Below are 57,671 nucleotides of genomic sequence, written 5' to 3'. Positions count from 1 at the left end.
CACGCTTTCCACCGTTAATAAAGCCTTTATCGAAATTGCCGGAAAAGGCCCTAACGTATTAAATAAGCCTCTAGTAGAAGTAATGCCGGAGATTGAGGGGCAGCCTTTTTTAGCATTACTGAAAGAAGTGTATACTACCCAGCAGGTGTATGAGCAAAAAGCGTTGCCCGCCCTGATTGTGGAAAAAGGATTGACTCAGCATAAGTTTTTTGACGTTTGTTACGCTCCCTTAGTGGACAAGAATGGCCAAAGTTACGGCGTGCTATGTTTTTCTATTGACGTCACGTCCCAGATAAAGCTTCAGAAACGAATTGAACAGTCAAGCCAATCGCTTCAGAACGCCGTGGATCTGGCTCAGTTAGGTACCTGGGTCATGCATATTAGGGAGCGGATTGTTATGTTTTCTCCCGCCGTGAGCACCTGGATAGGCATGACCTCTGCGTTGACATTTGAACAAATTTTGGCTTTGTCTTCGCAAGTTTCCCAGCTTAGAAGAGCCTATCTGGCTGCCGTTCGGGATACTTCCTCCGGAAAATTTGAAATTGAACTGGAAATCAGACATCCGCAGAGTCGGCAAAAGCTTATCTTTTATGCGTTGGGACATACCCAGTTTAATGAGAAAGGCCAGGCCGTTCAAATTCGGGGCTTCGTTAGAGAGGTAACGGCTGAGCGACTCATGCAGCACAAACTGGAAACCAGTGTACAGGAACGAACCCGGGAGCTGGCCACCTCTAATCAAAAGTTGCAGGTAAGTAACGAGGCACTCGTGCAAACCAACGAGCACCTGAGTCGCTCCAACGAAAGTCTGGAGCAGTTTGCTTTTATTGCCAGCCACGATTTACAGGAACCGCTCCGTAAAATCCGGCAGTTCAGCGATCTGTTGGTAAAATACTATGAACGGGAGCAGGTACTGAATGAAATGTATGTGGACCGTATTCGCCAATCGGCCACCCGGATGAGTGAATTGGTAACGGATTTGTTAGCCTTTTCCCGTATCTCAAACGCTTCACCCGTGCTTAAATCCGTTAACCTGAACCGAATTCTCGAACGAGTTCAGGAGAACCTGGCCGTTTCACTGGAAGAGACCGGGGCGGAGCTTACCATAGACCTGCTGCCTACCGTGCTGGGGGATTCCCTCCAGCTTGAACAGCTTTGGCAAAATCTGGTCTCTAATGCCTTGAAATTCAGTAGTAAAGATTTGAATGGGCAAAGCCAGAAGCCTTTGATTCGTATTCGTTGTCGAACGCTGAAGGCCAATGAACTTCCTGACGGACTTTCGTTGAAAAACAGTGGCTATTACCGCATCAGTATTCAGGATAATGGGGTAGGTTTTGAAAAAAAATACGTAGAACGCATTTTTGGGGTGTTTCAAAGACTCCACGGTAAAGCGGAGTTTAAAGGCTCGGGCATAGGGCTGGCCATCTGCCAGAAAGTAGCTTTGAACCACGGGGGAATCATTACTGCGGAAAGTGAACTCGGAGAAGGAGCTTTGTTTGAACTTTATCTGCCCGTTTAAGAATAGCGATACTTCTGGTGAAAGTGATTGATATACCCTTCTTTGCTCTGGGTTTTCTTCAATAAAGCCAGGTAGGCAAGGTTAGTCATTGAGTAAAAATAACAGGGCTTGCATGGTTTTTGTAGGGGATATAAAACACCATTATTTATACCCTTGAAAATGACTCAGCCTTTTTCTTTTGACACCCACCCCTTAGTTATCTTAGAAGATGACGAAGACGATCAACATATTTATGAAGACGTTCTGAGTGAAATAGCCCCGTACCTTCAGCTTCGTTTTTTTGCGAAAGGAGAAGATTTACTTGTTGCTTTAGAAAGCAAAAGCTTACAACCCTTTTTGATTATCTCTGAAGTCCACCTGAGTGGTATGACGGGCATGGAATTGAGAAGACAGTTGGATAAAGACGATGATATCAGAACCAAGGCCATTCCATTTGTTTTCTTTTCTCACCCCATCTTCAAAAGAGAACTTGAGGAAGCCTACCATTTAACCATTCAGGGCTTTTTCGAGAAAAGTCCCGATCTGGAAAAATTCAAAAGACAGCTTGATTCGGTCATTCGTTACTGGTCCGATTGTCAGCATCCCAATCGTTCGGATGTCAGGTAATCCACCGGAATGTACCCACTTGTTTTGCCATTGGCGTCACTAGCCACACTTTCCCTGGTCTGGTAAGTGAGGTATGTCCTGCTCATCAAAATCCATTACGTTTACCCTTTTGAACGCCCTTCAAAAAGCATTCATTTTGAGTTAATACACTATAAACTACCTGCACAATTAATACTTAATTACATGAATCAAAATCTGGAACAAGACCGGTTGGCCAAGCAATGGTCTAATGAAGAAAACTGGTATGAATGGGGTCCTTATTTAAGTGAGCGGCAATGGGGAACGGTTCGCGAAGATTACTCCGCCGAAGGAGAAGCCTGGGATTCTTTTCCCCACGATCACGCCCGTATGCGGGTGTACCGTTGGGGCGAAGACGGATTAGCGGGCATTTCTGACGAAACCCAGACGCTGTGTTTTGCCTTGTCGCTGTGGAATGGCAAAGATCCTTATTTGAAAGAACGCATGTTTGGCCTTTCCAATGAGCAGGGGAATCACGGTGAAGATGTAAAGGAATTGTATTATTACCTCGACAACACGCCTACGCATAGTCATATGCGGATGTTGTACAAGTACCCACAGGCCGCTTTCCCGTACGAACAACTGGTTGAAGAGAACGCCAATCGTAGTCCGCATGATCCTGAATTTGAATTACTTGATACGGGTATTTTTAAGGACCGGGCTTACTTTGATGTAGAAGTTTCCTATGCTAAAAATGACACCCAGGACATACTGATCCGAATCGTCGTGCATAATCGGGGCGGTCAGGAAGCTACCCTGCATTTGTTACCCACACTCTGGTTTCGGAATCGCTGGGCTTTTCACATAGAAGATGAAAAACCCGTCATTGAACGCGTGAATGATCAGCAGCTTCGGGCTTCGCATCAGCGTTTAGGTACGTATCACTTTACCTTCGACTCGGCCCAGCACGTGTTAATGACGGAAAACGAAACCAATACCGAGCGAGTCTTTAACCATCCTAACCCATCTCCATTCATAAAGGATGCTTTTCATGACGCGGTTACGACTAGCCACTATGAACCGTTTTCACAACAACCGACGGGAACCAAGGCCGCTCCTGTCTATGTCATTACACTGGGAGCAGGCGAATCCAGAGAAGTTCGTTTGCGGTTAAGCAGCAACGAAAATGCCGATTTAGGAGAGGATTTTGAGGCCGTTTTTAATCAACGGGCCGAGGAAGCAGATGCCTTTTATGCCCCTCTGACCGAAGGGCTTACGGAAGACGATACCCGCATCAAGCGGCAAGCCTGGGCTGGCCTTCTGTGGTCCAAACAATACTATCACTACGATGTACGTCGCTGGCTGGAAGGGGATGTCGGACAGCCCATTCCTCCGAGTGAACGCTGGAGTGGGCGTAACTCAGACTGGCAGCACCTGAATGCCGAACACATCATGATTATGCCTGATAAATGGGAGTATCCCTGGTTTGCGGCCTGGGATCAGGCTTTCCAGTCGATTGCCGTGGAAAGCATTGACCTGGAATTTGCAAAGCAACAGTTATACCTGCATGCCGATCCCCGCTATCAGTCTCCAGACGGACGTTTGCCCGCCTACGAATGGAATTTTTCGGATAATAACCCGCCGTTACGGGCCGCCATCAGTTGGGTTTTTTACAAACAGGAGCTGGAGTTTACGGGACGAAAAGATTATGAATTTTTATCCGTCATGTTCGACCGCCTGCGACCCAATTATGAATGGTGGATCAATCACGCCAGTGGGGTAGAAGATGGCCTGTTTCAGGGTGGTTTTCTGGGGCTGGACAACATTAGCCTGTTTGATCGAAGCGAAGACATACCGGCTGGAGGAACACTGGATCAGGCGGATGCTACTGCCTGGGTAGCGGCTTACACCCTCTCGATGATGCGAATTGCTTTAGAGCTGGCTCAGGAAAAACCCGAAATTTATGAACCCCTGAGCTGTTATTATTTCGATCAATACCTGCACATCAGCAAAGCTCTGGAAAACATCGCTAAACTCTGGATTGACGATGATAACCCAGACAGTGATAATGGCTTTGCTTACGATATCTTACACTTACCCAGCGGAGAAAAGCTAACCATTCCCCTGCGTTCGCTGGTTGGACTAGCTAACCTTTTTGCCGTGATGACCGTCGAACGGGAGCATATTCAGAAGTTACCCACTTTTTACGAGAAAGTGCAGGAGTATCTCCAGCATACGGCTTCTGATAATCCCTGTTACTGTGTCATCAATGATAATCCTGAACGGGAATCGTTACTTTTTGCTTTGCTTTCGGCCAAACAATTGGAAAGGTTGAGCTCATTCCTGTTCTCAGAAGACGAATTTCTGGCTCCAGGGGGCATTCGATCTTTATCGGCTGCCTACCGGGAACCGTTTGCCATGGAGATTGCGGGTGAGCATAAAGAAATCCAATATACGCCTGGTGAGTCCGACTCGAACATGTTTGGCGGTAATTCGAACTGGCGAGGCCCGGTTTGGTTTCCTTTCAATTTCTTCATTGTGAAATCGCTGGAAGAATTTGGGAATTATTACCAGGATCAGGTACAGGTAGCCTTACCAACAGGTAGTGACAATCAGGGGAATCTGAAAGATGCTGCTGCTTTTCTGTCCGCCCGACTGTGGCATGCGTTCCGCCCCGACGAAAAGGGTTTGAGACCTTGTTATGGAAAGGATACCATTTACGCAGAAGATCCTCATTTCAAAGATCTGATCCTGTACTACGAACATTTTGACGGGGATACCTCTCGGGGGTTAGGAGCCAGTCACCAGACTGGCTGGACGGCTCTGATTACCCGTCTATAAATACGACTAATGCCCTGCGAAGACCCGCAGGGCATTAGTAAATAAGTAGCTAATGCTGTTTAATGTATTGATATTAAGTGTTTATGCTAGTATAGATAGAAGTAACTAATAACAGGAACGCTACTGAAAATAGCCAGGTTTCCTAAAACAAAACCAGAGCAAGTAAAGGAACCAGTAGGAGCGAAGCAATGGAAGACAGTCCTACCATTAAGGCAGAGTTTTCTTTTTCCGTATCCAGATTGGTGGCAAATACCACTAAGTTAGCGGCAATGGGAAAGCTCACCAGAAGAATCATCAGATTGGACTGATCTTCATCCAGCTTTCCAATCAATCCTTTCTCCAGAAAAACCAGGCCTAGTAGAATAGCTGCTCCCGCTACGTATCTTATGGCCAGTAGTTTAGCGAAAACAGCATAGGCTACTTCCTTAAAATCAATGCCTTCCAACGTAATGCCAATCAATAACATTCCTAAAGTAGAGATGGTCCAGCTTACTACGTCTCCGGCGATTTCTAAATTTTCGGGAAACTTTACCTCCATCACATTTAAAACGATGGCGAGAATACAGGCATAAATAGCCGGAATTTTAAAAACGTTGGCTAAGGCTTTCCCCGGTGACTCATCATTGGTTTTCGACATCAGATAGTAACAAACCGTATCCCCATACAAGGCATTACCTACGTACGCACTGATAATCAGCGGCATCTGAGCTTCACCAAACAGGGCCATCACAACGGGAATGCCAAACCAGCCAATGTTGTAATAGGAATAACTGCACTGAAGCATGTTCTTATTCATATCCGGGGCAATCCACCGACTGGCTACTAGGGCGGGAATATTCATCAGTGCCGCCAACAGAAAAACCATGGCTCCGACCACTGCCGTTTCTGACAGATCGGCTTTGAGAAGATTCTCAATAATAACGAGCGGGATTAATCCGTAGAGTAGAACTTTAGAAATCCATTTGCTTTTCAAATTCCATTTTCGGGCCGCGAAAAACCCAAAAATGATGAAGCCATACAGGGGTAATACTTTGCTAAGTAACTCTTTTATGATGTCCATGGGCTACAAATGTTCAAGCAGATGATTGGTAAGTAAGTCTGCCTGTTCCACATTGAACCACAGTGAATTCACTTCATGTTGAATGCCAGACAGGGGTTGGCCTAAGGCATAAAGCGGCAGATCTTTCCGCTCGGACTTTACCTGAAGCGTTTGAAGATTAACCACTAGTCCACCCGCTCCGTAGGCCTGAATGTATCCTTTTTCCAGCAACGCTTGCAGGAGCGGCTGATCGGTCATTTGTTCAATTTTTGTAGCGGGTCCTGAGGCATTAATCACGAAATCTACGTCACTCACGGAGCCGTCCTGCTGATGTAATAAGAACTTTTTCCCATCCCAGGTAATGTCTTCGCTAAGACCTATCATACGAACCTGCCCGGATTCAAATAGTTGGGCCATTTTTTCTCCATTTGCAAGTGGAATGGCATGACGATTGATGCTGAAGAAAGGATTGATCCATTTGGCAAACAACTGTTTCTGGTCTACGGGCAACAATTGCCAGATGTCATAAATCTCTTCCCGCATGTCGTAAAGGATATTCTGAAATACGCTACTCCCCTCCCGAGCCAGCACGATGTCCTCTTGTAATAGCGTCAGGGCATCCTTTTCGCTTCGTTCGTCCCGCGACCAGTCGGGACTATAACCCAATTGTTCTTCGGCTTCCTTTCGAAACAAACGAATAAGATCCTTCACCCGCAGAGTTCTGGTCTGCTCTCGAATTAGTTTACGTATATTGGAAAGCGTTAAATGTTTGCGATCAACCCCTACTTCAGTAGGAGACTGTACGCGGGGGAGTTGTCCTGTTTTGGAAAAAAAATGGATAGGCCCCCTATGCCCGTTGTTGGTAAGTGTAATCAACGCATCGATAGCCGTGAGGCTACTGCCAACGATACCTACCGAGGCCGTTTTGTCGTGAATGGTTTCTAGAAGAATACTCGTGGGCCAGGGCGACATGAGAAAAGAGGGTAACTTTTCAAACTCCTGAAAAGCCGAAGGAGTGGGGTTCCCCGTCGCTAAAATGGCATAATGACTGGTAAAGACCTGACCCCCGGAAGTGGTGAGGTGCAGGATTTTATCTTCAGTGAAATCAAGATCCGTGATTTCTTCCGCCACCTTTTCGATGGTAATACCGTGTTCTTTGGCCAGTTGGGTATAAGTTTCCAGCATGTCCTTGACATAACTTCCGTACAGCATTCGGGGTGGGTACGCATTTTCATGAATGTCTACGTCAGGGTATTCTTTTTCAATCATGGCCCGATGGGCCTGCATCCAGGAAACAAAGTGCTGACGCTCACCGGGCATGATTCCCATCAGTCCGGCCTTGGTGTTGAGTAAATGACCTTCCTGACCTGTGCCATAGGCTAAGCCCGGGCCGAATTCTTCCTTGCGTTCAAAAAGTAAGAGAGAAAGGGGAGTAGAGGAACGACGGATGATTTGTTTAAATACAAGCTGGATCAGACAGCTCACGCCGCTGGCACCAGCCCCAATAATGGCAACGGTTTGCCGGGGTTGTGGACTCATACCGATTTTAAGTAGTTATAGTGAGTATTGAAAAGCGAACTGTGGATTCATAGTACCAAATTTTACCTATGTATATCCATTGAACACCTTTCCTAGAAGGGTATAAAAGTGTTCCAGTGAGTGGGGTGTGGTTACTGGGAGAGTGGGGAAGAGGTTATTTGTTAAGGAAATCGAGAAATACTTAGGGTTACTACCTTGAAAACGCTATCGGCTCTAGTAAATAATCAGCTTTAGGCCATTCGATTTCAACGCTTGCATTTACATAGGCACAGGCCATAAAATAGCCGATTAGTAATAGGATTTTATTTATCCTAATTGGGCTATTAAATAAAATATTTTAAAATAAATAATCTCTTATACTTTATGTGATGAACATTACACTATATGCTAATAATGCTGAATACTATTGATGTTTGTTTGTAGGAATCATGCTTAAGAAAGATAGATTATTTGAATTACATAGGTTGTTGGTGTACAAATATTAATCAATGTATAATTAAGAAAGGTATAGATGTCGATAGCAGACTAAATCTATTTGTATACTATCATTTATACATTATAGACTTGAATGAATACTATCATCTAGTCGCCATAAGAATACACTTAATAAAATATGAGTTCAATATGTTTACTTATTTAAATTCATATATCGTATTTGTTAAATTGTTTTAAAAATAAAAAATAGTTTGCTTTTTTATTTTGCATATTTTACACTTGTATCAAAATATTTATCTGGTTGAAATAGTATATTTTATAGCATTTAAATTTAGTATACAACGTGTTGAGAAAATATATTCATGCACCTTGTAAAAATTTTACAAATGTATTCAGCTAGTTTCATAAGTTCTTGTCATTATTTAATGACCTATGGTTCAGTTTTAAAATATTAACTATCAATCAACTGCTAAAAACGATTAACTACTTACTTTAACCTAATCCTTCCTGTTCATATGCGGTACTTTCTTTTTCTAGTATTGTTAACTCAGCAAGCTGTAGCTCAAGTGGTATCCGGTGTGGCAACCTATCGTCTTGAAATGCTATACAACCCTCAATCTAATCAATATGGAGTATCAACATACGAATTAAGGTTTAATAAAAATCAATCTGAATTTGTAATGATTAATAATCCTTCTATCGATTATGAGCCTTATGGAATAATCAAGGATTTTACTCGTAAACGTATGATTGCTCCTGAACCTACGTTCGATAAAAATTACTTTGTAGAAGATAGCTTGGTAGCGATTCCCTGGGAAATTTCCAATAAGGAGCGGATGATTGGGAAATGGAAATGTAATGCGGCCTATGCCACCATTAGAGGTCGGGAATATGAAGTTTGGTTTGCTCCAGACCTAGCATTAGAAGACGGCCCCTGGAAATTATATGGATTGCCCGGTCTCATTCTGGACGCTCATTCAAAGGATAACAAAGTAAAAATAGTGATAGATAAGCTTGAATTTAGGGATTCTTCGGTAGTCGTACGTGATATTTACAATTTTGGTAATCCTGATAATGTTAGTTCTAAAAAATTCGAAAAGATACTTGAAGAAAGTATTAAAAGACATATGAAAATAGATAATACTACTTCTACATTAGGGGAAAATATAAGCGTCACCCATAAGCTAAGTATTCCAAGTATTGATATTTATCCGTTTCAGTTAGAAAATGATAAGAAGTAAGATAGAGAAAATTTCATAGTTATATAGTTTGTAGTATTTGTTTAATGCCTAAATATTGATACACTTTTATTATAAAAAATATATTTTTATAATTCAACAAAAGAGTTGTTAAAAATAGCAATTATCAATGAAATTACGGTAAGGGTATTTATGATTACAGACTAAAAAACAAATATGCTTAATGAGTTACTTATTGTTTAGTCATAAAACGTTAGCTATCAACTGAAGATTACAAACTATCAACTACTATAAAAGAAGATATTTTGATTAATAACAACAAAAGGTTTGGATCAATATAGCTTCTTATTAAAGTACCCATGAATTCAATAAGGAACGTCATTAAGTTAATGAAGTTCCTCTTGGTAATCATTGATCTGCCTATTCGTCCATGAAAGCTTTTATACTTCTTATTCTGATTGTAGGATTTTGCTATTTACCTCTTTTTACAACAGCACAGACTGGAAAAACGCAGGATGATCAGGGAAAGCCTATTGCCTCGGCAATAGTTATGGTTTATCGGGTTACACCAAAAGATACTATTTTCCTTCAATATACCCGTAGTAATATGGAGGGAGTGTTTTCGCTAATGCTGGAAAATAGCATCAATCGGAATTTTTTGCTTCGTGTTCGTGCGATGGGATACGCTTCTGTTCAATTATCGGGTGCGGAATGGGTGGCTCCTTACCTCATTTCAATGAAACCGCAGGCTACTGAGTTGGGAGAAGTAAAAATAGCTCAAACACGTCCTCCCATCCATGTCAAAGGCGATACGCTGGAATTCGACGCCAAAGCCTTTGCCAATGGAACTGAACGAACCGTGGAAGATTTACTGAAACGATTGCCTGGTTTGCGAATGAACTCGGAAGGAAAACTGTTCTACAATAACCGACTAATCAAAAAGATTTTTCTGGATGGACAGGAGTTATTTAGTCAGAATTATACCTTGCTTACCAAGAATCTGTCCGCTGATCTGATTGACAAAATACAGGCCATTAGCAATTATACAGAAAACCCTTTACTTCGAGGCATTGAGCAATCCGATGAGCCCGTTCTGAATCTCGAAGTTAAAGCTCATCGAAAAACGAAGCTGATGGGAAATGCGACTGCGGAACTAGGTACACTCGAAAGGGGGAGTTTGAACGGAAGCTTGTTCTCTCTAAAAGGCCCGACCAAGCTAGGTCTGATTGGTAGTGCCAATAACGTAGGCCGTGAATTACTCGTTCCTACGGCACGCTGGTATAATGAGGATGATGCTTTTCAGAGTCTGACACCGCTGCTGACCCCTCAAATGAATCAAGGTGTAGGGCTGGGCATTACCACGCCTTTTAATGTAGCTCGCAAACGATTTCTTTTCAACAAAGGAGCCTTGCTGGGAACGGATGTCAATGTTAAACTTTCGAAACAACTGAAGCTCAAACTGGAAGGCAGTGGCTGGCAGGATCAGCAATGGGCGGAATCCGTCATGCGTAATGTAAACTTGTTACCTAACAGCCAGGTTGAGTATCGTGATTCGACCTGGCAATTTGAAAAGCCCCGTGAAATAAATGGACGCTTACGACTGGATTATACCCCTGGAGCTAGGCATTCCATCCGCTGGCTATCGGACGTGTCAAGTCAGGACAATCCGCAACGAAACTTCATTCATTCCTTCAACCGTACCTTATCAGAACGCCTCCATCTGCAAAGCAGCATTCGTACGCAGCAACAGGCCCATCAGGTAGAGTGGGTTCATAAGCTCAATAACCGGAACGCTCTGGTTGCTAGTAGCCAGTATAGATTCCGTTCGCAGCCGCTGCAAGCTACCTTTGGGAGCCGGCGGTATGCTTCGTTTAATCGCTCGGATTCGACAGGCATTCCCCTGTTACTTCATCGAATCAATTACCGTAGCCAGCAGTGGCAGTCGAGTGTCATCTGGAAGGGATCCCGAGGTAAAAACATCATTAATAAGCCTTCTATTTATTGGAAAGCCGGAATAGAGACACACCTCCAGCAGGATACGTTTGATTCCCGCTTTTCGCTAAACGAACATCCCCTGGCGGATTCCTCATGGTCAAATCGGGGAGATTACCGGCAATGGCTAATCGTACCCTTAGTTGAGTTCAAACATCAGAGAGAGCATTGGCATTTCGATCTTAAGGGCAGATGGCCTTATTATTCGATTACCTTTCGGGAACATGTCCGAAATACGTATATCCAATCAGATCGGTTACAACCAACGGGGCAGGTGCATTTGAGTTATCATACGACTGCTAGCCATCAGTATTTAAGTCTGCTCTTGGCCCGTGAATTACGGTTACCCCCAGTGGAAAGCCTGTGGGATGGCTACTTACTGAGCTCCTATCGGTCATTAACTAAGGGATTGCTGGCGTTTCGTCCCGTAGAGACTTCCCGGGCTGAGCTAGGTTTCCATCATAATAGCTCAAAGTCGTACCTTAGAGCCTCAGGTAAAATTTCCTATCAGCTTCAGTCTGGTGGCACCCTTCATGGGTACACGATTAACGACCTGTTCTCAGTCAACACGCTCATACCTTTTAAGGGTTCTCGTTATGACTGGCACTTCACCACCTCTATTGATAAATATTTCGCTGAAGCCGACTTTAAATTACAGCTGACTAGCAATCTAATGCTGTCTCAGCTTCCTACCGTAATTAACCAAAGCGAGGTACAACTATTACCCTTCCAATCAATGGGTTACAAAGCCAACTTTATTAGTGCATTCGATGGCCCGGTCAATATAGAATTATCACTGGATCATCAACAAATGAGAAGTAAATCCATCAGTGAAGAGACGCAGAAATCGACGCTCCTACAACCGCGTATGCTCATTACGGGCAAGATTGGTAAAAAATGGAGCATGCAGGTCTGGGGCGAAGGTCTGTTCTGGAAGAGTGGTGTCACCAACACCAGCTTTTATCTGGCAGATGCCAGTGTACGTTATCAGCCTTCCAACACCAAGTGCGAGCTAGAACTAGTTGCTCAGAACCTACTTGATACCCGCTATTATTTTACAAATTTTTTAAGTCCTCTTTCCTTTACCGAATTCAGTTACCGACTGCAACCACGTTATCTGGCTTTACGAACCACGTATCGGTTTTGATTGACTATTTATATACTACCGTTTGGCTTTGAATAAGCTACTAAATACTCTAAATCGTACTGTCATCTGATAAAGTATTACGCTTTTGAATAAGATGACTTTGAGACTGCTTTTGAAATTGCTCGGGAGTTTGTCCGGTTTGCTTCTTAAAAAAGCGGCTGAAGTAAGGACGATCCGAAAAGCCCAGCTGAAAAGATATTTCCTTAATGGTACAATCACTGTGAATGATAAGCCGCTTGGCCTCCAGAATAATGCGGTCATGGATGAGTTGCATGCCGGTCTTATCCAGTTTGTCTTTCAAGATCTGATTCAGCCGTTTTGAACTTAAGCCCAGTTTTCCCGCGTAAAAATCTGTATTTCGAACGTGTAAATAGTTACTCTCCAAAAGCGTGAAAAAATCAAAAACTCTTTTCTGATGAATATCATGGTTGGTGAATTCCTGCTCTTTCACTTTAATTAGCTTGAGCAGAAAAACCCGTAGTATCGCTTTAAGAATCATTAAGTCTGCTGCTTCTTTCTGATACTCATCCTTCATAAGCTGAAAAACGGCGGTCAGTTCTCTGGCTATAGGTTCTTCCAGCTTAAGACATGAAAATTCTCCCTGTACATTAAAGATTTTAAAGATATCGAGTAAAAACTCCTTGTCTTCTTCGCTAATCACTTCTCTTTTAAAAGACAATAATTCGCCACTCTTGCCGGCTTTGTTGAGCTGGTGGACTCGATACGGTGGAATTAAATATACCCAGTCGCCCTTAACTTGGATGTCACTGGATCGGATATCGTGAAGGGGATCTTCATTTTTTAACCATACAATCTCAAAGAAGTCTTTTCTACTCGGGTCTTCTAAATAACTCGGTGGGCAGTTGTGCAAATTCCTCATGTACACTAAGGTATTTGAGAGCCGGGATTCCGCTATATTTTTCAATTTGATTGCTCTGAGTTCAGATGGAATATTTTGCCAGTAATGGAGGACTATTCGGAAATAGTCCATCTTGAGTCCTTAAAAATAAGCATTAGTAGATGAATATGTTCCAAATTGTCCAACAATTCTAGAATAATGTATAATTCCTGAGCGGGGGTCACTTTATAGTTTTGCTGCCCATAAACGGATATACCATATGCACTTAGCAATAGAACCCGGAACTGATTTGGGAGCCCATATTCGAGAGAGATACGAACAAATTATTTGGGAAAATACCAGGCTGTTCGAACAGATTAATTTCGATGAATTTGCTCCGTTCGTGAATGAAATCAGCCAAGCGAAGGCTATTTTTTTAGTGGCCGCAGGACGCTCTGGATACGCCATGCGATCTATTGCCATGCGTTTGATGCACTTAGGTTTAAAGGTCCATTTTGTAGGCGATACGACCACCCCGGCTATTCAGCCGGGTGACTTGCTTTGGGCTTCTTCCGGCTCTGGTAGTACAGAATCCATCCTTAGGGCAGCCGAAAAAGCAAAGGCCGTGGGGGCCCGAATTATTGCTATTACGACCAATACTACGTCAACACTAGCTCAGCTTGCTGACGCTCACCTTCAACTCCCCGCCGCCGAGAAACAAGATCACCAAGGCAGCCGATCGAAGCAATATGCAGGAAGTCTATTTGAACAGTCCATACTATTGACCGGAGACGCTCTTTTCATGGAATTGTGGAAACTTGAAGGTTCGACCGCCGAAACTCTTTGGAAGCGTCATGCTAACCTGGAATAATTGTAATTAATCAGTAACCTAACAATAAGTCAAAATGGCAAAATTACAAGTAGCAATAGATTTATTAACTACCCAAGACGCTCTCGCCCTGGCCGCTAAAGTAGCCCCTTACGTAGACATCATCGAATTGGGAACTCCTCTTATCAAAGCAGAAGGTTTGAAGGTGGTAACCGCTATGAAAGAGGCCCATCCTGACAAATTAGTTTTTGCAGATATGAAAACTGCCGATACCGGATTTTTAGAGGCAGAAATCGCATTTCAGGCCGGGGCAGATCTTGTTACGGTGATGGGAACGGTTGATGATGCAACGGTTAAAGGTGCGGTAGAAGCCGCCGAAAAACATGGAAAAAAAGTTGTAGTAGATACAATCGGCGTAAAAGACAGGGTACAGCGGGCTAAAGAAGTTACCGCCTTTGGTGTAGCTTTCGTAGAACTTCACGCAGGATTAGATGAACAAGCTCTGCCCGGTTATTCTATTCAGAAATTAATCAGTGAAGGGAAAGAAGCGAAAGTTCCTTTTTCTGTGGCTGGTGGCGTCAACATTCATACCATTAAAGACGTCGTAGCCGCAGGTGCGGATGTTATTGTGGCCGGTGGTGCTATCTATGGAGCTGAAGACCCAGCAGCAGCAGCCAAAGCACTCAAAGAGGCCATGGTTGCCGTTTAGTGGATCTAAATGTAGAGAAAGAGCCCAGTCTTTAATATAAGGCTGGGCTCTTTCTGTGTGAAAGAACCCCTGGTGCAAGATTCCATCTCGTTCCTGCAATAAGGCAGGTTCCTCCCTTCCGTTAATACCCAAGTTCATAACCTGGATTCGCAATCAAAAAGCGTTGGTAACCCTAAGCGTCGCAGAAGCTTCTCTCCGGCATCCGCGACACAGTCGCTGACGAACTAACGTACGCAACTTTAGTTACAAGATAGCATAATCTGTCACCAATTTTAGAACCTGTAATGACCCGTCCATTTGTTAACGTTATAAGCACCGCATCTACTCGATCAAACAAAGATGAATAGCAAGTTCAACGTCTTTGCCTAAATAAAAACATTCAATGTTCCACGTAAGGAATTAGGATTTATCCTCTATTCTTCCTACCTTTCATCTAAATCGGATGAACAGCTATCGAGCATAGGCCGATTATCTTCTTTTCTATATTACTATACAGCGTTCGACTTCAGTGGAGACTTTTCCAGGATCGAACTTCTGTTATTTCATCGCTAACCTTTTCTGACGCTCCTCCTGCCCATTGCTTTTAGGGACTAAGAAATGCTTTTTATGATTCGATCCCTTATTGCAGGCACTGGTGCCTATATCCCGACACTTGCGGTTACCAACGACGCCTTTCTTTCTTCCCACTTTTACAATCCTGATCAAACGCCTTTAGCTTATTCCATTGAAACGACGCTAAAGAAATTTTCGGCCATCACGGGGATTCATCAGCGTCGTTATGCCGCTCCTGGCATTACCGCATCGCTCATGGGTCTGGAGGCCGGAAGACAGGCTCTTCATCACGCTCAGGCCAACCCAGAACTAATTGATCAAATTATAGTAGCTCATAATTATGGAGATATGGCCTATCGAGGAGCTCCCCGGGATCAGGTCCCTTCTCTAGCTTCCCGTATTAAACAGGGCTTAGGTATTAAAAACCCTTATTGCATTGCATACGATCTTGTTTTCGGCTGTCCGGGATGGCTTTTAGCTCTGATGCAGGCGGATCAGGCCATTCGAAGTGGATCTGCTTCAAGGGTTCTGGTGATTGGGACGGAAACGTTATCCCGGGTACTGGATGGCAGTGATCGGGACTCTATGATTTTTGCCGACGGGGCCGGAGCCTGTTTACTCACTAAAAATGATACGGTTCCTGAACGTGGCCTTTTGCACAGCATTGCCCGCTCGGATACTCAAACCGAAGCTTCTTACATCTATTCAGGTAAAGCCAATGATGGATCAGAAGAAGCTCCCGTTTTTATTAAAATGCAAGGGCATAAAGTCTACGAATATGCTCTGCGGGAGGTACCTCAGGCGATGAAGAAATGCCTGGATGCGAGTGGAAGATCCATTGATGAATTAAAAATGATCTTCATTCATCAGGCTAACGAGAAAATGGATGAGGCCATTCTTCGCGAATTTTACAAATTATATAGCCATACGCCTCCCGCCTTAATAATGCCCATGAATATTGGCTGGATGGGCAATAGCTCCGTGGCTACGATTCCTACGCTACTGCATCAGGTTATGAGCGGAGAATTGGCTGATTACCGTCTGCAATCCAATGACCTTATTCTATTCGCCTCCGTGGGAGCGGGCATGCATATCAATGCCGTGCTGTATCAGGTCTAAAAGATAATTTCATGATGAGGGCATTCCCCACCAGAACTTTTCAAGGGCTTTAATCTTACTTTATGATTCATGAAAACCTATTACTGATTATAACCTTATTTTTTATCATGGCGTTGCTCTATTTGATTAGTCAACGCTTAAAAATAGCTTATCCCATTTTTCTAGTGATGGGAGGTCTGGGCATCAGCTTTATTCCCGGAATTCCGGCGATTGTTATTGATCCTGACCTGGTATTTTTAATATTTTTACCTCCCCTGCTCTTCGAAGCCGCCTGGGAATCCTCTTGGCAGCAGCTTTGGAAGTGGAAAAGATCCATCCTGAGTTTAGGGTTTGGTCTGGTTCTGGTCACTTCGCTGGCCATTGCCTATTTTTCAGTGGCTCTGATTCCCGAATTCACGCTGTCTTTGGGTTTTCTACTGGGAGGTATTATCTCGCCGCCGGATGCCATAGCTGCTACTTCTGTGTTGCGGGGACTGGACGTCCCCAAGCGAGCTCAAACCATTCTGGAAGGCGAGAGCTTAGTCAATGATGCGGCTTCGCTTACCATCTTTCGCTTTGCTTTAGCAGCCCTGTTAACGGGAAACTTTGTCTTTCATGCGGCTCTTATCGATTTCGTGGTGCTTTCAGTCATGGGCGTTTTCGTAGGTGTCAGCATTGCCTATGTACTCTACGGAATCATGCGGTATTGGGGCGGAACTTCGCGTATCATTACCCCGATCACCTTAATTGCTCCGTATCTCATGTATCTCGTAGCAGAGCAGTTCCACTGGTCAGGCGTTATGGCGGTAGTTAGCGGAGGCTTGTTATTATCGGCTCGTTCCAGTACTTTTCTTAATTACCAAACCCGCCAGCAAACCCGGGAAGTATGGGCTACGGTCGGTTTCCTGCTCAATGGATTCGTCTTTACCATCATTGGACTTCAATTACCCCTGATTGTGCAGGGGTTAGAAGAATATACGGTAGGAGAGGTCATTTATTATTCCTTGCTAATCAGTGCCTTAGTTATCGGTATTCGTATCGTTTTGGTTTACATATCCTTTTTTGTAGCTCAATTTCTCTCTACGAATAAATCATCTCTGGAACCTCACCCAGGACTAAAATTTTCCTTTCTCATTGGCTGGGCTGGGATGCGGGGCGTGGTATCACTGGCTTCGGCCCTGGCGATCCCTCTGACTTTGGCGGATGAAACAACAGCCTTCCCGCACCGAAATCTAATTCTATTTCTTACGTTCGTAGTCATTCTAATCACGCTTGTGTTGCAGGGACTGACGTTGCCCTTAGTAATCAAATGGCTGGGCATTCAGGAGACCGCCGAGCAAATTCCGGCTCAAAAACAAATCGAATCGTTACGCCTGGAACTGAACCAGCTATCACTTGAGCATCTGGAAGCTCATTATAGTTACGAAATTGAGGAGTACGAGGCCATTGAGCGGATCCAGGCCCAGCTCGTTTCTTATCTTTTTGTAACGCAAAAGACCTTACTTTCTAAGGATCAGGGTTCTGGCTTGGTAACCGTTCAGGATCTTTATCGGAAAGTCATGCTTGAACTCATTGAAGTAAGAAGGCAGGGGCTGGGGCGAATCAAAAAACAGAATCGATTTGATGACGACATTCTTCGGGCTAAAGAAAAGGAACTCGATTACGAGCAGGCTCGCTGGTCACGCAAATAGCACATTTAACTTTGACGTATAACTGGTAAGGTTATGTAAAACCAGACATTCCTTGCTTCGAACATCTGATCGAAGCAAGGAATGTCTGGTTTTACGTTTACGTAGGGCCCCCGTTTTCTACTAACCCAAAGAATAGCATCAGCTTCGATGAGTCCGGTATCGTTCTCTAGTTCCAGCTAACTCTAATTAGATCCGGTACGATTACGGGCCTGAAACTGCGTTGTTTAAGATCAGTCCAATCGGCAAGGTTAAAGAAGGTTTGATTTAGCAGAGCAATCAGCAAATGCATCATAATCAAAGGAATAAAGAGTGAAAATAGTGTAAGACCAAGTTAGAAACCATTAACCCACCAAAGGAGTAGGCCGACCCTGGATCTTCAAGAGGCGATAGTGGGAATGTAATGCCGATAAAAAACTTCGGTTTTCCAGATAGGGTAGGTTAAAATCAGCCGCTGTTTGTTTGATTATGGGAGTTAGGGCTGGGTAATGAATATGGCACACTTTCGGAAATAAGTGGTGTTCAATCTGGCGATTCAGTCCACCCAGAAAGAAGGCCGCTACTTTTGAATACGGAGCAAAATTGGCCGTCGTTCGAAGCTGGTGAACGGCCCAGGCTTCCTCGATATCTCCCTGCGAAGTAGGCGTGGGAAAACTAGTACCTTCTACTACGTGGGCTAGTTGAAAGACCAGTCCCAGTACAAGACCTTCCGTCAGGTGCATGGTTAAAAAGCCAATACCTACCTGCCACCAACTTACATCAAGAATGAGGTACGGTAATACCAGTAAAAAGAAGTAATAGATAAATTTACCAGCAAAAAGGTTTATGTATTCTTTTTTGGGGTGGCCAGTATTAACCTGTTGCCCAATCCTGGCTTTAAAAAACTTCATATAGTCTTTTCTGAAAACCCAGGAAAGAGAGGCCAGAGAATAGAGAGCAAAAGCATAATAGTGCTGGTAGCGTTGCCAGGGTTTAAGGGGTTCATCGGAATCAATGCGAATTAAACCCGGAGCAATTTCAATGTCTTCATCATGGCCGGGAATGTTGGTATAGGTATGGTGAACGACATTATGCGTGATTTTCCAGACGTAGGGATTGGCTCCCATGAGATAGAAACTATTGCCTAACCATCGATTAACCCAGGCTTTGGAAGAAAAGGCTCCGTGCAAGGCATCATGGGAAACGTTGAAACCAATGAAAGCGGCCAATAAGCCGAGTCCTACGCAAAAACTCAGCATCGTCCACGGGCCAAACTGATTGGATAACAAAAGCACATAGAGTAGCAGAAAGCCCCCCAGAAATAAACTTGCTTTAAGCCACATGGCTGCATTGGCATGCGGGGAAAGACCCTGTTTTTTAAAATAGGTATCCGTTCGTTCACGCAGGGTTGCGAAGAACTGCGACTGAGATACGTTTGTAAATTTGAGTTGTTTTTTCATGAAAAAAGGGTTGGCACTTTGTATGTAAACCGTAAGCGAATAGACGCTTATGAACAAAGCAGAAAACTCTGGTCGTTGAAAACCAGAAATGAGAAAGAAATCAGATTGTACTGAGCAGAAATAGCGAATCCTTAGACTGAACGAATAAAAGTAGGCTTACCAAGGAGGCGAGGGCAGGTAATCGTTTGGGGGTAGTCATGATCGTTGGTGATAACCGAACCGAATCAGGGGGCTAACCCAAAAGCGAGGCAGTGTGAAGTTCTTAGGTATACGTAAATACCTGGTACTCTTATAGAACCTAGGGATAGGGTAGTTAGTTCATGGTATTAAGTAATAAATCGATTTTTAAAGCAACGCTCCATCCTAAGTACGCTCCCTACGTTTGAGAATAAACTACTAATGCGAGAATCCATCTCATACCTAGAAAAAAGGCAGGTTCTCACCTGCCATTAGAACCCTGAGACTCTGATTCGTGAAAAAAGCGTTGGTAATGTGAAGCTTCCGCGACGCTTTATTTCTCATAAGACTCCACTACTTCAATTAACCCTACAATATGGTTGTTGAACTCCTCTAACTCTTCAGCTGGTACCCACAATTCATTATGAATAGGACCACCTACATTTTCAATAGCGTACTTCTTTAAATAATCACTATTGACTTCAAACTGAGTTACGTAGCCATTGCCGTAGGCGGGTACATTCCATTGAACCGTAATCTGTCGAGCGTACTCTATATTAGTGACAGGATAAAAGATGGGTTGCTCAGGTAAACGGGGTGGAAACTTAGTCCAATTTGATTGGGCAATCAGATCTAATTCCTTTTTGCTAACGGGGCGGAATAGCGTTGTTGTCATTATTCTTAAAATTTACTGTATAAATAAAAATTCACTACCTATGAGTTATTGGACGACAGGCAAGATGTACCCACGATTGATTCTTTAATGACAAATGAAGCCTATGAGTTGCTTTTACGGAATACCAGTTCAATACTACTATTCTAATTAAATTCGTGTTCTCTGGATTTTAACCATACAGACCAGTTTATAAAATCCATGAACTGAGTGACGATATGATTTTCTTTAGTTCAATTGGTAATGGATAGTAACAATTCCCTGAAGACCCGTATACCAAATTGCCTCTTGAGAAAGCAGGCCAACACCGGGCTGATGACTCATAAAACTTCCTGAGATGAGGTAATTGTCGCGGGAGGAAAAAGGAACAAATTTTTGTAAACCTACGTCTAGCCCCCAGCGTGAAGACAAACGAAAAGCTGCTGCTGCGGATAAAGCTAATCCGATCCGAATGCCATGCTCAGAGGCAAGGTAATGCATTTTCTCTCCCGAGGAAAAAGAGTTAATGATTCCTTTTTGATCGTAAGAAGAGCCTAGGAAGGCACTGCCTAACTTTAGGCCCACCTTAGCTGTTGGCTTGCTACTACGAATGACATCGATGCGAGCTCCCGCTTTTAAAAAGGCTCCTGAGGTTTTGATGTCGTCAACACCACAATCGCACATATAGCCTGAAGCAAAGCCTCCGAATGAATTTTGAAAGGTGTATCCGCCTTGAAGGGTTAAAGCCCAGGCATTCAGGTTCGGGCTAAATTCACTAGTGATTTCAATTGATTTGCCTGGAAGAGTGGCGAGATTGATTCCCACCTGACTTTGCCAGTTTTGTGCATGCCCACAGCAGGCGAAACCAAGGATAACGAAGGTTAAAAGAAGACGCATAGTGCAGAAAGGAAAGGTAGAAAGATAAATCTTGGTAAAGATACAGTTTATAAAAAAACCAGCTATTCCCACTGGTGCAAGATTCCATCTCGTTTCTACAAAAAGGGCAGGTGAAAACCTGCCTTCCTGAGACCTCAATTCGTAAAAAACGGTTGGTAATACGCAGCGTCGCAGACGCTTTTCTGCGGCCCCGCAACTGACGAAAGCATGGCTCCTAAAGCGAGGACCAATTTGGCCCAGAGGACTTATGGTAATAACAAGCCGGAGGGGGTATAGAAAATCACCTTGATGACCCCCTTGCTTGAAGCGAACCAAAGTTAGGAAAGGAGACCTGTGTTTTTCACAAAGCTGTACGGGTTGGTTGATTCAGTAGTTGCCTAACTCGTTCTGGTAACCTACGCTTGCCCCCCGCCGTTGAACTGCCCAAAAATAAAGAAGACACACAAAATGAATATTCCTTTTGAAAATAAAGAAAACATAAACTCTGGTTGATAAAGACTAGTAAAGATAAATCGTAAGGTGATATTCATAAAAAAGAACTAATTAATGAATAAACCTATAACCATGTCATACCTTTTGACAGATTTGGAAAATGGAATGAAAGGTTTATTATTAATCCGATTTTGCTAATCTAAAGGATCTTGATAAATCGATGTATATTAAATAATTATTAGTCTTTTTTTTACCAAAGGATAGCTTTATCGATTAGTGATAAAGCTATCCTTTAATATGCACTATAGGTCATTTAAGTCTATATAATCAAGTTAGTTAATTTAAAATTACCTTACCTGATACTACTGAATTTTGACTTATCAAACTAACTATATATATACCAGTAGTTAATAAATTACCTTCAAAGGTTATTTTGTTTTCACCAGGTACTAGTCGAATACGTTTAGACATAATTTTTCTTCCTAAATAATCTATTAGCTGAATTTCTGAAGCATTAGCTAAATTGGTATCCCCATAATGTACCCATGCCTGTATGTTTCGTGTTGGGGTTGAGGAAACTCTAAGTTGTATTCCTAAATAAGCATCAAATTTTACAGATACTGAGCGTGAAAAAGTATAGTTACCGTCAAAGTCAATTTGTTTTAATCTATAGTAATGAATTACTGAGGGATCTAGGTCATAATGCGTGAAGTTATACTCTTGCTTGACTGTGGTTGTTCCTTTTCCCTCTAATGTGCCTATCGTCTCGAAGTCTTTGCCATTAGTCGAATGCTGAATTTCAAAAAGGGAATTATGAACTTCTTGAGCTGTTGACCAGCTTAATCTAGCGTTTTTACCATCAGCTTTGGATACAAAAGTCGCAAGTGAAACAGGTGTAGAAGAGCCAACGTTTATAGTCGTAAAGGAATTGTCATCTGAAATATCATTGCCAGAAGTTTGAGCACCAACGAAACCCACGGTACCAGAAACTAGATCGCTGGTGGCGGAATTTACGGCAAGATAATGGATCTGAGCACTAAGGCATTGAGAGCGAGTAATAGTAGAGTTATTGATCAAGCGAACGCCATTTGCAGGGGTACCGGGGTCGTTGATGGTAAAGGAGAAGGTTGAAAGAGGAGACCCATCGGGATTAGTGACATTAGTAATGCTAGCTGCAGCCCCTACCGTCACCAGTGGTCTAATGCGATTACTAGGTAAAATGACATTAGCCGGACCAGTGTTACATATCGTCATTAGGATGGTGCCATTTGTATTGAGCGGGGTATAGTCCTGCTCGGCATTTATATTTATACTAACGTTCTGAGCCTGAACTAATAGGGCTAGTAAGCTAAAAATCAAGGCAAGAGTTATATGTTTGATAGTCATATCTACAGTTTGGTTGAGAACATTCCCCAGCCAAAGGCTGGGGAATATTGATAAAGCATTGTTAGTTATACGCTATTCTGGTTAGTTAGCTGAGACGGTTGTAACAACAATGTTATTGTTGTCAGGGGTTTCGCCCCCGCCGGTTTCTGAATAAACGGTAGCTGTAATGTTTTGACGAGTCCCCGTAGTTGTATTAGTCTTGCGGCTAATTGTGAGACCTAATGTTGCAGAGCCATTGGCAGGAATAACGACACCTGGTTTAGAAGTGAACATAATGAAACCAGCATTTTCGGTGATGTTCCAGTTACCATTTTGGTTTGGAGTATTTCCAGAAACGTTTGAGTTACCACTGGTAGTTGGATAAGTAATCGTAAATCCAGGAATCTTAGCAATGGTAAATTCAATAATATCCGTTGTTGCTACTCCAGCTACTTCGTAAATGTTAATTACAAAATCTCGGGGACCGCTACCAGGTAAAAAGGTCAGTGAATTAATGTCTGACGTGGGTGTTAAGTCTGGCCTACTGACGATGAAAGAAATACCACCGAACTGATTCAACTTCGTGTCAATAACATCGGAGATACCATCTTTATCAGCATCGGTAGTGGTATCAATTTTACCATCGTTGTTAGTATCTAGTAACCCTTTGCCGTTACTAACAATATCATTCGTTCCGTCATTATTACTATCCAGATCGTTGTAATCAGGTGTACCATCACTATCGGCATCTTTAGGGGCCGTCGCACCGGGAGAACCAAAGGTATTTTTAGCGTTATCTGCAGTATCTTGAATTCCATCACCGTCCGTATCTGGACCGTCCACAACGCCGTCATTATCCGCGTCAACCAGATTTATTTTACCTCCTTCTATCAAATCACTAACACTATCATTATCACTGTCTAGATCGAGGTAATCGGGAATGTTATCACCATCTGTATCTTTAGGATTTGTAGCAGTTCCCTTTTCAAATGAATCTAGAATGCTATCATTGTCGCTGTCCAAGTCTATGTAATCAGGCACTAAATCTCCGTCTGTTTCAGCTAATTTGGGTGAATTTGCATCACCAAAAGCACTAGGAAGTTCATCTACTGTCGCCATGATGCCATCGTGATCGACATCTACGGTACTGTCAACTTTTCCGTCACCATTAGCATCTAAGGCGAATGGATTTATGATTCCACTTTCATAAAGATCAAAAATTCCGTCGTTATCGCTGTCTAGATCAATGAAGTTAGGCTTACCGTCACCATCGGTATCGATTGGTGCTAACCCATTACCAGCCGTGGTAGGAATACCATTTGTAGCAGCTTCGCCATCAGCCTTAGCATCATTATTAACATCCGTTCCCCCGGCTTCAATCACATCGGCAACACCATCATTATCGCTGTCTAGATCATGATAATTGGGAATGCCATCCCCATCTGTATCAATTGCTGAAGAGCCTTCTGCATTTTCAACGGTATCTAAAATACCATCGTTGTCATCATCTAAATCCAATCGATCTACAATACCATCGCCATCAGTATCTACATCAACAGTAATGTTAGTAGGGCAATCCAGTGTGGTTACTTCGCTATGCTGTGTAGTATTATTAAAAGTATTATTTCCTCCAAAGTTATAAGATCCAGAATTCGTAGAGCCCACTTGATTGACATAACTAGAAATTGAAGCAAGCTGGAACTTACTATTAATAATCGAAATGAATCCTCCAGCATTGTCATAGTTACTGATATCACTTCCGGCTATGCTAGCACTGTTACCACGTTTATTACCGAAGAAAACGCAATTATCTAAAGATGTTGATAAATCATAATTACGAATAGCTCCTCCCCAAGCATTAGATGAAGTGACTACATTTTCTATGAATTTTGAATCTTGAATATAAAAAGCATTCGCATTTGCGTTCATAAAAATAGCTCCTCCTCCTTCTCCTGATCCATTTGAGGTAGTACGAGCCATGTTATTATAAAAAGTACTCCCTTTTATTGTATTAACGTGGGTTTGATCTAGACGGGTGGTGTGATAAATAGCTCCTCCTGAACCAGCATCATTGTTATAAAAATTTGAATTTAGAATTTCTAAATCAGCAGTAGTAGCGAAAATAGCACCGCCATAATATGATCCAGGTGCGGTATTGTTATTGAAACTAGAGTTGTTAATTCTAACTTTAGAAGTAGTTTGATAAATGGCCCCTCCATATAGAGTAGAAGCGTTGGAACAAAAAGTACTATTAGTAATATCTACGTATGCATTGTTAATGCTTGTAAGATAAAGGGCACCTCCATTTAATGCTTTATTATTAGTGAAAACCGAATTTTCAATAACTAGCTTTGCCGAATTATTATCTGTACTGTAATAAACTACTCCTCCATCTAGTGAAGCTGTATTGTTGCCGAAAAAGCAATTATCAATGGTAAATGTACCACCATTATATGTGGTCATATATATGATACCATTAGTAACACTTAAATCCTTAATGGTAAGATCCACAAGCTTTATATTTCCGGTAAAAGTTGACCCATAGAATATGGCTCCGTTACCTGTAGCTCCATGTAAGTGAAGACCTTTAATCTCTATATTAGGCGTACTTGATACCGATGAAATGCTATAAAATCTTCCACCATTGGACTTATTCAATAGGGTGGGGTGGGCAATGGGATCATAACCTATTAAACTAGTACCTGTAGCTGTAGAGGGAAACCCACCTTGTATTTTAATATTATTTTTTTCCAATTCAGTAGTTGCTGAGACCAAGTAGTTGCCTTCGGCAATATAAATGGTTGTATTGGCAGCTAGACTTCCAGTGGGAATACTTCCTCTAGCATCATCCCAAGAAGTACCATTACCAGTAGCTCCTTGTTTAATGAAAATTTGTCCATTTGTATCAATAATGGAAACAATAGCAGTCATTATAAAAGTTATTAAAACTTTTATAATGACTTGATTTTTTTGTAAGACTTTGTAAAAAATATTCATTTTTTCAAATTTAAGTTAATGAATAGAAATGCAGACTTATTCAAATGATTTAATTAATCAAAAGTGTACAAGATTGTGAATTATATATATACACTCTTATTGATCACAAATCAAGTTAAATATGCTATGATTTGAAATACCTCATTGAAGTATTTCAAATCATAGCATATTTAAAATATATATCATTTAAATACTTAATTTACATTATTAACCTGTCGAAGTATAATTTGTAGAGTAAGTAATTTATAATGTTTACATTAAGTCATGCCTTAAAAAGTATATTTAATATTAAGTACTAATTACTGAGGTATCTTTGAAGGTATCTAATACATTAAATAGTAATAATATTTGTAATCTTAAATCACTTATCACTGAATCAGATAAAATTCCATTAGTAGTCTAAGCGAATAAAATCAAAAGACAGGTTAGGTGAGGAGATGTTTTCTGCTTAGACAGATCACCAAGTTTGTTTAGTTCTTATTTATTTAACATAATGAAATTTATGAAACAAAATATATACCCCTAAAAAAAATTGATAATGAGTCTATTAAGCCATGAAAGCCAACTTTATACTACATTGTAAAAAAGTGCTAAAGATGTTTTGCTGGCGATGGATTGAGGCGTACCGAATTGGTTTAGTTAACGAGTGGTACAGAAGCCCGCCCTGGGTGTAGATTACTTTATTGAAAAAGGCGTAATTAATTTAGCTTAAATACACATCGCTGAATCTTCTACTGTATATACTTCAACTCTTATTTCTTTAATAATTAGAATAGCTAAGCATTGTTTATAAAGGTAATTTGTTAATTCATTCATACGTATGCTGGGTATTCAAATTCCATGCAATAGCTAACGTTTGCCCGACTGTTGACAGGTGGGTAATCTCTACTTCTATCATTTACTGGTTGATAAACAGGCCAATTATAATATCATGTACCTTAATTTAGAAGATCAAATCGTCGGAATAGTTATGTATTGAAACGACAGATGTATTTGTTTAAAACTTTATAGCAATATTTTATACTTTAATATATTATTGTACATAATTTTTACAAACCATCATTTCCAAGATCATCTTATAAAGATACCCGTTTCAACTTTCAACGAAATTCAGCTACTGCCAGTTTTGGTTTGATTGCTTGTAATTAAATATATCATCAAGTAATATAACAATTACAAGCAATCAAAATATCAATGGTTTATATATTCAATTATTGATTCATATTCAGCCAAATCTCTTAAATTAGAACATTGGAGTTTTTTGAAAATATTCTTTCTGTGCGTTTTAATAGTATGATATGAAATAAATAAGTTTTCTGCTATTTCTTTATTATTATTTCCCTTTACTAGAAAGTAAAATATTTTTTTTTCTTGTTTGGTTAATAAATTAATGTGGTTAAAATAAGTATTTATTTTTTTGGTAATATTGAAAATTCCTGCATATAGATTAATATAAATCTGCAATAAATCTTTTGGAACACTAATTTCAATATCAACCTTGCTTAAATCTTTATTATTTTTTAATTTAATTTCTTCACTTTTTATTTTATCATGATAATTTATATGTTCATCGTATAGCCAGTTTAACGCACTTATATTATCAATAAAAATCTTAGTTTATAGTCTTTGAAGAAATCGATTAAACAATGAAGTGATTGGCTATCTAAAATTGTGTCGTCAGATAGAACAAGTGCTATTTTTAAGAAATCATTATGAATATTTGTCTTGCTGTAATTATAAATTAAATCATATTCTTTGTGGGTAATTTGATTTATTTCCTGAAAATTCCATAAAATGCTAGAAGGTTTTAATTGATTATAATAAAAATTAAATTGCATTAGGCCTTGATTAAAATTTACCTTTTCATTGCAATTAAGCCAATGAACAGATAAAAATTCTTTAATTGGATCATACTCTATCTTAAGAATATGATTTTTGAATAATTCTGACATAGTTCAAGTTTTGTAAATCAAAGATAATTTGAAAGCGGGATAATGATTTATAAGTGTTTGATTAACACTCTATGTATGTCCTCAAATTATAGTATAATAAAAATATTAAAAGACTATAGCTTAAGGGTATGTTTATTTTTGATAAACTCATTTTGTGTGTCTATTATTAAAAATATTATTTATATAACTTTGATAGGTAGATATTAAAGTTATATCTTATTGTAGTATTATGATTTGTGATTTTATGTCCTTAATAAAAAAGAATTGGCTTCAATAAAATTAAAACTCTAAGTTGTTGACTTGATATTAATGAGATGTCATTTGTAAAGGCGGCCTCAATATTCATAAGGTTCTGATTATATCAAACCAAATAAGCAGATAGCATCAAAAATGATAACTGGTGACGAATCTAAAATTGGTGGATTGTGTGAGAGCCGTTGTGAAACGCCTTATCGATGAATAATTGAGCAGCCCGAAGCTAATTACGCTAGTTGTTGGTCCAGTAGGTGCGATAAAATGTATCGAAAATTCACCCTTGACAGCCAAGCTACTCTGTAGCAGGTTCCAACTGGCATACCCCATTTCGGTTTCTCGAATGGTGTGACCATTTGCCTGCTTTACAATTCCGTTAACTATCCCTCCTAGCTCTGAATGACCAATTATGAATCCAGCAGGGCCTTTTACAAACTCGATCCGTTGGAGCATGATCGCATCGGCCTGCTGGTTCCACCGATAGCTGCAAATGCCACTCTGATAAACATTGTTAGTGGCATCCGTACCCTGAATGATGAAAGAAAAACGGTTGGATCCAGTTGAGTGAAGAATCACGCCACTGATTCCGATGCTAATGATTAGTAACCAAACCCCAAAAATCGTATGCAGAATCATAGGGTAGCGATGTGTCAAGTGCATTATTTTTATATGATAGATGGGTTGTTATTGGTTAAAATAAATTTAGACTAAATAAAAATAATAAAATAGAGCAGTTTTATATACAAATAATAATAGAGTACCTAAATATATTACTAGTGTGAAATTACTTACTTACGAAATTTCGTGTCTCAAATAATCTTCCCGTTACCTTGTTTAGTAGTATAGTAAAAGAATACCTTGGGCTGTTAGAGCATTTCGTACATAGTATTGTTTTCTCTATATCACGTTAAAAAATACTAATTTTCATTTTGTAATGATGAGTTAAAATTAGTGCATATAGAACTAAATATTATTTGGTGTTTAATCTGATAAATACTTAATCACTACTATGTGAAATCAAGGCTAATCAAATATGAAACTGTCAATACTCATATTTGAAATTAGAGAAACTTGCCGCCACAAGTTTCTCTAATTAAATCTAATTTGGAAAAATTCCTAGTAGATTGACCATCATTAATTCTGCGTTCAACAGAGTAGAAAGCAGAAATTTACCAAAACACTTTTAATAAGATGTTTCCAGAACTCTTGTTAAGTGCTACAAAATTATCAATGGGTAATGCATAAAAAAATACTTCTTTGTAGTATTTTTTTACATAATTATATAAAAACAGTTTTCATATTATGAGTGATACTACTTAATAAATATTAATAAGTCTGATTATGCAATGAAGGTGTAATTAGATAATTTAATGCATGGTTTGTGAAGCTGTCAAATTAAAGCATTACCTCATGGGATGCTTACCTTCCATTCGTACCTCCAGCTCTGGTTTCAAGGAGGCTAACCTGAGCAAGCCACAGCCTCAATTGTTTAACGTACTCAAAGTGTGGGCTGAGTAGCCCCATCAAGTCTGGCGAATAGACGTCAAAGAACATCAACACGCTCTAGACCGAATCGGTCAAGTTCCTCAGCGAGCTGCTCAATCAACTGAAATGCCCAAGCCACAACGGCCAATTCAGCCATCTGCCCAGGCATAACCGATCTTCGAGAAAAGCTAAGTCATGTCAATTATCTCAGCAGGAACCATCCCCGGTTCGTCGCTCAAAGATCAAACCCGGCAACGTATCTAGTCCTTGACATTCCATTGTTTGTTTTCAAGTTACCGATTTTGACTATCAATGGTCTTAAACATTCTTCAAGCTCGCCGTCATTTCCTTCTATGCTCACCGGTAGTTTGTGAACCATTCCGTTGCTGATTAGGGATAAGTATATGCGTAGCTACTAGCAGCAATGAATAGGTAATTTTTACGGACAAGGGCGAACCACCTATTAATTACTCAAAAAAGCATTACTAAACTTGCCGATGAGCCAATCTAACGATGGGTGAGAAATCGTGTTAACTCTATTGGGCATAGGGGTTTGGTACGTTTACCGTGCCCAACAATATTTAGTTGCTTACTATTTAAATCCGCCGTGTTGAAACAAGAACTCCGGTATATGTCAGAACTCTATACTTTTCAAGCAGAGAAGGTGCCTTAGGGAAATAGACATGCCTTTGTTAGGAGAGGTAAGGTAGCATCACTTATTAATTAAGTAAGCTGTGATACACAAGTAATGGTAGTAGCTCTATGACAGTATTCCTGGTTTAATGCAAATTGGTCAATTAGTCTAGTAAAGGATATAGATTATCCGCTAGTAAACATACAAGATAGCCTAAATGAAGTTCATTAGGCTATCTTGTATGCTTCTTAAAAACACAAGTATCATAACTAATTATTAATTTCTGCTTATAGTATTTCGCGTTATCCACTTTTTTAGGATAGCATTTTTTATCAATAGAGATTGCGGACGATTAATCTAATATATAGTTCCCTAATTGAAGGTCATTATGTACTTTTTATTACTACAATAGTATATAATACTATACTACTTTTTTACAGCTACAGATTAAATCTTTCTTATTTTCAAAGTTTCCTTTCTTTTGGATAGTCTTCACTTTATAATAAACGGTTGACACATTTGTATTTAATTCTGACGCTATACTTTTTATGGTATAACCCCCTAATGTCATTTTTACAATTTTTCTTTCCATGGAAGATAGTCCATTCCATATTTCTACCATCTTTCTTTCTCCTTCATTATGCAGATTTAATAAATTATTTACAATTTCAGGAGATAAATACGACATTCCATTATATACTTCTTTAATTCCAAACATTAAATATTTTATGCTAGAGCTTTTACATATTAGACCCATAATATCACATCTCAAATAAGAAAGTACAATTTCTCTGTTTGAGTTATCAGAAATAGAAGAGTAAACAATAATACGTAAGTCAGAATAATAGCATTTCAGTCTTTCTATGGCTTCTGGCAAAGAAATAGACAGACATTCAGGGTCTATGATCACTAAGAATAATTGATTCCGATCTCCTATAGATGATGAATCCAGCGTTAGTATATTATTAATTTCTCTAACTTTAAAAAATCCATCTACACTAGTTAATATACCTTTAATACCTGCTCTGGTGACTGGATGAGGTTCCACTAAAATAATTTGTATTTGATTCATTACGTAATGAGTTATTGTGCAATAAATGCGAGATATAAAAAGTAAAAATTCAAAACACTCTAACGATTAGTTAAATAAAATGATTATTAATTTGATGATTTTTTTACCATTTAAATCATAAAAATGATAAACAATTAAGTCCCTAGTACGACATTCAACAAGTTTATATTTCACTGATTAAAAGAGAGTATATCCTTTATAATCGACCCTTATAGTATCAAATTGTTAGACATCATTACAAGACTATATCCGGTAATTATGCTTTAAATTAATACATATATTGACTTTTAAAATTGTCATATAAAGTAGTTTATCCTAGAAATATTTGTTTGCCTATCTATTGAATATTGTATAGGTTACTTTGATATTAACTAAGGTTTGAGATTAATATCAAATCATTATATACTTCTAATAAAGGATTCTTTTTTGCAACAAAAAAAGTTAAAGGTGTTATGATTTAAAATACTGCATTGCGGTATTTTAAATCATAACACCTTTAACTTTTTCTCAAAGGCGGGATTGAAATGGTAGGGATACTTGTAGCTGATTTCGGCTACGTTTTTGGTAGTGTTGAGGAGCAAAGCCTGGGCTTTTTCATGCATTCGTCGCTCAGTATGCCGAATAGAGACGTGCAAACAGTTTCTTGAAGCCTTTTTTGAGGGTAAATTCATTGGTGCTAACCTACCGGGTCAGATCCGTTAGGGAATAGGTCGTCCAAGAGGGGCAGCAGGATGGCTTTGGCGTGATGCATCTTTTCGTAGTCCTGCTTTGTAAGAAGATTTTAAAAGACAGTAATTAATGGGTTATATAACTTTGCTTATGTTAAGTACATTCAACTAATCCCTACCCAATCCAATACTTATAGCCTATGGTCAAAGAACTAACCCTTTCATGATTACTCGTAATTCTCGCCATCCATTAACTTCGACTAATTTAATTGAAAAGTAAATGGGTTAAGCGGGTTTTTATCTATTTTAGATCATCAATTAGAAAAGGCATCGAACACAAGGATAAACATATCGGAATCAAGGATATCGCTCGGCATGCGAATGTTTCCATTGGCCCAGTAGACCGCGTTTTGCATAATCGCGGAGGCGTTTCCAAAGAAACACGGGAGCGTATTCTTAAAGCCATTGAAGAACTAAATTATCAGCCTAATATCCTGGCTAGCAGGCTTAAGTCGACCAAGCAATATTCGCTGGCGATTCTGGTTCCCCGGGCAACGGATGAGATTCCGTTCTGGCACGAACATATCGTTGGTGTAGATCAGGCGGAAAAAGAAATCCGCCAGTTTGATGTGTCAACTAAACTCTTTTTCTTCGATCAGAACAGCGAAACTTCTTTTCGGGAGAAGGTTGATGAAATCATCGCCGACAATATTGATGGGGTTTTCATGGTTCCGGTCTTTTATAAAGATGCCCTTCGTTTACTGAATTCCTGCCAAAGTCGTCACATCCCCTGCCTACTTTTTGATACCAACCTGCCTGACCTTAAGGAAGTTAGCTTTATCGGCCAAAATGCTTTCGACAGCGGATTTCTGGCGGGGGAATTACTCTCCCACTGCTTGCCGGAGAAGGGTTCCATTCTGATCGTTTCTATCGTTCAGGAACACGATAATCATTTGCAATTCAGTAAACGGGAAGAAGGATTTCGAACCTTTTTTCAGCAGCATAAGCCGCAGGTTTGTTTGCACAAATTCGAATCCCGCCGGGGCATGACGACTGAGGTAGAAGAACTATTACTGGCTGAATTGAAGGACAAAACCAGTATTTCTGCCATTTTTGGAACGAATGGTATCCATCACGTAGCTCAGGTTTTCGAGAAACATTCCATCCAGACGATCAAACTTTTAGGTTACGATATTATTCCTGACACGGTCCATTATTTACAAAAAGAATACATTCATTTTCTAATTAGCCAGCAACCTAAAACGCAGGTATACGAAGGCATCAAACTTCTGTATCAGAATATCATACTTAAACAAAATCTTGAGCGTAATTATTATCTACCGATTGATATTGTCATGAAATCTAATCTCAAATATTACCTCAAATAATAGACTCATTTTAAGCAAAAAGCCCGAGTGATCGGGCTTTTTGCTTTTATTCAGGTTACTTTTCGTACTTATGGGTAATCGTTACTCCCGGCCAATCATCACTTCTAAATGAACTTAGTGGAAAGCCATCCGTACTGAACACGTTAGCGTCCACCGGAGCGTCCGACCACGCATAACGAACCGCAACGGGTTGCGTTACTTTCGGGTGCGAAACTTCTATTTTATTACCCGTAATATGAGCCTGGGCATAGTAAAAAACCTTGTCTGGACCCGCTATTTCAAAACCCTTTACGTATCCGTATTTATCCTTCGCCATCAGGCCCTGTTCCGCAAATTTGAAGGAGACAATGGCTTTGTTCCCCGTAACCGAGAGTTGATCAAACATCGGAGAGCTATACGTTCCGCTCTGGCTGTAGTCATTGTGCAAAGCTATCACGGCCAGACGATGGCCTACGTCCTGTTTATTAGTGGGGTGAATGTCCTGGGCATTGCCAATGTCTGTCGTTACGGCCATTCCCGTGTGTGGGAATTGCAGGGTCAGGGTTTGGGCTTCCCGTAGTTCAGCCCAGCCGCTTCCTTGGTTACTACTTTGGTCGGGCCCGTAACTCGATAGCTGCACATAATAGAACGGAAACGCCTCGTTCCAGCGTTTCCGCCAGTCATTAATCATTAAGGGAAAGCTTTTGCGGTATTGGTACGAGCGACCTGCATTACTTTCACCCTGATACCATAATGCCCCACGGATACCAAAGGGAATGAGCGGGGCCAGTTTGGCATTGTAAATACTGGTGGCGACGCGGTTAACCATCGGCACGTAGCGGTGCGATTCAACCAAAGAAGGAGCAATTTTCCAGTCCCGAATCAGTTCTAGTTTAGTTACGCCATCCGAGAGGTAGTAATCCTGATTAGTTCCCAGTAAACCAAGGCCATACCAGTCGGGATTTTTGCGTTTTTGCAACTTAATCACTAGTTCATTCTGGCCCGTTTTCCAGGTGTTGGCGGGAAGTTGAATCGTCCGAATACCCTGGCTTATGCCTTCGGATATCCGTTTGCCATTCAGATATACTTCCATTTCGGTATCGTTGTCTCCAAGGGCCAGCGTGGTGGGTTTCGCAACCAGATCAGCCGGAACGTCAACGGAGCGGCTCATGTAGCCCCAGCCCTGAAAACCCGTCAGACCCTTCCAAAGCCATTGCCCAAAAGGCTCCTGAATGCTGATCCATTTGGAAAAGTCGCCTTTTCCGTTGAGATACTTAGCCTCATCAGCCAGCGTTGGCTGATGGTTTTTATCCCCGTAAAACTTTTGTCTAAACTCTTTTTCCATTAACGTGTCCGCTTCCGACCAGGTTTTGGGCAATCGCTGAGCGGAGGCATTCAATTCCGGCTCCGAGAGCATGGCTTCTTTACTTAACCAGCTTTCCACATCCGAACCGCCCCAGGATGAATGCAATAAGCCAATAGGCACCTTTAGTTTCTGGTATAATTCACGGGCAAAGAAAAATCCGACCGCCGTGAAACCACCTACCGTGGCAGGGGAGCAAACCTGCCACTCACCCGTCTTTAAATCTTCCTGCGGACTCAGGGCGAATTCATACTCTACCTTGAAATGACGAATCTGCGGATAATCGGCATCTTTCTTTTCTTTCTCAAATTGATTGGCTCTTTCTACTGGCCATTCCATGTTCGACTGTCCCGAACACAGCCAGACTTCGCCAATCAATACATCATTAATATGCTGATTGCCAGATTTTGCCGAGGCCTGTAGTGCATAAGGACCACCCGCTTCCAGAGGTGAAAATCGCACCATCCATTTTCCCTGGGCATTGGCTTTGGTTTGCTGGGTTTGTCCGGCGAGCGTAACGTTTACTTTTTCTCCGGGCTTCGCCCAGCCCCATACGGGAATGGGTTTCTGGCGTTGTAAAACAACGTGATCCGCAAAAATTTTAGCCAACTTAACCTGGGCCTGACTACCAAAGCTAATGAAGCAGATTAGCAGTAATAAACGCTTTCTCATCCGTAATGTATTAGTTATAGGGTTTTAAATTTTGCCGAAGCATCGTCTATCACCAGAATCCAGTCCTGATCCTCGCCCGTGCTTGGCGGAGTAAAGGTTCTTGTTTTTTCATTGGCAAAGGTTCCTAATACTTCTGCTTTACCCGTGCGAGGGTTATACCAGGAAGCCTTTATTTTCTTGCCCGAAAGGATTCCTAATTTTAATTCAAAAGGTAACCCGGAACCGCTGTAAATAAACGCATAATTTTTTCCTCTTGTAGACTGAATATGTTGCTTATAATCGTCTGAATTGGTACTAACAATGAACGACTGGTCAGGAATGCGGTCCAGGTAAGGTCTTGACTCCATCAATTTACGCACGTACTTCATCTCGCCCGCTCCGGGTAAATCCAGCGATTCGTACCAGGGTTTGCTGGGTTCTACATAAGCTTTCTGGCCGGGTACGTACATCTGCCAGATGTTATTACAACCGTAGGTAAATCCATGGGCTCCCGCAAACAAGCTTAGGTAAGCCCTGCGACGCACTTCATAATACTTGACGTAACCATTTTTCAGGTCAAAGCAAATGGGAATTTCTTCGTACACCGGCTCGCCATCCATGGTTGGTTTGGCGGGCTGCAAGGCATAGTCTTTGGCTATATGCTCCCAAACCTTGATGTCCATGCAATGGCCCGTCTGGAACATGTTGAAATCCAGCCAGTCGTCCTGGTGAAACCACTGCGACGAACGGGTTTGTGGATGAAACGTCATGAGGGCTTTGTCTTTGCCGCCAACGCCTTCGGTGATCCCTTTCGCCAGGGCACGCCAGATGTCAACGTCTTTAGAATCTTTACGCGGATTGCGATCACCGCCGATTACCCAGATAAGGTTAGTGTACTTTTTATAGCGATTGCCTAAATACTTGCCGTATTGATAGGCTTTTTCTTCCGTGAAAACTTCCGGCCCAATGCCCCATTTGTCCTTGTTGATTTTATCGCCCCAGGTCGGCAAAACGGCCATGTGAAGGCCCAGGTCGCGAGCCTGATTGATAACGGCATCCACGTGTTGGAAATACGCTTCATTGGGCTGAGCCGGATCTTCATTCCTGAGCGGGATTTCGCCGTAAGCATTAGGCGTACGTAAGCCATCGTGCTCAGCCAAGATAACGGCCTGAATGACAGTAAAGCCTTTGTCGGCCCTGTTTTTCAGATACTTCCGGGACTCTTCCCGGTTAAGTCGGTGGAATAATTCCCAGGCGGTGTCACCCAGATAAAAGAAGGGTTTACCATCCTGATAGGTTAAAAAACGTTGATTATCACTCACTTTCAAATCGGTCTGAGCCTGACTTAACAAGCTGAGGAGCCATAATCCAAGGCAGAAAAACAAACGTATGATCATAGGTTTGAGGCTTACACGCAAGGGAGTGTTTTTGAGCAAAAATAAATATTCAAAGCAGAGCGGTAAGTAATCTATTCGCTTAGCACGTAAATACGATAAAATACTACCATACTACTCCTGCTAAAAAAAGAAACTTCCCGAAAGATCCGGGAAGTTTAATACAATCGATTACTTCATTTTATTGATAAGATTTTAAAGCCTGTCGGTCGTTCATGGCCTGAAGCACTTTCTGCAAGCCTTTCATGTTTAGGGTCAGTCCTACTTCTGCATCCGGGGCGGTGTCTTCGTTGATGATGCCAATAGGCCCCTTGTATCCGCTTTTCTTCACTACTTCCATCATCCCCTGTTCGGCATCGCCGTCACCAATGGGTACGACTTTCACGGGATTTCCTTTTTTGAGTCCCGCCAGGTTTAGAGCTAGCAAGTGCGGCAGGATTTTTGGGAAAAACTGTGGGAATCGTTCGATGTGCTCTTCGGCGTGGTGAAAGTTATAGACCATGCCGAGGTTGGGTTTCTTCAGGTAATCAATCACGGCCAACTGATTTTCGGGTTCTCCAAACCACCCTCCGTGATTGTACAAACCGACGGTACAGCCCAAAGCAGCGGCTCGTTCCACTACGTATTGCACCGGACGAGCCACAGCTTTAATTTTTTCCTCCTGCGACATTTCATTCATGTTCTTAATGCCGCCAATCATTAACCAGATCTGGGTTTTGACCTTTTTACGTTTCAAAACATCCAGTACCGCCTGTAACCCCTGATCCTGTTCTGGGTTGGGTCCAGAGTACATCCAGAACGCTTCCAGCTTAATGTGATGACTGCGGCAGGCTTCTATCTCTTCGTCAAACGTAGGAATGTGTTTTTCCCGCCAGTCGTAAGCCAGTCGGGTAATGCCTAGTTTATTCAGCATTTCGGCCCGCTCGACTGGCCCCCGGTTTTTGCTGTCAAAAGGGACGATGCACCAGGCGACCAGATTGTCTTTGGCGTAAATAGAAGCTGGTTTTCGCTGAGCATACGAAGACGTGATACTGAGCATAATCCCCAGAAAACTAAGAAGGAAGGTGCGGATCAGAGGTAAATTCATTGGAGAACGGATAACGATTTCAGGTAATTAAACTCGGGATTCTTCGGGAAAGTTATACGCCCGCGTCCAGGTCTGGCTCATGTCTGGATACTCGCGGCGACATTCCAGATACTCTTCCATCATTTTTCGCATGGTTGGATTCAGCGTTTCCAGATACTGGGGCGTAAGTAAATCAGAATTAAGCAGATAAAAATGCCAGGTTGGAGGGTAACTCGCACTGTGATAGCCCATGTGAAGCGTTCGGCGAGGTACTTTCATTTTCTCGGTAAAGCCCCTGTGAATCAAGTTATTGTTGTACAAAACGGCCTGCCCTGCCTTTAAAGGGACGGGGATACCGCCCGGCATTTCTACGCCGACGGGAGCATAATGTTTGGATCCCCGAAAAGCCTCGTTTTCTTCCGGGGTATTCGCCCGGTTGTGGCTGCCCGGCACGACCCACAATGAATTTTCATCCACCAGCGGCAGGTTAATCTGAACGCTGTTATGAAAACGTTCCGGCGAAAATAACCAGTCTTCAATTTCGGGTTGCGGTATCTGGATGATGTCCCGATGCCAGCCCAGCGAATAGGCCGTGCCTTCGTTGGCCGCCAGTATCGAGGCATTGTTAACGATCAGATTCGGCCCGAGCAACTCCTCTACCGTTTTGAGAATGACGGGATGGTGGAAGGCGTGATGAATGGGTTCCGTGCCGGGTTTGGTTAGCAGGTGAAAGTAATACTGCCGGGCTTCTTTCCCAAAGTCCTTGATTTCATCGCCCAAATGCTGAAAGGAAGAACTCCGTTTTTCAGTATCGGTAGACTGGATTTTGGGACTAATCAGGCTGTCCATTAACTCCCGGAACGTATCAATTTCTTCGGGAGTGAGTACGTCGACGATGATAAAGCCATCTTTTTCAAACTGTTCTTTGAGGTTCATAAAAATAGGTTTAGAAATGGTTACTATTGATTATGCTTTTTGATGATGATACAAGCGTTCCTGAACCTTTTCGGGTGAAGGCCAGAGCCTGTCACCCGAAAACGCATCCATTTGATTCAATACAATTCTATTCTTTTCTTTCAGGGGAGTTACTAATCAACAGACCGTTCTAAACGCTGCTTTTTATAAACTAACCTGTTGCTTTTGATTCGCTGATTGTAAGCCCGCTTCCAGCACTTTGATGATTTTCAGACCGTCGGCAAAGTTGGGTTCGATGCTTTTCTGTTCGGTAATTGCCGTAATGAAATCAGCAACCGCGTGAACGAACGAGTGTTCATAACCAATGATGTGACCGGCAGGCCACCAGTGCTCCATGTAGGGATGCGAACTTTCGGTAGCCAGAATCGTGCGGAACCCTTTCAAGTCGTCGGCCTCCTGATTATCATAAAATTTCAACTCGTTCATCCGTTCCAGATCAAACAGCAAGCTGCCTTTGCTGCCGTAAATCTCGAAGGTTAATCCGTTCTTTTTACCCGTGGCAAAACGAGTGGCTTCAAACGAGCCAATAGCACCGTTTTCAAACTGAACCATCATTAAGGCAGCGTCTTCAACGGTTACTTTTCCTTTTTCCGTTCCGCTCGATTCGGCCTTCAGGTTCCCGGACGTGGTTTCATCGGCCAGCGGTCGTTCGGTAATGAAATGACTGGTCAGGGCTGATACCGTCGCCACCTCGCCAATGAGAAAATGAGCCAGATCAACGGCGTGTGAGTTTAAATCCCACTGGGGTCCCGCCTGAGCCGTTTCCTGACGTAGTTGCCAGGTCAGAGGGAACGCAGGATCGACAATCCAGTCCTGCTGATACGCACACCGCCAGTGAAAAATGCGACCGATTTTTCCGTCTTCAATCATGCGTTTGGCCAAGGCCACGGCTGGCGTACGGCGGTAATTATGATTGAGGTAATGAACGACCTTGTTTTCCTCACAGACTTTCAGCATTTCTTCCGCCTGTCGACTGTTCATCGCCAGCGGTTTCTCACAAAAGATATGTTTGCCTTCCCGGGCGGCGGCCAGAGCTACTTCGTAATGCAATTGCTGCGGCAGGGCAATGTCAATGATATCAATATCCGGGCGGCTGACGAGTTTTTTCCAGTCGGTTTCGGTTTCCTGCCAGCCCCATTGTTCGGCAAAGCTTTTCAGGGAGGCTTCATGCCGACCACAGGCCACTTTCAGGACGGGTTTGGCGGGGGTATCAAAAAATAAAGGAGCTTTTTTCCAGGCATTGCTATGGGCTTTTCCCATGAACTTGGTACCTACAATGCCTACGTTGAGTTCTTTCGTCATGAGTTACAAATTTTGGGTTAAGTTACGTAAGGCCTGAATACTTTGCTTGACTACTTCCTCTTCATGATCGGTGTAGTCGGGATGCAGAAAATCAACCTCTACGGCTAAAAAACCCTGGTAATCATGACGATGTAAGATTTCGGCTAATTTCTCATTGGGAATTAACCCCTCGCCCGTAGGCACACAGGAGAAAAAATACCACTCATTGACGGGCACTCCTTTTACTGGTTTCAGGTCTTTAATGTGGGTAGCCAGCACGTACGGAGCCAGCTTCTCCATGGCCTGAATGGGATCGTCCAGCACTCGCAGGAAATTTCCAGAATCAAAGTTGACTCCGAAATACGGAGAGTTAACGCCTTTGATTAACTGAAGAATTTCGTCAGAATTGTAATCAATGTGGTTTTCAACGGCCAGCTTTACCCCGTATTGTTCAGCCACTTTCGTTGCTTCACTGAACATCCGGGTAAGCTTTTCCAACTGCGGCTCGTGCGGCTCGAATCGGAACATCAAACTGCTGCCTACCACCCGCATCACCGGAGCCCCAATCTGACTGGCATACGCAATGTGTTCGATCATTTCCTCGAAAGCCTGTTCGTTTTTGCCGCCTTCCAGGCCGTCGGGATGCCCCCAGGCATAGACCCGATCCAGTCCGTTTTGATCCAGATGGCGTTTGATGCCTTGCAGATAAGCCGCGTCAAACTGAGGAATGAAACAGGATTCCAGCGAAACGCCGTCGATGCCCAGCGTTTGCGTTTTCGTTAAAAAATCTTCAAACGTAAGCTGCTGAGCCGGCGGGTTTTGCCCGGCGTACACTTCTCCGAAAAGTCGATGGTAACAATAACTATCAATGCCAATTTTCATAGGTCTTAATCACTGGTTTAGGATTGTTTTCCGCAAATAGCTGAAAAAATACCATCTACACACGCTCTAGGTTGCTAATTTGAGGTAGGTAAAGGGGACATTCCTGCGGCCCGAATGCCCCTTTCGCTCCAACGGAATCAAACCAATTCAAACAAAATATCAATTCATTCAACCCTCAGTTACCAGCCCGGATTGTTCTCATTGATACTGGTATTTCCATTGATTTCATTCAAAGGAATGGGTAATAACAGGTGCTTCTCCTGCCGACGTTTGATGATGTTATTGGCATCAATATCAATGGCATTCATGGCTTGCAGGTAAATGCCCCAGCGACGCAGGTCCCAGGCCCGGTGCCCTTCCAGAGCCAGTTCCCGCTGACGTTCCTGAAGAATAAACGAACGCAACTGCTGCTGGTTCATTCCCTTGGCTTCACTGGCTCCGCTGCGTTTGCGAACTTTATTAAGAGCTTCGTATCCTTCGGCGGTAGGCCCATTCACTTCATTATCCGCTTCCGCGAAAATCAGTAAGGTCTCTGCGTAACGTAAGAAAGGAAAGGGAAAATCCGAACGCTGGACGTTTCGATCCGTTACCTGTAAGAACTTCGACAGTTTAGCCGTATGAAACTGATCGGGTGAATATAAGTCGGTAGGCTGATAGCCTTCTACCGTTGGAACCGTAGCACTGTTTTTTACTTTCAAACTGTCCTTAGCCGGGTAATAATGCCAGGCTGCCGAGCTGAACATCCGCCAGCGGTGTTGCACCCCCTCGGTGATTCGCTGGTCTTTTTCTTCGAACAACTCATACCAGTGATCGGACATCGCGTAGAGATTCCCATCAATAGACCCGCTCGGTAAGGTATAGCCGACGTAGTGATAAGAAAGGAAATTACCGAATATTTCTGAACCCGAAATGGCACTCATCTGCCACAAATGCTCGCCCTTACCCCGATTAGCGATGGTCCAGGTTTGCATGTATGTCGAGAATAAGTCAATCGGCGATCCCGCCTTCTGCATGTCGATTACTTCTTTGGCCTTATCACGGGCCAGTTTGAAGTATTGAGCGGCATCAAAGTTTTCATGCCCTGCTACTACACTTTTCGTGTAAGTGGAAGCCGTAGGCGGAATTCGGCGGACAATGTTCCCTACTCGTTCCGTCTGCTTTCCGCCCATCACCGTCACCTGAGCTCCTTTCAGGGCACCTGAGGCCATGGTCAGGTAGACTTTGGCCAGTAAAGTTTTAGCCGCCTCCTGGCTCAAACGGCCCGTCTCGTAACCCGACGTGGTGCGAGTGTAGAGCTTTTCTTCAGCCGTTTTTAAATTTTCGATGATGTGAGCGTACACATCCGGCACCGAAGCCCGGGGTTGATTGGTGCTTTCGCCTTCGGTTACTGATTTTTTGAAAATGGGTACCGGACCAAAAGCCCGGACGAGCATGTAATAAGCCCAGCCCCGCAGAAAGTATAATTGACCCAATGCGTTGTTTTTCACTTTCTCATCAATAGTCATGGAGCTGACCTTGGTGATGGCGTAGTTGCTGCGTTCAATCAGCGTGTAAGGGCCTGCCCAGAAGGTATTAATGTCTGAGGTAGACTGAAAGTTACCCGCTCCCATGGCCTGAAAAGCGTAGTCTTTTCCAGTAATATCGTCCGCATCCACCTCTAACGGTCTATTATATACGGCATATTGAAAAAAGGAACCGCTGTTTAAGGTATTCAATACACCATTGACCCAAAGTTTGGCATCGGCTTCGGTGGTTGTTCCTACCTGATCGGGACTTACGAAATCATAAGGTTTTTCTTCGAGGGCATTTTTGCAGGAAGTCGCTAGCAGAGTCATCGCCAGCACGCTTGCGTATATCAAGGTCTTTTTCATGATTGCTTGTTTAGAAGGCCGCTTTAAAGCCCAGCGTAATGGTTCGATTGTTGGGATAGGAATTCATATCAACGCCGCGACGAGAGGCATCTCCACCGAAGGAATTCACGTCAGGATCGTACCAGCTATACTTCGAAAGCGTCCACACGTTACCCAGACTGGCGTAGACGTTAATGGATTCTACCGATTTTACGGGCGTGCGGAAGGTATAACCCAGGTTCACCGTTTTCAGACGTAAGTACGAAGCGTCTTCCAGGTAACGATCCGAGAACAACATGACCCGCACCTGCGAAGCATCGGCCCGGGGCCATTTGGCGTTGGCTTTGTTTTCTTCCGTCCAACGGGTATCGTAAGCCCATTGCGGCGTATTGCCCAACTGGTTCATCCGAACTTTCAGCAGGTTCGTATTCACAATGCTTCCTCCCTGTACACCCTGGAAGAAAATACTCAGGCTGAACCCTTTATAGAAAAAGTTATTGGTAAACCCGTACGTATAGTTGGGGTTCGTGCTGCCAATGATGGTTCGATCCGTGCTTTCACTGATACTAGCCGGATTGTTATCCATGTTTTTATACTTGATTTCACCCAGTTTGGAGCGAAGCTGGGTTTCATTCCAGTTGGCGAACTGCGGGTCAGCTTTTACTTCGGCTATGTCGTCATAATATCCGTCTTCCACCAATCCATAAATCGTACCGATGGCATATCCGTTTCGCTGAATAAAAATGTTATCGTAGGAGTAATACAACCGCTGAGCAAACTGATCGGCGGGTAAGTCCATAATTTTATTACGGTTGAAGGAAATATTGGCATTAAGATCCCATTTGAAGGTCCCCTTTTGTAAGAGCGTACCCGTAGCACTGATTTCGAGCCCTTTGTTTTCCACGCTGCCGTAGTTAGTCAACATGGTATTAAAGCCATTACTCGGAGCGATCTGAATCGTTTGTAATAAATCGCGGGTGCGTTTTTTATACAAGTCAACCGTAACGTTGAGTCGATTATTCATGAATCCAAAATCCGCTCCCAAATCCACCTGCGTGGTGGTCTCCCAACGAATGTTAGGATCTACCAATCCTCTGCCATTGTCTACGGCATAACCGCTTTGTTCCACGCCGTTAATGGGCACGTTCGCGATGGTGGTTGTATACAGACTACCGTAGGGAGCAATGCCCTGGTTACCCGTTTGTCCCAGACTACTTCTGATTTTCAGGGTAGAGAAAGCATTCAGGTTTTTGATGAATTCTTCTTCGCCCGCATTCCAGGCCAGAGCAACCGAGGCAAAATTGGCCCACTTATTCCGGGTCGCGAACTTACTCGACCCATCACGACGGAAGGAGGCTGTGAACAAGTATTTACCATCATAGCTATAATTCACCCGGCCCAGCATGGACATCAGAGAGTTATCGCTGCGGCCATTTTGCAGAGGGGAAGGTCTCAAACCCGCTCTCAGGTTAAAGTTGCGGGTAATGTCCGTTGGAAATCCCGTTGCCGACATGGTTTGATACTCCGAAACGCCTCTTTCAAACGTATAAGCCGCCACGGCATTAATCGTGTGTTTTTTAGCAAAGGTCTGGTTGTAGGAAAGAATGGATTCCATCGTCAACTGACCATTGCTGTTATCAGCTACCATCCCATATCCGTTCGTAGGAGTTCTGCCTTCATTCAGGTCACGACCGTAATAAATCTCCCGTGAGTTGAGGTTGAAGTTATAACCCATCCGCTGACGAAAATTCAGAGCAGGTGTGAAGTTCAGTTGAGCGTACGCGGTTGTGTACACGCGGGTTGCGTACGTCATGTCGCGAGCCGACTGCGTGGTTTTGTAGGGGTTAGCCAGATTTGAGGTGTTGATGAGTGATTCCCGAAAGGCCGAATTCGGATCGTCCACCGGATAGGTAGGCGGGAAGAAAATCGTGGAGCTAATCAGACTGGGCTGAGCACCCGAGGTATTCGTTTTGCCCATCTGATAGGTGGTATAAGCGATGTTATTGTTGGTGCCAATTTGTAACAGCTTACCAATCTTCCGATCCAGGTTAAATTGTAAACTGTAACGTTTGAAGCCGGAGTTAAGGATGATCCCCTGCTGATCCAGGTAGTTCCCTGAAATCAGATAGGTTCCCCGCTCATTACCACCCGAGACGGACAGCGTATAATCCTGCGTAACGGCGGGTCTAAATATTTCATTTTGCCAGTTAGTACCCTTAAAACCGGCGGGATACTGCGAGCCCTCGGGCAGTCCATTGCGGTAATCTTCAGGTCCTGGCAGGTAGGTATTTCCGCCTAGCACCGGATCAACCCCCACCCGTCCCGGAAAAGGAACTTCCAGGGTCGTGCCGATGTATTTAGCCGCATTGGCATACGCTTCATTTTGAAATAGAGCGTATTGATAGGCATTAAGCATGGGGATTGTTTTGGATACCTTACCCACACTCAGGTTGGTGGTAAACTCCACCCGGTCTTTGCCCGCTTTTCCTTTCTTGGTCGTAATCAGCACCACGCCGTTCGCTCCCCGCGAACCATAAATGGCCGTAGCCGAAGCATCTTTGAGTACCTCAATACTCTCAATATCCTGCGGATTCATGTTGGCCAGAAAGTTAATGGTCTGCATGCTGCCTTCGGCTCCGGCGGGGGTAGCTGCCGAAGTAAAGGGAATCCCATCAATAACGTACAGAGGCTCACTTCCCGTAAAAGAGTTCGCTCCCCGAATCGTCATGCTGATGCCACCTCCGGGGGCTCCGTCCCCTTTATTGACGTTAACCCCGGCAATCTGTCCCTGTAAACTCTGGTTGATGCTGGTGGGAACGTTACGAAGTAAATCCGTTCCCTTCACGGTGGTAACGGATCCCGTCAGGTCCCGCTTGGCTACCGTTCCGTATCCAATGACCACGACCTCATCCAGTTTTTTATCATTTGATTCCAGCGAAACATCCAGCACGCTTCGACCCGCCAGTAATACTTCCTGAGGAGAATAGCCAACAAAGGAAAAAATCAGCACGGGAGTGGAGGAAGGAACGGATAACGTATAATTACCCTCGTTATTAGTGACCGTGCCCGAAGTCGTTCCTTTCACCAGAATGCTTACGCCCGGCAGCGGTTCTCCGCTTTCCTTAGCCGTTACCTTTCCTTTGACGGTGACGTTCTGAGCCCAAACCGCCGGACATAGAAAGAGTACAGCCACTAACCATAGATAGTGTTGCTTCATTGTATTAGATTTTATAGTAAAAAGGTTTAGAGGGATATTTTTAATTAATCGGTTGAAGGGTACGCTTGCAGCACTTTCATCTGAGGCCGTTCTGTCCCCTGTACTGGACTGACGGCGAGGGTATAATCTCCCCAGCGGGAGCCACCCGCCCAGTAAGTTCCGTTGATGCCTTCTTTTTGAATATAATTTAGAAACCGATCCAGCACGACCAGCCAGCGAGGGTCGTTGTCGGGAACGCCATACTCGCCAATGAATCCTTTCAAGTCATTCTTTTTCAGCCAGGTTACAAAAGGTTTTACCCGGTTAATGCCCGTATCTTCCGTCGCTTTTTCTTCTTCGTAAGTATGTTTATACATTCCTGAACCATTTTTATCGAAGTAGAGGTGAGCTTCAAAAATGAGTTTACGGGAGGGGTCTTTCAGATACTTCAGCGAATCACTAGCGGAAGGCCAGCGTTCCGCCGAACTCCAGCTATTACCTGCCACCAGAATACTCGTTTGAGAGTCTACTTTTCTAATGGCCTGAATCGCCTGCTGAGCCATGGTAAACCAACTAGTTCCGGGCAATAAATCATGAGGTTCGTTCATGAGTCCGTAGCCATACAGGTTCGTAAATCCTTTCATGGCTTTGGCTAATCGCCCCCAGGCATCGCCAAGAGCTTTTACCGGTAGCTCCTCTGACCCCAGCAAATGCTCTGTATGCTGATCGTATCGTCGGCAGTAATTATGCATATCCAGAATGACGGGCATGCCCATTTTTTCAGCCTCACGCACCACGTTCTTCATACGGGTCAACTCTGCGGCATCCAGTTCCCCGTAGAGTTGCGGTTGAATTCGCTCCCAGCGGAAAGGCAAACGAATCAACTTCAACTGATGCTGATGGTAATAATCCAGCTCTTTTTTTTCCGGATAAGCATAATCCTTTTCATAGACACCGGGCATGCTCGAACCAAAATCGGCTCCGGCCAGATTAATCCCGAAAGGTAGTTTCTGAGCGTACAAGCTCGGCGAAAATAGCCATAGGATTCCCAGGGAAACGGCGGTAAAGCGTTTCTTCATACCAACATACATACGTAACAATAGGCAACTAACTCTACATGATATACGTAAAGTGCTTTTTAATAAAATAGGCTTGCATCAAACGGATGCATCGATACAAAAGCAATACAGGACTTGGAAGGTACCTGCCCTTAAAAGGGACAAATAGCAAATGGTTGAACGAGATAATTAAAATAGTGTACGTTAACTATCTATATTCAAATGTAACCTAATTGTTGGACTTTAACAAACTTTCTTACAGTTATTTATTCAAAAAGTTATACTTATGCCCTGGCCCTATTCCAGAGCAAAAGCTACGTATGAGTCCCCGGTTTTTGTCCCTAGTTTTCCACCACCTGTGGCCGCAATAACCAGGTACTGTTTGCCCTGAATGGTATAGGTACTGGGGGTGGCATACCCTCCGAAAGGCAGAGCGGCTTCCCAGAGTTTTTCGCCCGTGTCTTTATCAAACGCCCGAATTTTTTCATCGCCCGTAGCAGCAATGAATACTAAGCCTCCTTTGGTGACAATGCAGCCGCCGAAGTTTTCCCGGCCAGTTACGGGTACGCCCTTAGCGGTTAGTTCTGGATATTCGCCCAACGGTTTTTTCCAGACTAGTTTTCCGGAATGCAGGTTAATGGCATTCAGTGTTCCCCAGGGAGCTTTTGTGGCCGGGTAATTCTCCTGATCTAAGAATTTCGTATAATTCATGGCCCGATAGACGGGGGGCAAGTTTTTGTCTTTTACCTCCGTATGGCTTTCCATATCCAGTAAAAATTCGGCTAATGCCTGCACTTCGTCTTCTGAAATTTGGGAAAAGGCGGGCATGGCTCCCCGACCATTTTTGACGATCTGAACGACATCCGGTTTTTTGAATTTCTTCGATAAATGAGTCAGGGCCGGAATCCCGCCGTTGCCCTGCCGCTCCGAGCCGTGACAACCCACACACCCTTTTTCCAGATATACCCGTCGGCCCGGATGCTGGGCTATGCTCTTGGCGTTCTTGTCTTTGGCATTAATATCAATCATCGTAATGTGCCAGGCTAACTCATTGGCATTCACGTATAAATTACCCGTGGTGGGGTCATAGGCTCCCCCGCTCCATTCGGCTCCGCCGTGGATGCCATAATAAATGACTCCTTTCTGCGTGGGGGGCACGTACCAGCCCGTATCCGCCGACCGAAAACGAGCCAGGGCATCCGCATGAGCTTCCGGCGTGCGATTCGTCAGGTCTTTTTCAGTCACTACTTGCCGGGAAAAGGATTCCGGCCATTGTACATAAGGCTGTGTAGGATACGCATTTTCTCCGAGAAGCTGCGAAGGCGGAACGGGCCGCTCTTCGACTTTGGAGAGTAGCTCTCCGGTCTGCCGATTGAATAAAAAGATATTGCCCGTTTTGGTTAGCTGAACAACGCCCGCTACTTTCTTTCCCTCGTGCACAAAATCAGCTAATATCGGGGCACAGGGTAAATCCAGATCCCATAAATCCCGGTGAATGACCTGATAATGCCAGGCATGTTTCCCCGTAGCGGCATCCAAAGCGACGATGCTATTTCCGTACAATTGCGAGCCAGGTTTGCCGGGACGGTAAAAGTCATTTTTGGGTTGTCCCGTTGCAAAATAGACCATGCCAAGTTGCGTGTCTACTGATAAGCCACCCCATACGTTAACACCCGCTCCATCCCGCCAGAATTCGGTGTCACCCCAGGTATCATACCCCGCTTCACCGGGTTGAGGGATGGTGTTAAAAAGCCAGACCCGTCGGCCCGTTTTGATATCAAAGCCGCTGACGTTAGCTGGAGCACTCCAGCTCATGCAACCCACGATAACCGTATTCTTATAGACCACGGGCGAAGCCGGGGCCGTAATTTTCATTTCAGAGGCTGGACGAACCAACCCTTCATTAAGATCCACCCGACCGTTTTTACCAAATGATTCAATGGCCTTACCCGTGCGGGCATCAATGGCCAGCAGGTAGTTATTGGCAGTCCATAAAATTCGCTGGTCGGCTTCGTCTTTCCAGAAGGCAATTCCCCGGTTGATCCCACCCAGTCGCTCCCCCTGGCGGGCGGGGTTATGCCGCCAAATTTCCTGGCCATTGCGGGCATTGACTGCGATGATCTCGTGGGCCGGACTGGTGATGTACATGATGCCATCCACAATCAGCGGATTCATCTGGATGTTTCCCTTCGTGTTTCCCGAATGGTACTCCCAGGCGACTTTCAGCTTCGAGACATTCTCTTTCGTGATTTCCTCTGCTTGTGAGAAACGGGTAACCCCTTCGTCGCCCCCCGTTACCGCCCAGTCGATCTGGACTGGCGTACGCGAAGGGCGACTGGACTGCTGACAAGCCATCACTAGTAGCGTTGCCGCCAATAGCCACGGATGTTTCACTCCCGAAAACTGATTTAGGTTAGCCGTTAACCTTTGAAACATAGGTTTAGTGTATAAGAGGATAAGTATTCGCCCGTTAGGAAACACCCTGAGCTAAGCGGTAATGCTTCACCCCAATAGTGTACGTACACCAAATGTAGACTTATTTCTTAAATGTGTAAAAATAATTTTATTTATTACTCTTATTATTCAATTTTTATAATTCGTAAATTATTGATAATTAGAAGTTTATGTTAATTAATATTTTTTGCCTTTGCAGTATTTCTAGTGATTCTGTTTTCAAATTAAGCTCGAAAAAGCTTGTCTGGCTATGCCTTACAAAACAAACCTGGTTTCCTTTTGGATTAACCTCCACTATTTACGAGACCGTTGGCTTCTGTTTCGAATCGATGATAGACTAGTTCCCTAAAGAAAGGAATAGACCTTACTGAAAAGGTGGTGAGCTTTCTACCGAGCTAGTTGCTAATGGTGTATGAGAAATGAGTTGGGAATCTAAGTAAGGTTCTTCGCTTCGCTCTCAATGACCGATTGGGCGATATCTAAGCTTCAACTTAAGTTAAATCCAGCATCAGATGAGCAAGTTTCATTAGATCGTATAAGTCCAGTACTATTGGTATCCAGCAATCAACTATTTCTTTAGACCTGTCATCTTTTTCAATAAATCGCTACTAATGGTGAAGATTAACCAGGAAAAGATGTTCAGACTACAAATTTTTATACTCGTTTTTATTGGTGCATCAGGCTTTCCGATAAGATCCCTAGCCCAGATGCAAAAGGAGCAGGCAGACCTAATTGACCGTTATTTGAGCGTGCAGCAGCAATCCATCGGCTTTAACGGTACAGTCATGATTGCCAGGAATGATAGTATAATCTATCGACAGTCTCTAGGAAAAGCGTCATTGGAGCTTGACGTACCGCTTTCTTCGGATCCTGTTTTTCGGATAGCATCCATTACTAAGCAGTTTACTGCTATGTTGGTTGTATTGGCTGCCGAAGAGCACAAGTTAGCACTGGGCGATCAACTCAGTAAATATTACCCCCAACTGGGCCAATCAGATTGGGGCAAAATAACGATCAGGCAATTGCTGACTCACACTTCCGGCCTTCCCCATAATGAAGGGATAGCAGATTACTGGGAGAAAATTTCGTTTATTCCACTCTCGGACCGGCAGGCCACGGACGAGATATTTAAATTGAAACTACGGTCTGTTCCAGGGACAAAGACGCACTATTCCAGTCCTGGATACTTTATTCTGGCAAGTATTCTGGAAAAGATTTACCATAAAAGCTATGGTGCCATCCTAAGGGAGAAGATTACCGCTCCATTACATATGGATCACACAGGAGAAAACACGGCAACGGCCCTCATCAATGGAATGGTTTCTCCATATCATCAACTGGCAGATCGACTGATCGCAGCACCACAGCGGGACTTTGCTTTAATGAAAGGATCGGGTAAACTGTATTCAACCGCAAGCGATCTATTAAAATGGAACAATAATCTAAATGGAACCGGGCATTTCAATAAAACAGTTACAGATCAGCTGTTCACCATTCAAAATTCACAACCGATTAATGGACGTAACGAACCTTATGGCTATGGCTGGTTTCTTAGGCAATCTTCAAACCGAGAAAGGGATTTCAATTTTACTGGTGGCGGGACTTATGGATGTTCTGCTATTTCGGGCTACTATCCAAATGCAAATATTTCAGTAGTAATCCTGAGTAATATTTCCACATTGCCCGTCGGGGAAATGCAGGCCAGCATTGAAAGCATCGTTTTCGGAGACAGGTTTGATATGCCGGTTGTACATACACCTATAGTAATGGAGGCATCGCAATTTGGCAAATTCCAAGGAACCTATACCGCAGACAATGGCCACCAACTAGCGATTTTTTTTAAAGGAGGGCAGCTCTATGCTAAAATGGGTCAAAATCCATTTTTCGAATTGTATCCCTCGGATAGCTCTGTTTTTTTTGGGAAAAAGGTGCCTGTGCAGATTGCATTTGAAAAAGATTTAGATGGCACCATTAAAAGCCTCAAAGCCAGCCTAAAGGGACAATCAATTCTTTTTGTTAAAACCAGATAGGATGGAAAAACAGTTTTTGGAGATGATCACCATGCATAAGGCCACCATTCATAAGGTGTCACGCCTTTACCGGGACAGCCCCGAGGACAGAGAGGATCTTTTTCAAGAGATCGTTTTACAGTTATGGCTGTCTTTCCCAAAATTCGAGGGAAAGTCCAAGCAAAGTACTTGGATATATAAAATCGCACTTAACACCGCAATGGCCTGCTATCGAAAGAAGCATATAATTTTATCATTCACCGAGCGATTACCGGACCAAGAAGACAGTAACATTGATTGTGAAAATCGGGAACGAGAGCAGCAACTGTTTGCCATACTAAAAACGCTAAATGAAGGAGACAGGGCATTACTCGCCTTGTATTTCGAAGACTTTGACTATCGCGAGATGGCAGAAATAACGGGATTGAGCGAGAACCACATTGCTGTCAAGATGGGAAGAATTAGATCCAGGCTAAAAAAACATTAAATCCAGCAAAATGAATATTGATGAACTGAAAAACGATTGGAAAAGTATTAAGCCAGAAAATGCTGGCATGAAAGAGCAGCCCATGATAAAAAAAGGGAATAACCAGTTAAATGCGATCAGACTGCGGCTTGTCATAGAAATGGTGTCGTATCTCGTATTTCTTGCTGTTTACTATACGATGTTTGATGGGGACAAAAAACCGTTATACGCCAATTGGTTACTGATCGGATCTTTTCTCATGGTCATCATTCATAGCTTGATGGGTTACTTGGCCGCAAAAAACATTGTATCAGGAGAAAGTATTTTGCAGTCGATGACTAACTATCACAAAAAACTTAAAGGATACGCTATGATATCTTTGCTTACACGGACGGTCTCATTGATTTGTCTCCTAATTTTCTTTGTTTCCTCCGTTGAGCTCGATATTAAGAAAAACTGGATGCTTGTTGGCTTGGTTTTACTCGTCGCCACTCAGGCTTATATAAATTATAAGATATGGTTGGCCAGAATAAAAAAAATAGGTGATTGTATCGAAAATTGGCAATCCTAAATATAAGACAATAGGCTTACTGAGTTCAAGCATCTCAGCTATTTGGGGTATGGTATATTGTATACAAAAGTTTCATGAACTCTTGTTAAATACTTGAACATAAGATTATTAAGAAATTTATTGCGGGGGAGTCATAGGGGGCCGTAGCCGTATGAATGATTCCGTTTTGCTACCTACGACGTTTGCTGTTAATAAATTGCAGTGGTCGAAATCCACCCGCAGTCGCTCGGCTTTGCCGAGTGACCACCTAGCTCCAGGCCTCTGGCCGGTAGGATTCGAACCAGTAGAGATGATCAGAGCACACCTTTTCCAAACAAAATATCCCTACTAACCTCGGCCAGAGGCCTACTCCCTTTGACTTTAAACCAACAGCCCTTAACAAAAAAGGCATCCCGCGTGAAGGTTCATGCGGGATGCCTGGAAAATTTACTGGTTAAATCAATACCCTGGATTCTGCTTCAACTGAGGCGAAACGTTTAGGACGTTAAAGCCGATGGGGAAAATATTCGTGTGCGTGTCGGCATCGGGCTGCTTATCCCACCAGGTTCCAGAATTAAATTGGTTAAAGCGAATCAGATCCGTACGGCGGCGGCCTTCACCCAGGAACTCCCGGCCCCATTCATCGAGTAACTCCTGCTCGGAGAGTGTACTGCCATTGGCGGGATACAAACTCGGTGAGCCTGCTGGGTAATAGCGTTTGCGAACGCGGTTAAGGATTTCCGCTGCTTTGGCTTTGTTACCCTTTCTGAATTCACATTCCGCTAGGGTATAATAGACCTCGGCTAAACGAATCTCTGCGTAATCAGCTTCAATTTTATGCTCGTCTTCCGTGCGATAAAAGGGATACTTCAGCATATAAACCCCTGAGTTCTGATCGGCGTGATTCATGTTGGATTCTTTATCCGCAGGAACCTGATTGGGAGGCGTATTTTTAAACCAGCCTACCTGATCCCGAATGTAAAGTTTATATCCCCGGGTGCTGGCTAAAGTATCCCGGTTGTTATTGTAGGTCAGGTATCCGTACAGGAACATACCCTCCCGACTGTTATTCCCCAGATTTCGGTATTTCTTCAATCGCACGTCATCGCTGTATTTCTGAAATTTGATGAAGGGCTTACCGAGCGTATGGGTATATTCTACGTTATCGACGTTACGGCCGGGTTGCAGGGAGAAACGGGGGTTGCTGCCACCCCAGTCAGTAAAGCCGAGGTAAGTCTGAGGAGCATTGTAAGGCATCATCCACCAGTACATGCCGCCTTCATACTGCCAGTGCGACCGACCAAACGTACCCGGAAAGGCAAAAATCGTTTCGGCTGATTGATCGTTATTCCAGTCGAAGGGAGCATCCCAGCGATCTTCAATGCGGTAACTTCCGTATTTGCCGTCCATAATGTCCTGGCAAATGGTGGCACAGTCGGCAAACCGATCTTCGTTAATGTACACTTTGGCATTGATATACAGACGAGCCAGCAGGGTCATGGCACCCGCCTTCGTCCAGCGGCCCTGAAATTGTTCAGTGCCCGCGTCGCCCTTGGCCGCCAGATCAGGTAAAGCTTCTTTGAGTTCGGTTTCGATGAAACGGAACGTTTCCAAGGGCGTGGATTGTGTAGTACCCTGGGTTTCGCCTTTTACTCGGGTGATGATTTCAACATTCCGGTAGAAGTCGTACACGCGGAGGTAATACCAGGCCCGCATGGTTCTTAGCTCGGCAATAAACTGCTTTTGTTCGGCAGTAGTCAGACCAAAAGCCGCCGGATCAATTCCTTCAATATCCTGTAGGGAGTTAGTGGCCAGGGCTATACCCGTGTACAGGTTATTCCAGGCGTTACTGCAATAACCATCCTGCGAAGTCCAGGTGTGCTGGTGTGCCCGGATGTACTGTCCGCCGTCGTACCAGTCGCCTTCCCGGTTGGGCGTCATGAACTGATCGGCTGGTAATTCCTGCATGATGAATTGATCGCCCTGAACCGTCCAGTAGCCGTGTTCAAACGTTCTGAGGAAGGTGCGATACACGTCTTCTTTCGTTTGCAGAAAGTTCTCGGAGGTAATGCGGTCATACAGCGTCTCGTCCAGATCCGTACAACTGCTGAGCAGACTCGTGAGTAATAAACAGGAAAATATCTTTTTCATAGAGAGTAGAGGTTATAAGCCCAACTGGATTCCGGCCAGCACCTGGGTAGTCGTGGGATAATAGGAACGCGAACTGTTGATACCGGGATACAGGCCATTCACGGGGTAACGATCGGGATCTCCTCCGGTGAAGGAAGTAATCGTCAACAGGTTGCGGGCTGCTGCATAGATACGTACGGAGCGGATTGCCTTCAGATTGACTTTAGGGGAATAACCCAGCGTCACATTATCGAGCTTGAGGAATGATCCGTTTTCCAGGAAATAATCCGATAAAATGACCGTAGTGGCCTGGTTGGTTAACTTCGCGTACTTACCCTCGCCGTACGCGGAGGTTAACACGTTTGCGTTGGATTGCGTACTGGGCGTACCGGTATAAAACGCCTGGGTATTGAAAATTTTATACCCTAAAATGGCTCTGAAAAAGACCGAAGCATCCCAGTTTTTGTACGTAAACGAGTTGTTAAGGCTTAAGGTCGCTTTCGGTAAGCCATTGCCAACGACGCGTTTGTCATCATTATTAGCCTGATTAGCCGGGATGACTTCATTGTTCTTGTTGTACACCAGCAAGCGGCCATCTTCCGCTACACCAGCTGCGTGAAGCATGTAAAACGTACCAATCCGCTGGCCTTCCTGTAAACGCTGAGCCGTTCCGGGCGAGCCGGGGCTGGGTAAACCTACGACGTCAAGGAAGGTTTGTCCCTGATAGGCATTGTTGGAGAACGAAACGAATTTGTTACTATTGGTCGCTCCTGCGAAAGCGATGTTGTAGGTAAACGAAGGCGTAGAGACGATCCGGGCGTTCAGTTGTAACTCAATTCCTGAGTTTTGCATGCTTCCTACGTTAGCATAGGTAGAACCCTGAATGTTTGGTGGTAAAGGCACGGAATACGAACCCAGCAAGTCTTTATTTTTTCGGGTGTAATAGTTAATACTTCCCGAGAATACTTCTTTAAAGATTGAGAAGTCAATCCCGAAGTTCAGGTTCTCTGCCGTTTCCCAGCGTAAATCATAGTTGGTATTCTGACTTGGTCCCCATACCTGGTACTGGTTGCCGTTAAGCGGGTAATACCCGTACCCACTGTAGGTATCCAGGGATAAATAGTTACCGAAATCCTGGTTACCTGTTACGCCGTAATCGGCCCGAAGTTTCAGATCATCAATCCACGTTAATGATTTCATGAACGTTTCCTGACTCAGTCGCCAGCCTACGGATGCGGCTGGGAAATTACCCCACTTGTGGTTATACCCAAACTTGGAAGAACCCTCCCGCCGCAAACTGGCCGAGAACAGGTACTTGTCCTGAAGAGCGTAGTTAATCCGGCCAAAGAAGGCAATCAGACGGGAATCATTCTTGTACGTACCCATGCCATTGCGTCCCGCCACCTGCTGATACAGGCCCGTTCCGATGTTGTTGTAGGTGAGGGCATCGGAAGGCATCTGTCGGTTATCCGCCGAAAGTCCAGAGTTTTGGAAGTACTGGTAGGAATAGCCACCCAGCACCTTCACATCGTGGACTCCTTTCGTTAACGAATAGTTACCCACCCACTCCAGACTTCGCTGGTCGTACTTGTTGTAAGCTCGGCTTGCTGAGTTCATGCTACCCTGATACTGAGCGGCGTAGGTAGACGTAGAAGGACGGAAAAAGAAATCAAAGTAATCGCGGGTAAATTGTCCGTACGTCAGTTGAGTCGTCAGGGTTGGTAACAGATTGACGAGCACACTGGCGTTGTAGTCCAGAATCTTGCCTTCCGTTCCGCTTTCTTCCGTCCGTAACCGTTCTACAGGGTTAAAGGGCGAGGAGAAACCGGATTGAATCCGGTTGTAACGGGTGGGATTCTGGGGATCAAAAATGGGTAGGGTTGGATTGAGCGTTAAGGCCTGGTCAAAAGAGTCATAATCGGCGTTGTTACTTCTAAAGTAACGGGGGGCCACGTTCAGACTCAGGGTATATAAGTTATTGGCAGAGGTATGATTCAGCATCAAACGAGCACCGTATTCCTGACGACCCGACCGTAGATCCAGACCCTGGGCATCGCGGTAGTCCGCCGTAGCCCGGTAGTTATTGCGGGCATCGCCCCCGGAAAAGGATAAGCTGTGTTTATGCGAAAACGCCGAGGGCCGGGTAATGGCTTTAAGCCAGTCGGTTTGAGCTCCAAAGTCAGTGCCCCGGTTTTGAGCCAGGAATTCCGACGCCGAAAGTGTTTTCAGGGGCATGGCCGCAAAGTCAAAAGCTCCGTACCCGTTGTAATCCACGCGGGAACCCTGCGAGCCTTTTTTAGTGGTAATGATGATTACCCCGTTACTACCGCGAGTGCCATAAATAGCCGAAGCCGCTCCGCCTTTGAGTACGTCAATGGACTCAATGTCATTTTGGTTGATGTTTTCCAGAACACCACCGGGTACGCCGTTTACAACCACCAGTGGCCCTAAACCCGCATCCCGCGAAGATACGCCCCGCAGCTGAATACTGGGCATGGAGTTAGGATCGCCACCGCCCGTATTGGTAATGGTGAGTCCGGAAACTTTTCCCTGCAAGGCAGCAATAGGGTTGGTTACGCCAACGGTTAATAAATCTTTACCCGATACGTGGGTAATGGCACTGGTTACTTCCTTCTTGTCCAGCGTACCATACCCTACTACAACGACTTCCTGTAAAGAACTGGCCGTTTCTTCCAGGGTCACGTTAATGACTAGTTGATTGCCGACGGTTACCTCTTTCTTCGTGTAACCTATATACGTATACGTTAGTACGGTTTCAGGCCCTTTTACGGTAATTCTATAGTTACCCTCGGCATCGGTAAGGGTACCGTTGCTGGTTCCTTGTTCCTGAATGGATACGCCGGGCATGGCACCGCCCGTATTACTGAGCACTTTGCCCGTAACGGTTACGGCCATAGGGGCGGCGGCCAGGAGTGAAAAACTTACCAATAGTGCGGGCAATAGTAGCCCT

At 43.5% G+C, this 57,671-nt stretch carries 37 protein-coding genes (1 of these 37 running past the window's edge); 13 read left to right on the top strand and 24 right to left on the bottom strand.

What is annotated here, in order from left to right; genetic code table 11:
- The 3 genes from QE357_RS21270 to QE357_RS21260 form a co-directional block, all read left to right on the top strand.
- A protein-coding gene (locus QE357_RS21270) for an ATP-binding protein (protein WP_309712133.1) crosses the window boundary here: on the top strand, positions 1-1,516 show its 3' portion. Its footprint begins 833 nt before the window's first position; 1,516 of the gene's 2,349 nt are visible here — the last part of the coding sequence; the start codon falls outside the window, past its left edge; it ends in the stop codon at positions 1,514-1,516.
- Between the two features lie 159 nt (positions 1,517-1,675).
- Positions 1,676-2,122, top strand: a complete 447-nt coding sequence (locus tag QE357_RS21265) for a response regulator (protein ID WP_307140567.1) — start codon at positions 1,676-1,678, stop codon at positions 2,120-2,122.
- 183 nt (positions 2,123-2,305) lie between these two features.
- On the top strand, positions 2,306-4,921 hold the full coding sequence (locus tag QE357_RS21260; protein ID WP_309712129.1) for a glucosidase: 2,616 nt from the start codon (positions 2,306-2,308) through the stop codon (positions 4,919-4,921).
- A gap of 142 nt (positions 4,922-5,063) precedes the next feature.
- Here QE357_RS21260 and QE357_RS21255 read toward each other — a convergent pair whose 3' ends face one another.
- Both QE357_RS21255 and QE357_RS21250 read right to left on the bottom strand, forming a co-directional pair.
- Positions 5,064-5,981 (bottom strand): AEC family transporter, encoded by a 918-nt coding sequence (locus QE357_RS21255; protein WP_309712126.1) that lies wholly within the window; start codon positions 5,979-5,981, stop codon positions 5,064-5,066.
- Positions 5,982-5,984: 3 nt separating this feature from the next.
- Positions 5,985-7,499: an FAD/NAD(P)-binding protein gene (locus tag QE357_RS21250; protein ID WP_309712124.1), complete on the bottom strand. Its 1,515-nt coding sequence runs from the start codon at positions 7,497-7,499 to the stop codon at positions 5,985-5,987.
- Positions 7,500-8,449: 950 nt separating this feature from the next.
- Here QE357_RS21250 and QE357_RS21245 point away from each other — a divergent pair.
- Positions 8,450-9,175, top strand: coding sequence for a GLPGLI family protein (locus tag QE357_RS21245; RefSeq protein ID WP_309712122.1), 726 nt, complete (start codon positions 8,450-8,452; stop codon positions 9,173-9,175).
- A 388-nt stretch (positions 9,176-9,563) separates the two neighbouring features.
- Positions 9,564-12,272: a hypothetical protein gene (locus tag QE357_RS21240; protein WP_309712119.1), complete on the top strand. Its 2,709-nt coding sequence runs from the start codon at positions 9,564-9,566 to the stop codon at positions 12,270-12,272.
- A gap of 49 nt (positions 12,273-12,321) precedes the next feature.
- On the opposite strand, the gene QE357_RS21235 is transcribed toward QE357_RS21240, so the two are convergent.
- A complete protein-coding gene (locus QE357_RS21235) occupies positions 12,322-13,263 on the bottom strand; it encodes an AraC family transcriptional regulator (RefSeq protein WP_307140574.1) in 942 nt (313 codons plus the stop codon).
- 127 nt (positions 13,264-13,390) lie between these two features.
- Here QE357_RS21235 and hxlB point away from each other — a divergent pair, with 127 nt between their 5' ends.
- The 4 genes from hxlB (at position 13,391) to QE357_RS21215 (ending at position 17,989) form a co-directional block, all read left to right on the top strand.
- Positions 13,391-13,981: a 6-phospho-3-hexuloisomerase gene (hxlB, locus tag QE357_RS21230; protein WP_309712115.1), complete on the top strand. Its 591-nt coding sequence runs from the start codon at positions 13,391-13,393 to the stop codon at positions 13,979-13,981.
- 34 nt (positions 13,982-14,015) lie between these two features.
- Complete coding sequence (gene hxlA, locus QE357_RS21225; RefSeq protein WP_309712111.1) at positions 14,016-14,648, top strand: 3-hexulose-6-phosphate synthase; 633 nt, start codon at positions 14,016-14,018, stop codon at positions 14,646-14,648.
- A gap of 606 nt (positions 14,649-15,254) precedes the next feature.
- Positions 15,255-16,319, top strand: coding sequence for a ketoacyl-ACP synthase III (locus QE357_RS21220; protein ID WP_309712108.1), 1,065 nt, complete (start codon positions 15,255-15,257; stop codon positions 16,317-16,319).
- 62 nt (positions 16,320-16,381) lie between these two features.
- Complete coding sequence (locus QE357_RS21215) at positions 16,382-17,989, top strand: Na+/H+ antiporter (protein ID WP_309712106.1); 1,608 nt, start codon at positions 16,382-16,384, stop codon at positions 17,987-17,989.
- Between the two features lie 341 nt (positions 17,990-18,330).
- Here the strand turns inward: QE357_RS21215 and QE357_RS21210 are convergent, their stop codons facing one another.
- The 9 genes from QE357_RS21210 to QE357_RS21175 all read right to left on the bottom strand — a co-directional run bounded on the left by QE357_RS21210 (position 18,331) and on the right by QE357_RS21175 (position 31,340).
- Positions 18,331-19,425 (bottom strand): acyl-CoA desaturase, encoded by a 1,095-nt coding sequence (locus QE357_RS21210; RefSeq protein WP_309712103.1) that lies wholly within the window; start codon positions 19,423-19,425, stop codon positions 18,331-18,333.
- A 511-nt stretch (positions 19,426-19,936) separates the two neighbouring features.
- Positions 19,937-20,278, bottom strand: a complete 342-nt coding sequence (locus QE357_RS21205; protein WP_309712100.1) for a hypothetical protein — start codon at positions 20,276-20,278, stop codon at positions 19,937-19,939.
- Positions 20,279-20,503: 225 nt separating this feature from the next.
- Positions 20,504-21,151 carry a hypothetical protein gene (locus tag QE357_RS21200; RefSeq protein ID WP_309712097.1) on the bottom strand — a complete coding sequence of 216 codons (648 nt, stop codon included), beginning with the start codon at positions 21,149-21,151 and terminating at the stop codon, positions 20,504-20,506.
- Positions 21,152-21,919: 768 nt separating this feature from the next.
- A complete protein-coding gene (locus QE357_RS21195; protein WP_309712094.1) occupies positions 21,920-22,969 on the bottom strand; it encodes a T9SS type A sorting domain-containing protein in 1,050 nt (349 codons plus the stop codon).
- 81 nt (positions 22,970-23,050) lie between these two features.
- Positions 23,051-25,945 (bottom strand): hypothetical protein, encoded by a 2,895-nt coding sequence (locus QE357_RS21190; RefSeq protein ID WP_309712092.1) that lies wholly within the window; start codon positions 25,943-25,945, stop codon positions 23,051-23,053.
- A gap of 1,191 nt (positions 25,946-27,136) precedes the next feature.
- Positions 27,137-27,409 carry a response regulator transcription factor gene (locus tag QE357_RS25080; protein WP_409050277.1) on the bottom strand — a complete coding sequence of 91 codons (273 nt, stop codon included), beginning with the start codon at positions 27,407-27,409 and terminating at the stop codon, positions 27,137-27,139.
- 128 nt (positions 27,410-27,537) lie between these two features.
- A complete protein-coding gene (locus tag QE357_RS21185; protein ID WP_309712089.1) occupies positions 27,538-27,897 on the bottom strand; it encodes a hypothetical protein in 360 nt (119 codons plus the stop codon).
- A 384-nt stretch (positions 27,898-28,281) separates the two neighbouring features.
- Complete coding sequence (locus QE357_RS21180; protein ID WP_309712086.1) at positions 28,282-28,785, bottom strand: hypothetical protein; 504 nt, start codon at positions 28,783-28,785, stop codon at positions 28,282-28,284.
- A 1,904-nt stretch (positions 28,786-30,689) separates the two neighbouring features.
- Positions 30,690-31,340 carry a response regulator transcription factor gene (locus tag QE357_RS21175; RefSeq protein WP_309712083.1) on the bottom strand — a complete coding sequence of 217 codons (651 nt, stop codon included), beginning with the start codon at positions 31,338-31,340 and terminating at the stop codon, positions 30,690-30,692.
- A gap of 937 nt (positions 31,341-32,277) precedes the next feature.
- Between QE357_RS21175 and QE357_RS21170 the strand changes: the two genes are divergently transcribed.
- On the top strand, positions 32,278-33,396 hold the full coding sequence (locus QE357_RS21170; protein WP_309712080.1) for a LacI family DNA-binding transcriptional regulator: 1,119 nt from the start codon (positions 32,278-32,280) through the stop codon (positions 33,394-33,396).
- Between the two features lie 55 nt (positions 33,397-33,451).
- Here QE357_RS21170 and QE357_RS21165 read toward each other — a convergent pair whose 3' ends face one another.
- The 10 genes from QE357_RS21165 to QE357_RS21120 form a co-directional block, all read right to left on the bottom strand.
- On the bottom strand, positions 33,452-35,410 hold the full coding sequence (locus tag QE357_RS21165; RefSeq protein WP_309712078.1) for a sialate O-acetylesterase: 1,959 nt from the start codon (positions 35,408-35,410) through the stop codon (positions 33,452-33,454).
- Positions 35,411-35,424: 14 nt separating this feature from the next.
- Positions 35,425-36,786, bottom strand: coding sequence for a glycoside hydrolase family 140 protein (locus QE357_RS21160; RefSeq protein WP_309712075.1), 1,362 nt, complete (start codon positions 36,784-36,786; stop codon positions 35,425-35,427).
- 178 nt (positions 36,787-36,964) lie between these two features.
- Positions 36,965-37,870 (bottom strand): TIM barrel protein, encoded by a 906-nt coding sequence (locus QE357_RS21155; RefSeq protein ID WP_309712072.1) that lies wholly within the window; start codon positions 37,868-37,870, stop codon positions 36,965-36,967.
- A 27-nt stretch (positions 37,871-37,897) separates the two neighbouring features.
- Positions 37,898-38,785, bottom strand: coding sequence for a phytanoyl-CoA dioxygenase family protein (locus QE357_RS21150; RefSeq protein WP_309712069.1), 888 nt, complete (start codon positions 38,783-38,785; stop codon positions 37,898-37,900).
- A 183-nt stretch (positions 38,786-38,968) separates the two neighbouring features.
- Entirely contained in the window at positions 38,969-40,126 is a 1,158-nt protein-coding gene (locus QE357_RS21145) for a Gfo/Idh/MocA family oxidoreductase (protein ID WP_309712067.1), read from the bottom strand.
- A 3-nt stretch (positions 40,127-40,129) separates the two neighbouring features.
- Positions 40,130-40,987 (bottom strand): sugar phosphate isomerase/epimerase family protein, encoded by an 858-nt coding sequence (locus tag QE357_RS21140; RefSeq protein WP_309712063.1) that lies wholly within the window; start codon positions 40,985-40,987, stop codon positions 40,130-40,132.
- A 179-nt stretch (positions 40,988-41,166) separates the two neighbouring features.
- Positions 41,167-42,858 (bottom strand): RagB/SusD family nutrient uptake outer membrane protein, encoded by a 1,692-nt coding sequence (locus QE357_RS21135; protein ID WP_309712060.1) that lies wholly within the window; start codon positions 42,856-42,858, stop codon positions 41,167-41,169.
- 10 nt (positions 42,859-42,868) lie between these two features.
- Entirely contained in the window at positions 42,869-46,054 is a 3,186-nt protein-coding gene (locus QE357_RS21130) for a TonB-dependent receptor (RefSeq protein ID WP_309712056.1), read from the bottom strand.
- Positions 46,055-46,098: 44 nt separating this feature from the next.
- On the bottom strand, positions 46,099-47,112 hold the full coding sequence (locus QE357_RS21125; protein ID WP_309712053.1) for a glycoside hydrolase family 5 protein: 1,014 nt from the start codon (positions 47,110-47,112) through the stop codon (positions 46,099-46,101).
- A 276-nt stretch (positions 47,113-47,388) separates the two neighbouring features.
- Complete coding sequence (locus QE357_RS21120) at positions 47,389-49,527, bottom strand: PQQ-binding-like beta-propeller repeat protein (protein WP_309712050.1); 2,139 nt, start codon at positions 49,525-49,527, stop codon at positions 47,389-47,391.
- A gap of 629 nt (positions 49,528-50,156) precedes the next feature.
- On the opposite strand from QE357_RS21120, the gene QE357_RS21115 reads away from it, so the two are divergent.
- From QE357_RS21115 to QE357_RS21105, 3 genes are read left to right on the top strand one after another with little or no spacing between them, the layout of a single operon-like run.
- Positions 50,157-51,575, top strand: coding sequence for a serine hydrolase domain-containing protein (locus tag QE357_RS21115; protein ID WP_309712047.1), 1,419 nt, complete (start codon positions 50,157-50,159; stop codon positions 51,573-51,575).
- 1 nt (position 51,576) lies between these two features.
- Positions 51,577-52,041 carry a sigma-70 family RNA polymerase sigma factor gene (locus tag QE357_RS21110; RefSeq protein WP_309712044.1) on the top strand — a complete coding sequence of 155 codons (465 nt, stop codon included), beginning with the start codon at positions 51,577-51,579 and terminating at the stop codon, positions 52,039-52,041.
- A 10-nt stretch (positions 52,042-52,051) separates the two neighbouring features.
- On the top strand, positions 52,052-52,591 hold the full coding sequence (locus QE357_RS21105; protein WP_307140595.1) for a hypothetical protein: 540 nt from the start codon (positions 52,052-52,054) through the stop codon (positions 52,589-52,591).
- A gap of 438 nt (positions 52,592-53,029) precedes the next feature.
- On the opposite strand, the gene QE357_RS21100 is transcribed toward QE357_RS21105, so the two are convergent.
- Positions 53,030-54,721, bottom strand: coding sequence for a RagB/SusD family nutrient uptake outer membrane protein (locus tag QE357_RS21100; RefSeq protein WP_309712037.1), 1,692 nt, complete (start codon positions 54,719-54,721; stop codon positions 53,030-53,032).
- A 12-nt stretch (positions 54,722-54,733) separates the two neighbouring features.
- Entirely contained in the window at positions 54,734-57,616 is a 2,883-nt protein-coding gene (locus QE357_RS21095; RefSeq protein WP_309712034.1) for a SusC/RagA family TonB-linked outer membrane protein, read from the bottom strand.
- Positions 57,617-57,671: the final 55 nt, after the last annotated feature.

It is taken from the genome of Siphonobacter sp. SORGH_AS_0500, assembly GCF_031453245.1.
Taxonomy (GTDB): Bacteria; Bacteroidota; Bacteroidia; order Cytophagales; family Spirosomataceae; genus Siphonobacter.
This window is presented reverse-complemented; position numbering and strand designations above follow the sequence as displayed.

What these genes read in the sequence shown, in the direction of transcription:
- QE357_RS21190 (WP_309712092.1), bottom strand. Translation starts at nt 25,945, where the DNA reads ATGAATATTTTTTACAAAGTCTTACAAAAAAATCAAGTCATTATAAAA.
- QE357_RS21110 (WP_309712044.1), top strand. Translation starts at nt 51,577, where the DNA reads ATGGAAAAACAGTTTTTGGAGATGATCACCATGCATAAGGCCACCATT.
- QE357_RS21120 (WP_309712050.1), bottom strand. Translation starts at nt 49,527, where the DNA reads ATGTTTCAAAGGTTAACGGCTAACCTAAATCAGTTTTCGGGAGTGAAA.
- QE357_RS21175 (WP_309712083.1), bottom strand. Translation starts at nt 31,340, where the DNA reads ATGAATCAAATACAAATTATTTTAGTGGAACCTCATCCAGTCACCAGA.
- QE357_RS21195 (WP_309712094.1), bottom strand. Translation starts at nt 22,969, where the DNA reads ATGACTATCAAACATATAACTCTTGCCTTGATTTTTAGCTTACTAGCC.
- QE357_RS21180 (WP_309712086.1), bottom strand. Translation starts at nt 28,785, where the DNA reads ATGATTCTGCATACGATTTTTGGGGTTTGGTTACTAATCATTAGCATC.
- QE357_RS21135 (WP_309712060.1), bottom strand. Translation starts at nt 42,858, where the DNA reads ATGAAAAAGACCTTGATATACGCAAGCGTGCTGGCGATGACTCTGCTA.
- QE357_RS21265 (WP_307140567.1), top strand. Translation starts at nt 1,676, where the DNA reads ATGACTCAGCCTTTTTCTTTTGACACCCACCCCTTAGTTATCTTAGAA.
- QE357_RS21245 (WP_309712122.1), top strand. Translation starts at nt 8,450, where the DNA reads ATGCGGTACTTTCTTTTTCTAGTATTGTTAACTCAGCAAGCTGTAGCT.
- QE357_RS21125 (WP_309712053.1), bottom strand. Translation starts at nt 47,112, where the DNA reads ATGAAGAAACGCTTTACCGCCGTTTCCCTGGGAATCCTATGGCTATTT.
- hxlB (WP_309712115.1), top strand. Translation starts at nt 13,391, where the DNA reads ATGCACTTAGCAATAGAACCCGGAACTGATTTGGGAGCCCATATTCGA.
- QE357_RS21220 (WP_309712108.1), top strand. Translation starts at nt 15,255, where the DNA reads ATGATTCGATCCCTTATTGCAGGCACTGGTGCCTATATCCCGACACTT.
- QE357_RS21130 (WP_309712056.1), bottom strand. Translation starts at nt 46,054, where the DNA reads ATGAAGCAACACTATCTATGGTTAGTGGCTGTACTCTTTCTATGTCCG.
- QE357_RS21160 (WP_309712075.1), bottom strand. Translation starts at nt 36,786, where the DNA reads ATGATCATACGTTTGTTTTTCTGCCTTGGATTATGGCTCCTCAGCTTG.
- QE357_RS21255 (WP_309712126.1), bottom strand. Translation starts at nt 5,981, where the DNA reads ATGGACATCATAAAAGAGTTACTTAGCAAAGTATTACCCCTGTATGGC.
- QE357_RS21235 (WP_307140574.1), bottom strand. Translation starts at nt 13,263, where the DNA reads ATGGACTATTTCCGAATAGTCCTCCATTACTGGCAAAATATTCCATCT.
- QE357_RS21215 (WP_309712106.1), top strand. Translation starts at nt 16,382, where the DNA reads ATGATTCATGAAAACCTATTACTGATTATAACCTTATTTTTTATCATG.
- QE357_RS21095 (WP_309712034.1), bottom strand. Translation starts at nt 57,616, where the DNA reads ATGGCCGTAACCGTTACGGGCAAAGTGCTCAGTAATACGGGCGGTGCC.
- QE357_RS21155 (WP_309712072.1), bottom strand. Translation starts at nt 37,870, where the DNA reads ATGAATTTACCTCTGATCCGCACCTTCCTTCTTAGTTTTCTGGGGATT.
- QE357_RS21100 (WP_309712037.1), bottom strand. Translation starts at nt 54,721, where the DNA reads ATGAAAAAGATATTTTCCTGTTTATTACTCACGAGTCTGCTCAGCAGT.
- QE357_RS21210 (WP_309712103.1), bottom strand. Translation starts at nt 19,425, where the DNA reads ATGAAAAAACAACTCAAATTTACAAACGTATCTCAGTCGCAGTTCTTC.
- QE357_RS21150 (WP_309712069.1), bottom strand. Translation starts at nt 38,785, where the DNA reads ATGAACCTCAAAGAACAGTTTGAAAAAGATGGCTTTATCATCGTCGAC.
- QE357_RS21200 (WP_309712097.1), bottom strand. Translation starts at nt 21,151, where the DNA reads ATGCGTCTTCTTTTAACCTTCGTTATCCTTGGTTTCGCCTGCTGTGGG.
- QE357_RS21260 (WP_309712129.1), top strand. Translation starts at nt 2,306, where the DNA reads ATGAATCAAAATCTGGAACAAGACCGGTTGGCCAAGCAATGGTCTAAT.
- QE357_RS21250 (WP_309712124.1), bottom strand. Translation starts at nt 7,499, where the DNA reads ATGAGTCCACAACCCCGGCAAACCGTTGCCATTATTGGGGCTGGTGCC.
- QE357_RS21205 (WP_309712100.1), bottom strand. Translation starts at nt 20,278, where the DNA reads ATGACAACAACGCTATTCCGCCCCGTTAGCAAAAAGGAATTAGATCTG.
- QE357_RS21165 (WP_309712078.1), bottom strand. Translation starts at nt 35,410, where the DNA reads ATGAGAAAGCGTTTATTACTGCTAATCTGCTTCATTAGCTTTGGTAGT.
- hxlA (WP_309712111.1), top strand. Translation starts at nt 14,016, where the DNA reads ATGGCAAAATTACAAGTAGCAATAGATTTATTAACTACCCAAGACGCT.
- QE357_RS21140 (WP_309712063.1), bottom strand. Translation starts at nt 40,987, where the DNA reads ATGAAAATTGGCATTGATAGTTATTGTTACCATCGACTTTTCGGAGAA.
- QE357_RS21185 (WP_309712089.1), bottom strand. Translation starts at nt 27,897, where the DNA reads ATGTCAGAATTATTCAAAAATCATATTCTTAAGATAGAGTATGATCCA.
- QE357_RS21105 (WP_307140595.1), top strand. Translation starts at nt 52,052, where the DNA reads ATGAATATTGATGAACTGAAAAACGATTGGAAAAGTATTAAGCCAGAA.
- QE357_RS21145 (WP_309712067.1), bottom strand. Translation starts at nt 40,126, where the DNA reads ATGACGAAAGAACTCAACGTAGGCATTGTAGGTACCAAGTTCATGGGA.
- QE357_RS21115 (WP_309712047.1), top strand. Translation starts at nt 50,157, where the DNA reads ATGGTGAAGATTAACCAGGAAAAGATGTTCAGACTACAAATTTTTATA.
- QE357_RS21240 (WP_309712119.1), top strand. Translation starts at nt 9,564, where the DNA reads ATGAAAGCTTTTATACTTCTTATTCTGATTGTAGGATTTTGCTATTTA.